45 protein-coding genes and 1 pseudogene are annotated in these 51477 nt (G+C 38.4%); 12 read left to right on the top strand and 34 right to left on the bottom strand.

What is annotated here, in order from left to right; translation table 11 throughout:
• Window positions 1-276 precede the first annotated feature (276 nt).
• Complete coding sequence (gene pssA, locus H4J70_RS18040) at window positions 277-1074, bottom strand: CDP-diacylglycerol--serine O-phosphatidyltransferase (RefSeq protein WP_182216982.1); 798 nt, start codon at window positions 1072-1074, stop codon at window positions 277-279.
• A gap of 180 nt (window positions 1075-1254) precedes the next feature.
• On the opposite strand from pssA, the gene H4J70_RS18035 reads away from it, so the two are divergent.
• Complete coding sequence (locus tag H4J70_RS18035) at window positions 1255-1701, top strand: DUF4124 domain-containing protein (RefSeq protein ID WP_182216980.1); 447 nt, start codon at window positions 1255-1257, stop codon at window positions 1699-1701.
• Window positions 1702-1711: 10 nt separating this feature from the next.
• Here H4J70_RS18035 and clpB read toward each other — a convergent pair whose 3' ends face one another.
• The 3 genes from clpB to rluD form a co-directional block, all read right to left on the bottom strand.
• The gene (clpB, locus tag H4J70_RS18030) at window positions 1712-4285 is read right to left on the bottom strand and encodes an ATP-dependent chaperone ClpB (protein ID WP_182216978.1); all 2574 of its coding nucleotides are present in this window, start codon (window positions 4283-4285) and stop codon (window positions 1712-1714) included.
• A 127-nt stretch (window positions 4286-4412) separates the two neighbouring features.
• Window positions 4413-5231 carry a peptidoglycan editing factor PgeF gene (pgeF, locus tag H4J70_RS18025; protein WP_182251601.1) on the bottom strand — a complete coding sequence of 273 codons (819 nt, stop codon included), beginning with the start codon at window positions 5229-5231 and terminating at the stop codon, window positions 4413-4415.
• Window positions 5191-6168 (bottom strand): 23S rRNA pseudouridine(1911/1915/1917) synthase RluD, encoded by a 978-nt coding sequence (gene rluD / locus H4J70_RS18020; protein WP_182216975.1) that lies wholly within the window; start codon window positions 6166-6168, stop codon window positions 5191-5193. The genes pgeF and rluD overlap by 41 nt, the downstream gene beginning before the upstream one ends.
• Window positions 6169-6355: 187 nt before the next feature.
• Here rluD and H4J70_RS18015 point away from each other — a divergent pair, with 187 nt between their 5' ends.
• Window positions 6356-7120 (top strand): outer membrane protein assembly factor BamD, encoded by a 765-nt coding sequence (locus H4J70_RS18015; protein WP_070374470.1) that lies wholly within the window; start codon window positions 6356-6358, stop codon window positions 7118-7120.
• A gap of 135 nt (window positions 7121-7255) precedes the next feature.
• Here H4J70_RS18015 and glnB read toward each other — a convergent pair whose 3' ends face one another.
• Window positions 7256-7594: a nitrogen regulatory protein P-II gene (gene glnB / locus H4J70_RS18010; RefSeq protein WP_070374471.1), complete on the bottom strand. Its 339-nt coding sequence runs from the start codon at window positions 7592-7594 to the stop codon at window positions 7256-7258.
• A 204-nt stretch (window positions 7595-7798) separates the two neighbouring features.
• Between glnB and nadE the strand changes: the two genes are divergently transcribed.
• From nadE to H4J70_RS17995, 3 genes are all read left to right on the top strand, one after another.
• Window positions 7799-8650, top strand: coding sequence for an ammonia-dependent NAD(+) synthetase (gene nadE, locus H4J70_RS18005; protein ID WP_182251600.1), 852 nt, complete (start codon window positions 7799-7801; stop codon window positions 8648-8650).
• Window positions 8651-8740: 90 nt separating this feature from the next.
• Window positions 8741-9316, top strand: a complete 576-nt coding sequence (locus H4J70_RS18000) for a GspH/FimT family pseudopilin (protein WP_182216973.1) — start codon at window positions 8741-8743, stop codon at window positions 9314-9316.
• Between the two features lie 215 nt (window positions 9317-9531).
• Window positions 9532-10113 carry a GspH/FimT family pseudopilin gene (locus H4J70_RS17995; RefSeq protein WP_182216990.1) on the top strand — a complete coding sequence of 194 codons (582 nt, stop codon included), beginning with the start codon at window positions 9532-9534 and terminating at the stop codon, window positions 10111-10113.
• A 9-nt stretch (window positions 10114-10122) separates the two neighbouring features.
• On the opposite strand, the gene H4J70_RS17990 is transcribed toward H4J70_RS17995, so the two are convergent.
• The 12 genes from H4J70_RS17990 to murJ form a co-directional block, all read right to left on the bottom strand.
• Window positions 10123-10461 carry a TapY2 family type IVa secretion system protein gene (locus H4J70_RS17990; protein WP_182216972.1) on the bottom strand — a complete coding sequence of 113 codons (339 nt, stop codon included), beginning with the start codon at window positions 10459-10461 and terminating at the stop codon, window positions 10123-10125.
• Window position 10462: 1 nt separating this feature from the next.
• Window positions 10463-10879 carry a type IV pilin protein gene (locus H4J70_RS17985; protein WP_182216971.1) on the bottom strand — a complete coding sequence of 139 codons (417 nt, stop codon included), beginning with the start codon at window positions 10877-10879 and terminating at the stop codon, window positions 10463-10465.
• Complete coding sequence (locus H4J70_RS17980) at window positions 10879-14457, bottom strand: pilus assembly protein (protein ID WP_182244762.1); 3579 nt, start codon at window positions 14455-14457, stop codon at window positions 10879-10881. The genes H4J70_RS17985 and H4J70_RS17980 overlap by 1 nt, the downstream gene beginning before the upstream one ends.
• Before the next feature lie 2 nt (window positions 14458-14459).
• Window positions 14460-14981, bottom strand: a complete 522-nt coding sequence (locus H4J70_RS17975; RefSeq protein ID WP_182222735.1) for a PilX N-terminal domain-containing pilus assembly protein — start codon at window positions 14979-14981, stop codon at window positions 14460-14462.
• Window positions 14972-15961 carry a PilW family protein gene (locus H4J70_RS17970; RefSeq protein ID WP_182241585.1) on the bottom strand — a complete coding sequence of 330 codons (990 nt, stop codon included), beginning with the start codon at window positions 15959-15961 and terminating at the stop codon, window positions 14972-14974. The genes H4J70_RS17975 and H4J70_RS17970 overlap by 10 nt, the downstream gene beginning before the upstream one ends.
• Window positions 15962-16050: 89 nt before the next feature.
• A complete protein-coding gene (gene pilV / locus H4J70_RS17965; protein ID WP_182216967.1) occupies window positions 16051-16668 on the bottom strand; it encodes a type IV pilus modification protein PilV in 618 nt (205 codons plus the stop codon).
• Window positions 16669-17064: 396 nt separating this feature from the next.
• The gene (gene ispH / locus H4J70_RS17960) at window positions 17065-17994 is read right to left on the bottom strand and encodes a 4-hydroxy-3-methylbut-2-enyl diphosphate reductase (protein ID WP_182216966.1); all 930 of its coding nucleotides are present in this window, start codon (window positions 17992-17994) and stop codon (window positions 17065-17067) included.
• A gap of 41 nt (window positions 17995-18035) precedes the next feature.
• Window positions 18036-18470: an FKBP-type peptidyl-prolyl cis-trans isomerase gene (fkpB, locus tag H4J70_RS17955; protein WP_070374483.1), complete on the bottom strand. Its 435-nt coding sequence runs from the start codon at window positions 18468-18470 to the stop codon at window positions 18036-18038.
• 1 nt (window position 18471) lies between these two features.
• Complete coding sequence (lspA, locus tag H4J70_RS17950) at window positions 18472-19005, bottom strand: signal peptidase II (RefSeq protein WP_182216965.1); 534 nt, start codon at window positions 19003-19005, stop codon at window positions 18472-18474.
• A 217-nt stretch (window positions 19006-19222) separates the two neighbouring features.
• Window positions 19223-22060, bottom strand: coding sequence for an isoleucine--tRNA ligase (gene ileS / locus H4J70_RS17945; protein ID WP_182251599.1), 2838 nt, complete (start codon window positions 22058-22060; stop codon window positions 19223-19225).
• A 115-nt stretch (window positions 22061-22175) separates the two neighbouring features.
• Complete coding sequence (gene ribF / locus H4J70_RS17940; RefSeq protein ID WP_182231050.1) at window positions 22176-23102, bottom strand: bifunctional riboflavin kinase/FAD synthetase; 927 nt, start codon at window positions 23100-23102, stop codon at window positions 22176-22178.
• A 122-nt stretch (window positions 23103-23224) separates the two neighbouring features.
• Entirely contained in the window at window positions 23225-24814 is a 1590-nt protein-coding gene (gene murJ, locus H4J70_RS17935; RefSeq protein WP_182251598.1) for a murein biosynthesis integral membrane protein MurJ, read from the bottom strand.
• 310 nt (window positions 24815-25124) lie between these two features.
• Here murJ and rpsT point away from each other — a divergent pair, with 310 nt between their 5' ends.
• From rpsT to H4J70_RS17920, 3 genes are all read left to right on the top strand, one after another.
• On the top strand, window positions 25125-25385 hold the full coding sequence (gene rpsT / locus H4J70_RS17930; protein WP_070374488.1) for a 30S ribosomal protein S20: 261 nt from the start codon (window positions 25125-25127) through the stop codon (window positions 25383-25385).
• Window positions 25386-25577: 192 nt separating this feature from the next.
• Window positions 25578-27230: a dipeptidyl-peptidase 3 family protein gene (locus tag H4J70_RS17925; protein ID WP_182216962.1), complete on the top strand. Its 1653-nt coding sequence runs from the start codon at window positions 25578-25580 to the stop codon at window positions 27228-27230.
• A gap of 131 nt (window positions 27231-27361) precedes the next feature.
• Window positions 27362-27856 carry a peroxiredoxin gene (locus tag H4J70_RS17920; protein ID WP_182216960.1) on the top strand — a complete coding sequence of 165 codons (495 nt, stop codon included), beginning with the start codon at window positions 27362-27364 and terminating at the stop codon, window positions 27854-27856.
• Window positions 27857-27911: 55 nt separating this feature from the next.
• Here the strand turns inward: H4J70_RS17920 and dinB are convergent, their stop codons facing one another.
• A complete protein-coding gene (dinB, locus tag H4J70_RS17915; protein ID WP_182244760.1) occupies window positions 27912-28973 on the bottom strand; it encodes a DNA polymerase IV in 1062 nt (353 codons plus the stop codon).
• A gap of 237 nt (window positions 28974-29210) precedes the next feature.
• Here dinB and H4J70_RS17910 point away from each other — a divergent pair, with 237 nt between their 5' ends.
• Window positions 29211-30341, top strand: coding sequence for a HupE/UreJ family protein (locus H4J70_RS17910; protein ID WP_182244759.1), 1131 nt, complete (start codon window positions 29211-29213; stop codon window positions 30339-30341).
• 121 nt (window positions 30342-30462) lie between these two features.
• On the opposite strand, the gene metH is transcribed toward H4J70_RS17910, so the two are convergent.
• The 3 genes from metH to recA all read right to left on the bottom strand — a co-directional run bounded on the left by metH (window position 30463) and on the right by recA (window position 36661).
• The gene (gene metH, locus H4J70_RS17905) at window positions 30463-34161 is read right to left on the bottom strand and encodes a methionine synthase (RefSeq protein WP_182251597.1); all 3699 of its coding nucleotides are present in this window, start codon (window positions 34159-34161) and stop codon (window positions 30463-30465) included.
• A gap of 59 nt (window positions 34162-34220) precedes the next feature.
• Window positions 34221-35168 (bottom strand): homoserine O-succinyltransferase, encoded by a 948-nt coding sequence (gene metA / locus H4J70_RS17900; RefSeq protein WP_182216953.1) that lies wholly within the window; start codon window positions 35166-35168, stop codon window positions 34221-34223.
• A 455-nt stretch (window positions 35169-35623) separates the two neighbouring features.
• Window positions 35624-36661 (bottom strand): recombinase RecA, encoded by a 1038-nt coding sequence (gene recA / locus H4J70_RS17895; RefSeq protein WP_182216951.1) that lies wholly within the window; start codon window positions 36659-36661, stop codon window positions 35624-35626.
• A 337-nt stretch (window positions 36662-36998) separates the two neighbouring features.
• Between recA and mutS the strand changes: the two genes are divergently transcribed.
• Window positions 36999-39578, top strand: coding sequence for a DNA mismatch repair protein MutS (gene mutS / locus H4J70_RS17890; RefSeq protein ID WP_182216988.1), 2580 nt, complete (start codon window positions 36999-37001; stop codon window positions 39576-39578).
• A gap of 64 nt (window positions 39579-39642) precedes the next feature.
• Here the strand turns inward: mutS and rpoS are convergent, their stop codons facing one another.
• The 10 genes from rpoS to H4J70_RS17840 all read right to left on the bottom strand — a co-directional run bounded on the left by rpoS (window position 39643) and on the right by H4J70_RS17840 (window position 47081).
• On the bottom strand, window positions 39643-40566 hold the full coding sequence (gene rpoS / locus H4J70_RS17885; protein WP_182251596.1) for an RNA polymerase sigma factor RpoS: 924 nt from the start codon (window positions 40564-40566) through the stop codon (window positions 39643-39645).
• An 86-nt stretch (window positions 40567-40652) separates the two neighbouring features.
• Window positions 40653-41513, bottom strand: coding sequence for a peptidoglycan DD-metalloendopeptidase family protein (locus tag H4J70_RS17880; RefSeq protein ID WP_220465347.1), 861 nt, complete (start codon window positions 41511-41513; stop codon window positions 40653-40655).
• Window positions 41514-41542: 29 nt separating this feature from the next.
• A complete protein-coding gene (locus H4J70_RS17875) occupies window positions 41543-42121 on the bottom strand; it encodes a YqaA family protein (protein WP_182216947.1) in 579 nt (192 codons plus the stop codon).
• 142 nt (window positions 42122-42263) lie between these two features.
• A complete protein-coding gene (locus tag H4J70_RS17870) occupies window positions 42264-42926 on the bottom strand; it encodes a protein-L-isoaspartate(D-aspartate) O-methyltransferase (protein ID WP_070374500.1) in 663 nt (220 codons plus the stop codon).
• A 77-nt stretch (window positions 42927-43003) separates the two neighbouring features.
• Window positions 43004-43750 carry a 5'/3'-nucleotidase SurE gene (surE, locus tag H4J70_RS17865; RefSeq protein ID WP_182222729.1) on the bottom strand — a complete coding sequence of 249 codons (747 nt, stop codon included), beginning with the start codon at window positions 43748-43750 and terminating at the stop codon, window positions 43004-43006.
• A complete protein-coding gene (gene truD, locus H4J70_RS17860; RefSeq protein WP_182251595.1) occupies window positions 43750-44784 on the bottom strand; it encodes a tRNA pseudouridine(13) synthase TruD in 1035 nt (344 codons plus the stop codon). The genes surE and truD overlap by 1 nt, the downstream gene beginning before the upstream one ends.
• 1 nt (window position 44785) lies before the next feature.
• Window positions 44786-45286, bottom strand: a complete 501-nt coding sequence (ispF, locus tag H4J70_RS17855) for a 2-C-methyl-D-erythritol 2,4-cyclodiphosphate synthase (protein WP_070374503.1) — start codon at window positions 45284-45286, stop codon at window positions 44786-44788.
• Complete coding sequence (gene ispD, locus H4J70_RS17850) at window positions 45283-46041, bottom strand: 2-C-methyl-D-erythritol 4-phosphate cytidylyltransferase (protein ID WP_182251594.1); 759 nt, start codon at window positions 46039-46041, stop codon at window positions 45283-45285. The genes ispF and ispD overlap by 4 nt, the downstream gene beginning before the upstream one ends.
• A gap of 7 nt (window positions 46042-46048) precedes the next feature.
• Window positions 46049-46351 (bottom strand): cell division protein FtsB, encoded by a 303-nt coding sequence (ftsB, locus tag H4J70_RS17845; RefSeq protein ID WP_070374505.1) that lies wholly within the window; start codon window positions 46349-46351, stop codon window positions 46049-46051.
• Between the two features lie 112 nt (window positions 46352-46463).
• Entirely contained in the window at window positions 46464-47081 is a 618-nt protein-coding gene (locus tag H4J70_RS17840) for a hypothetical protein (protein ID WP_182251593.1), read from the bottom strand.
• A 215-nt stretch (window positions 47082-47296) separates the two neighbouring features.
• On the opposite strand from H4J70_RS17840, the gene H4J70_RS17835 reads away from it, so the two are divergent.
• Window positions 47297-48190, top strand: coding sequence for a mechanosensitive ion channel family protein (locus H4J70_RS17835; protein ID WP_182216936.1), 894 nt, complete (start codon window positions 47297-47299; stop codon window positions 48188-48190).
• A 218-nt stretch (window positions 48191-48408) separates the two neighbouring features.
• Here the strand turns inward: H4J70_RS17835 and H4J70_RS17830 are convergent, their stop codons facing one another.
• The 3 genes from H4J70_RS17830 to H4J70_RS17820 all read right to left on the bottom strand — a co-directional run bounded on the left by H4J70_RS17830 (window position 48409) and on the right by H4J70_RS17820 (window position 50890).
• On the bottom strand, window positions 48409-49185 hold the full coding sequence (locus tag H4J70_RS17830; protein WP_182222724.1) for a tetratricopeptide repeat protein: 777 nt from the start codon (window positions 49183-49185) through the stop codon (window positions 48409-48411).
• Between the two features lie 99 nt (window positions 49186-49284).
• Window positions 49285-50241 (bottom strand): hypothetical protein, encoded by a 957-nt coding sequence (locus H4J70_RS17825; RefSeq protein ID WP_182222723.1) that lies wholly within the window; start codon window positions 50239-50241, stop codon window positions 49285-49287.
• Window positions 50242-50425: 184 nt separating this feature from the next.
• Window positions 50426-50890, bottom strand: a complete 465-nt coding sequence (locus tag H4J70_RS17820) for a hypothetical protein (RefSeq protein ID WP_182216931.1) — start codon at window positions 50888-50890, stop codon at window positions 50426-50428.
• Between the two features lie 304 nt (window positions 50891-51194).
• On the opposite strand from H4J70_RS17820, the pseudogene H4J70_RS17815 reads away from it, so the two are divergent.
• Window positions 51195-51477: pseudogene (locus H4J70_RS17815) on the top strand (transposase); the annotation flags it as partial.

The raw sequence follows: 51477 nt of genomic DNA, 5'->3' as shown, positions 1-51477 counted from the left end.
ACCTTATCTATAAAACGTTAAGTTAACTACTTTACTCTAAAGTGATGTAGATAACTTATCAAAACAGCTCTTTCGTGGTTCGTTTTGACTGAACCCCTTGGAACTGGAGCGCATTCTAGACATTTCTCGCTGGGCGTCAACCCTTTTTTGTAATAACTTTGAAATAAATGCTTATTCGCTCGATTAACGTACAAACTGTATTTTTATTGTGGTTTAATCAAACAACTAATGCCTTTTGCTCACAAAGCTGGTGCTACAGACAGTTAATTACTGCTGTTATTTATCTTTCGAGTTATCAACCGTATTAAAGTCTTCATCTTTGTCATCACCGACGACATCTTCTAATTTTAACTTATTAACAGAGCGGATAGTCGTAAACGGCCCCGAGCAAGCATAGAAGCCAAAGACGATAAGTAAAACATTCTCTGGGCTAGAAGCGATAATGACGAAGGCGAGTACAATGAGCAAAACCACAAAAAAATTAACTTTCCCCTTCCAATCGACTTCTTTAAAACTGTTGTAACGAAAGTTACTGACCATCAATAATCCTGCAAGCATAGTAATAATGCCAACAACAATGCCATAGTCTTGGCCATTTATTTGATATTCTGCACCAACCCAGACCAAACTGGCAATAACTGCCGCGGCCGCGGGGCTTGCTAAACCTTGAAAAAAGCGTGCATCAGCAATACCCACCTGCGTATTAAAACGTGCTAAACGAAGTGCTGCACAGGCAACAAAGACAAAAGCGGCTAACCAACCAAATTTTCCGTAACTCGATAACGCCCAGTTATAAGCGACAAGTCCGGGGGCTATACCAAAAGAGACCATATCAGCCATACTGTCATATTCGGCACCAAATTCACTTTGTGTATTTGTCATCCGAGCAACGCGCCCATCTAAACCATCAAATATCATGGCAATGAATATTGCTACAGCTGCACTAATAAAATGACCATTCATTGAGGAAACTATGGCAAAAAAACCAGAAAAAAGTCCTGCGGTTGTTAATAGGTTAGGTAATAGGTAAATACCTTTCGAAGGAGTACTGGTATTTGTTTTTTTATCATTCATTATTGTTACAACGCTTGTTTAAAAATATATAGGTATAGTTAATCAAATCTAACATAAAAAACTATCATGGGTATATTAGAGAGTAATAGCATAATAATTCCTCGTTATAATTTGTAAAGTCCCAATTGTATTGTTATATAAAGTATTAGGATTTTTCTTTATATAGTTAATAGGTGACCAATGAGTTTTCGTATTCTGTTATTTGGGCTGATATTTTATTTTGGCTTTTGTTCGGCGAGTGAACTAATGGTTTATCGCTGGGTAGATGAAAACAATGTTGTTCATTTTAGTCAACATCAACCTGTTGGTGATGAGTACACCCAATTTTTAGTGTCTAATCAGTCAAGTGTAACTAGTCGCGCAGACATTATTACCAACCCGCTAGTTTCAGATGACGATGTGATCTCTCAACAAAATCAAGATAACCTCACGGCGACTATAAACAGACCTGAAAAATGTCTAGAGGCACAAGAAAATATTGCCATGTTAATGGCTTTTGATAAGGTACAATATACGGATGAAAAAGGCAGTAAACAGATATTAACAAAAACAGAGAAACAACAGCAATTAGCGATAAACCAAAAACGCACAGAAGTTTACTGTGCGTCTTTAAGTGAAATGCCATAATACAAATTTGTTAGTGCGTAAAAACTAATTCACCGTCACTGACTTCAATACTTATCTCTGCCTTGTTTTTAAAGGCTCCCGACAATATTTTCTGAGCTAATGGGTTTTCAATTTTTTGTCTAATTACCCTTTTCAATGGTCTTGCTCCAAATAGGGGATCAAATCCAGCCAAAGAAATCAGCGCAAGTGCTTCTTGGCTAATTGATAGCTTAATATCTTGGTCTGCTAAACGATCTCTTAGACCGTCAATTTGTATTGCTGCTATTTTTTCTATCTGTTGTGATATTAATGGATGAAAAACAACTGTTTCATCAATGCGATTAATAAACTCAGGCTTAAAATGTAAACTCACTTCTGACATTACCTTAGATTTCATTTCTTCATACTGACCGTCATCAGCAAATTTTTGAATGTGATCAGAGCCAATATTAGAAGTCATAATGATAACAGTGTTTTTAAAATCAACAGTTCGCCCTTGACCATCCGTTAAACGTCCATCATCGAGCACTTGTAATAATATATTAAAAACATCACTGTGCGCTTTTTCAATTTCATCAAGAAGAATAACAGAATAAGGTTTGCGTCGAACAGCTTCAGTTAAATAGCCCCCTTCTTCATACCCTACATATCCGGGAGGAGCCCCCACTAACCGAGAAACTGAATGTTTCTCCATAAATTCAGACATATCGACACGAATAAGTGCATCTTCACTGTCAAAAAGATAATGGGCTAATGCTTTCGTAAGTTCGGTTTTACCCACACCAGTAGGACCTAAAAATAAAAACGATCCTATCGGCTGGCTTGGATCGGCAAGCCCAGCTCTTGAACGTCGGATAGCATTCGAAACACTGATAACCGCTTCGTTTTGTCCTATAACTCGCTGATGCAAGTTATCCTCCATTTGCAGTAACTTATCGCATTCTTCTTCAAGCATCTTAGAAACAGGAATACCCGTTGCTCGACTTAATACATCAGCAATTTCAACTTCAGTGACTTTATTTTTTAATAACGTCATTTCTTGCATTTCTGCTTGGCTTGCTAAGTCGAGTTGTTTTTCTAATTCCGGTATTTTGCCATATTGTAATTCTGACATTTGGTTAAGATCGCCCAATCGTCGGGCAGCCTCTAAGTCAAGCCGAGCTTGTTCTAAATCTGTTTTAATAGCCTGTGTACCATGTAAAGCAGCCTTTTCAGTTTTCCAAATCTCGTCTAACTCATCAAAATTAGTCTGACAAACGCTAAGATCCAATGAGATCAGTCCTAAACGTTTTTTAGAAGCCTCATCTGAATCTTTCTCTAATGCCCGTTGTTCTAATTTCAGTTGAATGATACGCCGCTCTAATCGGTCTAAGTCTTCAGGCTTAGAATCTATTTGCATACGAATACTAGAAGCCGCTTCATCTATAAGATCAATCGCTTTATCAGGTAATTGTCTATCACTGATATAACGATGTGACAAAGTAGCAGCGGCGACTATGGCTGGATCGGTAATATCAACACTGTGATGAAGTTCGTAACGCTCTTTTAAACCGCGCAATATGGCAATCGTATCTTCAACACTAGGCTCTTCGATTAATATTTTTTGAAAACGACGCTCTAAGGCTGCATCCTTTTCAATATATTGACGATATTCGTCCAATGTTGTCGCGCCGACACAATGTAAATCACCACGGGCAAGTGCTGGTTTTAACATATTTCCAGCATCCATCGCGCCATCAGATTTACCTGCACCGACCATAGTATGAAGTTCATCAATAAATAAAATGACTTGCCCTTCTTCTTTGGCTAGCTCACTCAATACCGCCTTTAAACGTTCTTCAAATTCACCACGATATTTAGCGCCAGCAACCAAAGCACCCATATCCAATGACAATACCCGCTTACCTTTTAACCCTTCAGGAACTTCATGATTAATGATACGTTGTGCTAACCCTTCGGCGATGGCTGTTTTACCAACACCTGGCTGACCAATTAATACCGGATTATTTTTCGTACGACGTTGTAAAACTTGTATCGTGCGACGTATTTCATCATCTCGGCCAATAACGGGATCTAGTTTGCCCTGCTCGGCAAGCTCTGTTAGGTTCACCGTATATTTATCAAGTGCTTGTCGAACATCTTCAGCATTAGGCTCATCAACTTTTTGACCGCCACGCACATGTAATATTGCATCTTGAACACGTTGTTCACTTGCCCCAAGCGACTTTAATATTTGGCCTAGTTTTCCTTTGTCTTCAATAGCGGCAAGGATAAAAACATCAGAAGATATATACTTATCACCCATTTTTTGTGCGAACTTATCGCAGAGGTTAAGTAAGTTCCCCATAGCAGAAGAAAGTTGTACGTCGCCACCCGATCCAGAAACTTGCGCAAGTTGTTCTATAACCGTCTCGACTTGTGATCGCAGTGAAAGAACATTAATTCCTGCACTTTTCAATAAGGGTATAATGCTACTCGCGTTCTGATTTAATAGCGCTAACATGATATGCACGGGTTCTATAAATTGATGATCCCGACCTAATGCTATTGACTGTGCGTCTGAAATAGCGACTTGAAATGCTTGGGTTAATCTGTCTAAACGCATGAGGCTCTCCTGCCTAACAAAGAAAAATATTCTTTTATACCTTATAGATAAGGATATAATTGAAATTTTTCAAGGAACAAAATGAAAAGCTTTTGATTTGAAATAAGATTTAGTTTGTTTTTTAAACTTATTTTCGACAAATGATGGAAACCATTCGTCCGGTAATGGTATCTCGTCGATAAGAGTAATACTGCTGTTCATTAGAATAGGTACAATGGTTTAAATGATGAACCTTATTAATACCGAGCGTATTTAGTTGGATTCTTGCTATCATTGCTAAATTGGCTAGGTATTTACCTTTATGTTTTTCCAGCGCTAATGGTTCATTTATAGCAGTGAAAGCCGATACAAATTTTTCTGACTGACTTTCAAAGGCACACTTTACTTCTTGCCCTACTTCAAAAGCATATTCACCAATACAAGGCCCCAACCAAGCAATGATATTTTCATTGTCTGTTTTCATATTATTGACGGTATTGGTAATAATATTTTTAGCTAAGGGTTTCCAACCACCATGGATCGCAGCAATTTCACTGCCGTCTATCGCAGTTAATAATATCGGTAAACAATCAGCGGTCATCACGGCTAAAGCAATATTCTTTTGCCGAGTGATTATCGCATCAGCTACTAAAGGCGTTTTTGAATAAGATTCTATGGTCACAACTTTATTACCATGAACTTGTTCAAGCCATTGAATTTTTGTATTAAGCGGTAAGTATGCGAGTAACGAAGCTCTATTTTTATTGACATTAACCAAGTCATCACCAACATGTTCGCCCAAGTTAAATTGGCCGTATACTGAAGAATAGCTATGATTAGAGGATAACGATTTTTTTTGAGGATGGAGTCTTGTCGAAGTAAAAGCCAGTACATTTAGTACTGGCCATTCTATATTGTAGAGACTGTTATAAATAGTCGTCTGTTGCGTTGATTTTCGAATCTTCACGCAAAACATTTGTTAAATTAACCATATCCTCTGGAATAGGTGCATGCCAAGTCATTTCTTCACCTGTTATAGGGTGAAATAATGACAACATTGCCGCATGTAATGCTTGGCGCTTAAAACTACGCAATAAATCCCGCAAATCTTCTGTCGCATTTTTAGGAGGACGAGGACGACCACCGTAGTTAGGATCTCCAATCAATGGATGGGTTATATGCGCCATATGAACACGAATTTGATGTGTACGACCCGTTTCAAGACGTAATCTTAAACGTGTGTGTAAACGGAATTTTTCCATTACACGATAATGCGTTACCGATGGACGTCCAAAAGGACTAACAGCCATGTGTGTTCTTTTGGTTGAATGACGACCTATAGGTTCATCAACCATACCACCAGCTGTCATTAGACCATTAGCAATCGCTTCATACTCACGCGTTATTTCACGCTCTTGTATAGCATCGACTAAGTTTGTTTGCGCTGCAATTGTTTTAGCAATAACCATCAAACCCGTTGTGTCTTTATCTAGTCTATGGACGATACCGGCACGAGGGACAACATCAAGCTGTGGGCAATGATACAATAAAGCATTAAGTACCGTGCCATCAGGATTACCTGCACCTGGGTGAACTACAAAACCAGCAGGTTTATTAATAACTATAATATCGTCATCTTCATAAACAATATTTAAAGGAATATTTTGTGGTTCAAATCGCACGTCGCCTTCAACTTCAGTTGATATTTTGATCACTTCCCCGCCAAACATTTTCTCGCGTGGTATTATCAAAATAGCGCCGTTTAAAGTAACGTGACCTGCTAAGATCCATTCTTTTATGCGAGAACGAGAATATTCAGGGAACATCTCAGCTAATGTTTGGTCGAATCGTTTACCTAAACAAGTTTCAGGAACCGTATCTGTATGTTGAATTATTTCAGCCATTAAAATTTCTATTTAACTCTCTATAAATTTACTATGAATTAGCGCTGTGCAAGGCAAGTATGCTAGGTTAGAATGCCAGTGTTTATTTTACCTCTTTGCTCTATTAATTACATTAAGTAATTTGCAAAGGGCGTATATTTATTTAACTAATACCTTTAACTAAAACAAAGTAGTGATAACAAAGTCTATGCAAAATTTGACAATAAAAATGATAATACTAGTGCTTTCATTAGGGCTAGCGGCGTGTTCATCATCAAACAAAACCGACATTGAAAAAGTACCAGACAAGTCAGCACAAGCATTGTTCACCGATGCTAGAACTGCGCTTGATAGTGGCTTATATCAACGAGCTATCCAGATTTTATCAGCAATTGACTCACGCTTTCCATTTGGTCCTATCTCTCATCAAGTGCAATTAGACTTAATTTACGCTTATTATAAGAGTGGTAATTCAGCTCAAGGTATTGCTTTGGCGGATCGTTTCCTGCGTTTAAATCCTGATCATGTCAATCTTGATTATGTTTATTACATGCGAGCGTTAATCAATATTTCAACTGAAGAGAACCTTTTTCAAGAATTAGCAGGCATTGATCGTTCAGACAGAGATCCAACAGCTGCTCGCGAAGCATTCAAAGACTTTAAAACGATTTTGACTGAGCTACCACAAAGCAAATATGCCGCTGATGCACGCAAACGTATGATTGGTATAAAATCACGTTTAGCTAAGTATGAATTAACAGTAGCTCGTTTTTATATGAAACGTGATGCTTGGGCCTCAGCAGCAAATCGTGGTAAGTACATTGTTGAATACTTCTCGCCTAGCCAGGAAGTGGAACAAGCCTTAGAGATTATGATTGAGTGTTACGACAAGTTAGATTTAATGGATTTAAAAATTAATGCGAAGCAAGTCTTAGCAGCAAATTATCCAAATAATAAGTTTTTAACTCGTTAAGTTTTAACTGTTTATTAGCATTGAAATAGAAGCTATAAAAATTTGCCTTATCAATAATAAGGTTTAAATTAATAAAAAGCCCATTGAGATATAATACTCAATGGGCTTTTTTTATGATGGGATTAACTGATAAAATTAAATAGCGGCTTCATCTTCTTCACCCGTTCGGATTCTGATCACCCGCTCAACATCAGTGATAAATATTTTTCCATCACCAATTTTACCGGTTTGCGCTGTTTCTATAATAGCATTAACACAACGCTCAACTTGTTCTGTGGTGACAACAATTTCTAATTTTACTTTCGGTAAGAAATCAACCATATATTCTGCACCACGATAGAGCTCAGTGTGCCCTTTTTGTCGGCCAAAACCTTTTACTTCTGAAACAGTCATGCCTGTGATGCCAATTTCACTTAATGCTTCACGCACATCATCCATTTTAAATGGTTTGATAATTGCTTCTATTTTTTTCATTGTTGTTATCCATTAACCGCGAAATATACTTTGAATTGTACACAATTATATCAAATAAACCCAAGCGCTATATTTGTTGTAAGTCATTTAAATTTCAGATACTGAACAAACTAGCCAATACCGGTTACCTATATATTGAAGTATCACAGGTATACGTTACACTAGGATAATTTAACTTATCAAATAACTATCAAAGGAAGTTGAATGGATCCGCAATTGATCATAAATGAAATGAGAGTTTTACCTCAAATAGATGCTGTGTTTGAGATAAAACGCCGTATTGAATTTATCAAAAAAACACTTAAGGCTGCCGGACTCAAAAATTTAGTGCTAGGCATTAGTGGCGGTGTCGACTCTTCTACCTGTGGACGTCTTGCACAACTTGCTATTGATGAGCTCAATGCTGAAGAAAGAATCGCTAATAATAATTCGACATCACCCTATCAATTTATTGCGGTTCGTTTACCTTATGGCGTGCAAGCAGATGAAGAAGATGCGCAGCTCGCTTTGGATTTTATTCAACCGACACATAGTGTAATAACCAATATTTTGAATGCCGTTAATGGAATTCACATTGAAACGCTTAACGCGCTTAACCAAGCAAATATCTTATCGGCAGACGATGCAAAAATCGATTTTTCAAAAGGTAATGCCAAAGCTAGAAGCCGAATGGTAACGCAATATCATATTGCCGGTATTGTTGGCGCACTTGTTTTAGGGACAGATCATTCAGCAGAAAACATTACCGGATTTTTCACTAAATGGGGCGATGGTGCCTGTGATTTAGCGCCTTTATTTGGTTTATCTAAACGCCAAGTACGGTTATTAGCAGAAAATTTAGGTGCGCCAGACTTATTAATTAATAAAGCTCCAACCGCGGATCTTGAAGAATTGGATCCGGGAAAAACTGACGAAGATGCATTAGGTATCAGTTATGAGCAGTTAGATGATTTCTTGGAAGGCAAACCAGTAGCAGCAGAGGTGCAAGCACTTATCATTAAAACTTATCAAAAAACCCAACATAAGCGATTACCTATTCCAACAATCTACGATTAACTTTAACTTGTAAGCGCTAAACTTGTAAATTTAACGTTAACAGCTATACCTAGTAATACATCTACTCTAGCCAACGGACGGCTTAATGTTATGTCATACTTATCGTTTAAAATAATGGGTTTCACTCTCATTGAAACCTTAATCACGCTAGCTATATTAATTTTTCTTACCGCTATAGCTGTTCCTACGTTTGCAGATTTAAGGATAAGAATACGTGTTGATAAAGAGATCACAGCCTTACATCGCCTATTATTATTAACAAGAAATCATGCGGTTAATCAGGAACGTTTTGTTACTGTTTGTCCACTTACCCCTTCTGATCAGTGCTCAAACGAATGGCATAAAACGCTGACTGTATTCTATGATGATAATAAGAACAAAGCGCTTGATGCCTCAAGTGCTGAAGTGATTATAAAAATAAAATCAGCCATAAAGTCAGGCGATAAATTACAGTATGCTCAAGGCAGAACAGCATTAATTTACGCACCCAGTGGACGGCTCGCAGTGTGGGGAGGTAATGGTACTTTCCGCTATTGTCCAAAATCACACAGTAATAAATCAAGAGGAATTATCATTTCAGGCGCTGGGCGGTTTTATTTATCGAGCGACCAAAATATGGATGGAGCCGATGAAAATCGTAGCGGTCGAATCATTAGCTGTCACTAATCTATGACAACAAGCGCTTTTAAAAGGTATAGAGCTTATTATCATTTCAATAATAACAAGCTCTGATATCGATAACAGCAACCTAGCGAAAGAGTGACTTAAGTGATATAACTTAATTATCTTGAAATATTCTCACACAGTTTTGAATATGATGTAATCCCCATAAGACTAACTAATTGCTCTCATGGGTATAACAAGAAATTAAGGCTTATATTATGAAGTATGATTATTTGCAATCAAACAACAAGCGACAGGGCTTTACACTCGTTGAATTGATGATAACTATCGCTATTGGGGCAACGTTAATGGCGATAGCGCTACCAAACTTCAATAGTTTTTTAGTTGAAACACGCGTCGACAATGAAATTTCTCATTTACAAAGACTACTATTAACAGCAAGAAATACCGCCATAAATGCAGAACAATCGGTTACCTTGTGCCCACTTAATGCAAGTAATAGTTGTGATACTAATTGGCAAAACGAAGTCAGTGTTTTTATTGATATAGATGGCGATAAAACTTATGAACCCGCCTCTGACGAAAGAATAGTTGCAGTAAAGGCTAAAATAAAAACTAATGACAAACTTCAGTACGGCCAAGATAGCATTATATACAGACCTACAGGCAACATCACAGGTGGCGTTAGTGCTAGCCCATTTAAATATTGTCCAAAAGACTACCCGGCCAAGTCCAGAGGTATTACAGTAACTACCTCTGGACGTTCATACGTTACCTCAGACACAGATAGCGACGGCATTGATGAAGACCGCTCAGGCAATGAAATTACTTGCAGCTAAGTCTCCTCTTTAACGAGCAGTGTTTTCATCTAATTTTTTTGAAAGAGCATTGGAAAAATCATCATTTGATTTTACACATTCTTTTACTTGATGAACTTGCTGCTTTTGCTTTGAAAAGCCAGTCGCTATTTTTTTACCAACTAACCAATCAGGATATTTTGCCAGTTTATTAGAACCAATAATGCCAAAATGAATAATGTCGTTACCGCCCATTAGTTCAACATGACATTTAATCTTAATTTTTGTCGATTTGTCTGTCGTCTTTGCCACGCTATCAATACTTATAACAAGTAGACTTACAAAAAGTAAGTTGAGCGCTAAGCAATGCTTAAATAACAATTTCATCATATTACTCCCAGCAATTGGTTGATGTTGCTGTTTTCTGACCACTATCGGTTACCGATAAGGTTAAACAAGAAGAATCATTAGTCGCTTGCGTACCTCTCGCCGTAGCTTTAAGGGTATATGTTACCCCAACTACCACAGCATCAATGCTATAAAAGCCCGAGTCTGTAATATAAGGGTCTGCAGACGCACCTAATTTTTTCATATCTGTGGTGTATGCTCGATGATCAATAAAATACTGCTCTTGCAAACTTGCTAAGCGCAACAATTCACGTTGGCCCTCGCTACGATTTGCCCTTGAAATATTATCAATATATGACGGATAAGCAATCGAAGCTAGAATACCCACTATAGCAACCGATATCATTAGCTCAAGCAAAGTAAAACCTTTAACTCGCCGCTTATTTTTACTCACTCTCATTAATTTGACTCCGTTACATAAAGGTAAATTCTTGACGTTTCTAGGCTAACGCCTAACGGAATAATTTTCCCTGCTAATAGTTTTATCGTGGCAATGACTTCTGCTTCCTCTTCATCAGGCGGACAATCGCCTTCGCAAGGTTCTTGAGGCGCTTGTGGGTCTTTAGTTATAATAATTGAAGGAGTATCAGGAATACCGGCCGCTATTTCCCATGTTCTCCAGTCATAGACAGTCGTGCCAAGCGCTAAGTCCACCGCGTATAAAATACCCGAACCATCACTTAATTCACAACTGTTAGGATCAGCAGAGACCGCGGCAGGCGTAAATGAAGTGAAGTAAGCAACGCCATTAATAACAATGGCTGAAGCCGTATTTTTCTCACCATCACCAACGAAATCCATAAACCAACCTTTTTTATTACCGACGTTTATTTCAAGTGTCTGCAGATTGTCGGCAGTTAATGCCTGGCCAAATGGGTTGTTTGTATAGTCATAAAGATCTGTCGCTAAAATAGCCGCGGGTATTGCCAATTGTGGGTGGGTAGGTGAAGCAACAAATGATGTGGTTACAATATTGGCATCTTTAATCATGAAAAATTTATCGTCAGTATCATTGGCCGCAGGTGTTGATCGGTCGCCACTCCCAATAAGTATCGCTTCGTAGGGTCTTTCCTGTTTTGTTACCACGGTTGAACTAGTACCATTAGCATCAACTGATGTAGTTTCTATCGTGTCTGAAATATACGTTCTAGCAATTGAAGGTTCGCTAAAAAAACGGCGATCTGTCGCATGAGTTGTTCCACCCAACTCAGCTAATTTAAAAGCAGTCCACGGCGATGTTCCACTAAAGGGAGCATTGCCTGGCATATCAACACGCCAAAAATTTCCACCGGTATCGCCAAAATAAAGACGATCGGTTAAGCCATCAGAATCACTGTCTAAGATAGCGAGGCTAGAAGGCACGCTATCAGTTATCTCAGTAAATTGAGTATTAGTTGCACTCGTTGCATCAGGGCTTAAACTCCATTTTAGTACACCTGTTTCTGCATCGACCATATAAACAGCTCGGCCTAAGGTATCATCTGCACCAACGGTTAAGTTATCTTTAGTTGTGTCATATCCGCCAGCGAAAAAGAGTACAGGTTTTGGTGTACCATTTTCTATATTAAGCGCTGAAAATCCTATTTTAGGTTGCGACCATGATTGTCCTAAATGGCTAAATCCTGGTGAGCTTGCATCTAGGTGCCACAATAACTTAGGTGTATCGGGGTCACTAACATCCATAGCATAATATGAAGAACCGCCACGACGTAAACCAAAAAATATCCATGCTTTATCACCACTTGTACTATCAATAGACCCATCACCATTGACATCCAGCAAGTATGAAACGGCAGGGCTGTCTATGCCGTATGATTTACCTGATGAAGTAAAGTTTTCACGTAAAGCTTTTATTTTTGAGAAAAATTCTTTAGGCATAAAAGCCCAGTTTTCATCAACCGTTTCACCGTTATCGTCAAACATATGTAAAACACCCGCATTGGTGCCAACGATTATGCGAATATCTTGATCATTACTTGCACCACCATAATTAATAACTAGTGGTTTAGAGTGCAGTGGATCACCAAAAACATCACTACGGATATCTGTGGTTGAACTATCGTTGTCTTCATCATCAACGTCAATTCCCTTGGCCCAATTGAGCATGCCATCAATGTCATCAATTTCAGTATCCAATTCACTTGCTAGCGTCGCTTCGTCACCGTAGGATGTTTCGGCATTCGTTCGTGTTAGTAGCATTAAGGCACCATTAACCCCAATATCACTGACAATAACGCGTGTAGATTTAGTACGTAACATTTCAGCTACGCCACCTTTTTTAACATCGTTACCATCTGGATTGGTATCTGTGCTCCAAAAGGTTTTGGCATTTTTTGAAATATTGCCATTATCATCAATAGCACCAGCACCCGTTCTATCGACTTGTTGGCCATCGGTCACTTTAAGTTTTTTTAAATTTCCTTGCCACCTTGCACCATGATCAGGAACGAACATCGCATAATAAACTGAATCTAAAGTTTCGGTTCTATCAAAATTATTTGAGGCAACCGAAGGAGCTGTAAAGCTAGTATTCACTTCCAAAATATTGGTTAATGCCGATTGAAGTGAAGCCAGTAAGGCACTGGGATCTTTAGCCGGGTAATATTGACCACCCCCCAATTTTGCAGCTTCACGTAATAACGCTCCCGCATCATCAATAGCATCTTGGCCAAACCCAATCGTAAAAAGTGTTGATGATTGCACATCAGGTAAGGTGCTATGTAAATCATGGGTGTGCATCCAACCCGCGAGTGCCGCTAAATAGTTATTAGTACCGTTAACGTTAAACGGTAGGCCGATATCAGGTAAGCTTTGAATATAAGTGTTAGCGGCAAGATCCCTAGTCGGCTCACCATCTGTAATCATAATCACATAAACTTCATTAGTACATGAATTAAAGGGTGATTGATAAACCCCCTCATCTTCAATAGAGGTATCTCTTGGCGGTGTATTACCACGATAAGTATTACCATCATAATTTGAATCATTATCACCAAAATCTACTGACATACCTGCAAAGTAGCGCGAAGCCTCATAAAGTGATTCACATAATGGCGTATTCGTTTCACCATCAATATCTAAATCAATAATATTTACTAATTCAGCGCGAGCTGCTGCGGTCATTTCTTGGATACCAAAAACAATTCTGCCACCATCGCGAACAAATTCGCCAGAATGGTTATAATTAAAAACTTGTAAACCAAAATCAACAGAAGGTGCCGATTCAATTAAATCAGTAACGGTATCTTGTGCTATTTCTAAACGGGTGCGATTAACCTGTTCAAGCGTTTCACTGTTTGCCCAACGCAAATAGTTGTCGGTATAAAGTGTAACAACCTCACCCGACCAAATAACATTTGAATTATTGGCGTTTGCCGTATAATAAACAGGACTTTGTTTCGAACCCTCACCATCGATGGGAAAGCCATCGGGTAAATCAACGACAGAACCGTTATTTGTTTTTATACCTGCATTAACCTCAGGGTTTGCAGGCACTAAATTAACATCATCTTCGCAGTCAATGACATCAATATTAGCGCCATTGTTATCGGGAATTTCTTGCCAGCTACCTGAGTTTCCTTGAAAGGCATATTCACGAATGTGTCCGGTATAAAAGCCAACAGATGCTAAACGTTCACGGGCAGTTGCACAGCTATTAATAGCATCAAGAAAACGACGGCTTTCACCAGGACTATCGGGAACAAGGGAAGAAGAGCCATCAATGCCACCTCGAGTAAAATAAATAAATTTATCTGATAAGGAGTTATCGCTTCCAACCGCGGGGTAAACTGTATTAGGATCATAAGGTTCATCGACTGACTCTAAACTATTCATGCTGCCAGAATTATCAAAAATAATCAGTACTTGTGGTTTATTACCGGTACGCTGTGCTGCATCACCAATATACAGTTCAATATCTTCACTATAAGCAGCAAGAGATGTAAATATCAATGCGCTACATAATAATAATTTTTTCATGATCAGTTCCCCACATTAAGTAGTTGTTGCGATACACCAGAATTAACTTCTATGGTGCTTTTGTTGGTGCGACCATACAGTCGAGTGACCTGCACTTTAAGTACATTACACTTAAATACCTGTACGGAAGAAGCTGCTCGAGAGTGGGGGCAATCGGCTGCAATCTTATACGGATTAGCCAGTGTAATTTCTGCACTGGTATTACTTGCACTACTCACTACGGGTGAGAGTGGAAATTTGGCGATTTCAGAAGCAAAAGCATTGGTTCCACTTATTTGCGTGACTTCTTTATAAATAACTTCATCAATAGTACTAACCGCTTCTTGGGTAGCAACCACTTTTTCTTCACTTGCTCCAGACATTTTCATATCAATGGTGGTATTTTGCATCAATGCAGCAGCAACGGCGGTTAAAGCAATCAAAAAAACTAGTGAAACGATTAGCACAACACCGCTTTGTTTGTGACCTAGTTTTAAATTACCAGAACAAATTAAATAACGGTTTCTTATAACTTTTATGGCCATGAGTCGACCCTCGCATTGTAAAGTGTGATGGTAGAGCTAAATAATAAACGTCGATAATTATCCCCTTTACCTTCACCATCGATAAAGTTGATAGGAAGATCACCAAGCTGATAAGTGTTAAGATTTTCATAATCTCTGTCAGGCAAGATATTTCGCGCTAAGACAAAAATCTTAACGGCAAGTATCCGTACATTACTTTCATTATCCCAGTAAGCTGTTGTCATGTTATCTGCAGAAATAAAAGCATTGACGATACCGTTGTTGGTCGTATCTACGCCATACATAAAGCGGATGTATTCAATGCCTTCAACGACCATATCAAGATTCATCACCGAAGCTTTATTTTGTAATCGACCTTGCACTAGAACCGGCACTTTATTGGTGCCTTGATTGTCTTCACGCACATAGTAAATGTGCTGCTGATATTCCCAGATCTGGCCCAAATTTAGTGTTGGTATGGCAGCGCCACCCGCAAATATCGCAGCCGTATTAGGGTTTGAAATGATATAGTAATTATCACTAGAAATATCGGCTAGCGCTGTCGTTGATGAAACAGCCCTTTTTAATTGCAATACATCAGAACCAATTTTAGCATTGGTAATACAGCCCATTAAGTTGACATTGTTGACTGTTTTCCCCCACAAGGTTCTAAAATGGCCAATAGCTGCAGGGAAACTGGCATTATTAACGCCTTCACCAATACAATCACCAGAAACTGTTGATGGTAAAGGTGAACTTACCAAGCCACTTACATCGAGGTTTCCTGATAAGTCGCCCCAAAAGCTTTGTCGTAATAAGTCATCACTGAGTAAGCTAATCGCATACCTGCCATTTTCTTGTAACTCTCCATAACTGGTGGTCTCAACAGTGGTCGTTTTCATACCAACAAAAACACTTAATATGCCTAGCAGCAACATTAAACCTACCGCAAGCGATATAAATATTTCGATTAAACTAAAACCTCGTTGAGCATTAACCATTATCATCTCTTACTAAACAAAATCAATATTATCTATAATTCGAAGCATTAACATCACGATGAACGTTAACAGTGATTGCTTTGCTTGCCTTAATATATAAAAGCTTCAACCGTAACTTGTCGACGTTTACTGGTACTTGTACCACAGGCGTTGGCCAATGTTGCAGCTGCAGAACTATTGTTATCGGCATCATAACCATCAGCCGTTGCGACTCTGCCCTGCCAGCTGATCACAACAGTAACTGCATTTTTATTATGATCAATACAACCGACAGCACCAACTAAGCCACCAGTATTTTTACCACCAGCAGTAACATCAGCGCCCATAAGTTTGACTTCCCATTCATACAAATCATTGGTGGTCATTTGTGCACTTGTACACAAAGAAGCAACTGAATTACACCTAACGTCAGCGTCAGGCGGAGTATTCAATGCTGCGCCATAAACACCTTGATAACTCTCTAAAGTAAGAATATCAGAATCATTACTGCGCATTCGTTCGATAATATCTTGAGCTAACGCTGAGGCTACTGAGCGTTGCATCGCATCAAAACTGCCTTTCTTAGCTGACGCCTGCATGGCAACCGCACCAAAAATACCCGTCACTAAAATAACTAAAGCGACTAAAACCTCTATTAGTGTCATGCCCTTTTGTACTTGGGCTGGTTTTCTTTTAGGATAACTCGTCCTAAGTGTGCTGTTACCCATGAGACTCCTTAATACACTGACAAAAATTGCTGACTACCCAGAAAAATAATGCTTTAAAATATAGAGTGAATGGGAGATAAATAAAAGAAACAGCATTGATGAGTATACTTTTAAGTGACAAACACAAAACAGACCCAAATAGAATTTTAAAGGCGAGGAGAAGCGAAACTAAGCGTAGCGCTAAGAATTCGATTGAGAACTTATATGTGTTAAAAATCACTAACGTGAACCGCATTAACTCATACCTTAAAAATCTATTATTGAATAGCCTATGTACATAGTTACTATTCAGAATAATAAGGTTAAGTCATGAATATTGTTATTAAAATGCTTTAAATTTAAGCACTCATATAACGGATAAAATTACATTCAACCACTTAACCTGATATTTTAAGATTAGCGCAATTCTATAGGTACCGCAAATACTGTGTTCTCTTCACGACCAGGATATTCGATAACCTCTTGACCACCAAAGTCTTTTAGTGCGTCAATAACTTGCTGGATAAGTATTGCGGGTGCAGAAGCTCCGGCAGTAACACCAATTTTATTAACATTTTCAAGCCATTGTGGTTGAATATCGGCAAAAGTATCAATCAGGTAGGAAGGTGTGCCCAACTTCTCAGAGAGTTCACGTAAGCGATTAGAGTTAGAGCTATTTTTGGCGCCAACAACTAACAGTAAATCAACTTGTGCAGAAATAGTGCGTACCGCGTCTTGACGATTTTGTGTTGCATAACAAATATCGTCCTTGCGGGGGCCTTTAATTAAAGCGAACTTATTTCTCAACGCGTCAATCACTTCTGACGTATCATCAATGGATAAAGTCGTTTGGCTACAATAATACAATTGAGTAGGGTCTTTTACTTCAAGTGTTGCTACATCAGCAACAGACTCAACTAAATAAATCCCGCCATGCTCACTTTCATATTGTCCCATCGTACCCTCAACTTCAGGGTGTCCAGCGTGACCGATAAGAATGCACTCAATATTTTTACGACTGGTACGTGACACTTCCATATGTACTTTAGTCACTAATGGACAAGTAGCGTCAAATACTTTTAGACCACGATCTTTAGCTTGTTGACGTACCGCTTTAGAGACGCCATGAGCACTAAAAATAACGGTATTATCGTCAGGAACTTCAAAAAGTTCATCAACAAATATCGCACCCCGGTCTTTTAAGCCATCAACAACAAACTTGTTATGTACTACTTCGTGGCGTACATAAATGGGCGCACCAAATAAGTCTAACGCGCGGTCTACGATACTAATCGCTCGGTCTACGCCAGCACAAAAACCACGAGGGTTAGCTAAAATAATTTCCATAATTTGTTCCTGAGAGACTCAAAAGTCCTAAGAGTTAACGATTATAAAACTTCAACAACGTCAATAACAAATGTTACTGCTTGTCCCGCTAGCGGATGATTAAAGTCAATAGTGACCGATGTACCGATCACTTCTTTGACCATACCAGGTAACTCTATATTGCCAGGTTGTGTGAAAGTAATGATACTGCCCACTTCTGCTGGTACGTCACTACCAAATTTATCTGCATCAACGTAATGGAAATTATCTGGATTAGGTTCGCCAAAGGCATCTTTTGCTTCGAGGGTAAATTCTTTAGAATCTCCAGCGGCAAGGCCTAACAATTGCGCTTCAAAGGCAGGAGAAATACTGGCATCACCCATAATAATTTTAGCAGGCTTTTTGTTTACTTTGGTACTGTCTGCCGCTGAGCCATCAGATAATTTCATGGTAATATGAGCGATAACTTCAGATTTATCAGTAATTAACATTGTCATTTTATTTCTCGTCTACTTTTGTCTTAGTAATTTCAGTTTTCTTGGCTGAATCACCATTTTTAAAGGAATCAAAAATCATCAATGCCGCGCCAATAAAAATAGCAGAGTCTGCGACATTAAAGGCTGGCCAATGATTATCGGCAATATAAAAGTCTAAAAAGTCGATAACATAGCCAAATAATGCCCGGTCAATTAAGTTGCCCACTGCGCCACTGAGCATAAACGCTAAAGCGATACTTAATAGTGCATTATTCTTTGGCGTTTTAGCCAACCACACTAAAAAAACCACACTGGCAATAGCAGCAATAATGGTAAAGAACCAACGTTGCCAACCGTCTTGGTCGGCAAGAAAGCTAAAGGCTGCCCCTGGGTTTTGTACATATCTCAAATCAAAGAAAGGTAAAATGTTCATCGACTCATATAAATCAAATGAGTTAACAACCAGTTGCTTGGTTACTTGATCAATAATCAAAAATAAAACGGTTAACCATAACCATTTAAAACCCGTTTCTGTAAAAAGTTTATTAATTTTCATATTTCTACTGTGCTAATAGTTGTTGTTATATAACTAATGAGATAGTTAGCATGTTTTGTGAATGTCTGACTAAGACTTTTCAACAAAACTAATCGATGAAATATTGGCTTATTCAAAGCTAGTTCATTCAAGAATAAAGCTAAAGCACACAGCCTAGTTAACTAGCTGAGTACTTTTCTGCAATTCTTGGATGAAATAGCAAAGAATACACAAATATTTAGGCGAATTGGCGTTTCTCGCCCTCACCCTCTACGTTGGTAATACAACGTCCACAAAGTTCAGGATGTTTTTCATCTTCCCCAATGTCTTCAGTTACATGCCAACAACGCTCACATTTGGTGCCTGTTGCTGGTGCAACCGTTAACCATAAGCCTTCAATCTCAGTTGCTAAAGCGCCCGTTGGTGCACTGTCAACTACTTCAACCGTAGCTTTAGAGGTGATCAAAACAAAGCGAAGTTCTTCGCCTAATTGTTGTAATTTTTCAGCAAGCTCTGCGTTGGTATATAAAATAACCGCTGCTTCAAGCGCTTTACCCACTTGTTTTTCTTTACGGGCATTTTCTAGTGCTTTGTTTACTTCGGTGCGCACAAGTAAAATTTCATTCCAGTAATCATTGTTTAAAGTATTACTTGTTTCTGACTTAGGCAAACCATTAAACCAAACACCGGTGAAAACGAATTCGTCACGCGTTTCACCAGACGGAGTCGGTAGCGCTTGCCAAATTTCTTGTGCAGTAAAAGATAAAATAGGAGCCATCCAGCGAGTCATCGCTTCAGCGATTAAATACATAGCGGTTTGACAAGAGCGACGCGCCGTACTGTCTTCTTTCGCTGTATATTGACGGTCTTTAATAATATCTAAGTAGAAGCCACCTAATTCTGTGGTACAGAAGTTCATTAGCTTATGAACAACAACATTAAATTCGTAGTCATCATAAGCGCTAACAATTTCTTTTTGCAATTGTGCAGCTTTATCAACAGCCCAACGGTCAAGTGCAACCATATCGTCAAAAGCGACTGAATCAGTTTTAGGATCAAAACCATTAAGGTTTGATAATAAAAAGCGCGAGGTATTACGAATACGACGGTATGCATCGGCTTGACGCTTAAAGATTTCATCAGAGACAGTAATTTCTTGCGTATAGTTAACTGAAGCTACCCATAAACGCAAAATGTCTGCACCTAACTTACTGGTGATTTCTTTTGGTGTAATAACATTGCCTAATGACTTAGACATTTTGTGACCGTTAGTATCAACGGTAAAGCCATGTGTTAGTACTTGCTTATAAGGCGCTTTACCATTCATCGCTACCGATGAAATCATTGACGACATAAACCAACCACGATGTTGATCTGAACCTTCAAGGTATAAATCTGCAACGCCATCAAATTCTTCACGTGCATTAACAACGGAGTAATGAGTCGTTCCAGAGTCAAACCATACATCTAAGGTGTCTGGTACTTTAATATATTCTTTAGCGTCATCACCAATAAGCTCAGCAGCGTCTAGATCAAACCATGCTTGAATGCCTTTTTCTTCAACACGCTTAGCAACCGTTTCAATCAGTTCAATGCTGCGTGGATGTAAAGCACCCGAGTCTTGATGAATAAATAATGCCATTGGCACGCCCCAAGTACGTTGACGTGAAATACACCAGTCAGGGCGACCTTCAACCATCAATTCGATACGGCGTTGACCCCAATCAGGGATCCATTGCGTTTTTTCAATTTCGTTTAATGAATCTTGGCGTAAACCTTTTTTATCCATGCTAATAAACCATTGTGGTGTTGCACGAAAAATTAAGGGTGTTTTGTGGCGCCAGCAATGCGGGTAAGAATGCTCTATTGCATGGTGATGTACTAAAGTGCCATGTTCTTTCAATGTTTCAACGACATTGGCATTGGCTTTAAAAACATGTTGGCCAGCAAATAATGGCGTATCTTCTAAATAAACACCATTAGCGCCAACAGGGTTAGCTACTTCAAGGTTATATATTTTGCCTACCACGAAATCTTCAACACCATGACCAGGTGCTGTATGTACACAACCCGTACCAGAGTCAGTCGTTACATGCTCGCCTAAGATCATTGGTACAGTAAAATCATAAAATGGGTGTTTAAGTTGCACTAAATCTAAATCGCTACCTTTACAAAACCCTAATGCATGATATTTATCAATTCCAAAACGGTCCATACATGCTGTCACTAGGTCCGACGCTAAAATATAACGTACTTTGCCCTGCTCGGTTTCACATTGTACTAAAGTGTATTCAACGTCGGCATTAACAGAAACTGCTCGGTTAGCCGGAAGTGTCCAAGGTGTAGTGGTCCAAATAACAACCGATACTTCACCTTCACCTTGATGATTTTCAGGGTGATCAAACTTATCAGCAACACTTTGGTCAACTACGGTGAATTTTACGTCAATCGCTGGCGATTGTTTATCTTTGTATTCAACTTCAGCTTCAGCCAAAGAAGAACCACAATCAGTACACCAATGCACAGGTTTGAACCCTTGATGTAAATGACCATTCTCAGCTATTTTACCTAAAGCACGTATGATATTGGCTTCAGTACCAAAATCCATAGTGAGGTAAGGTTTTTCCCAATCAGCAAAAATCCCTAAGCGTTTAAAGTCTTCACGCTGCCCAATAACTTGCTTGGCTGCATATTCACGACATTTTTCTCGAAAAACACTGGCAGAAACTTTATGACCTGGCTTACCAATTTTTTTCTCAACCATTAATTCAATCGGTAAACCATGGCAATCCCAACCAGGCACGAACGGTGCGTTAAAGTCAGATAACGTTTTTGATTTAACAATAATATCTTTAAGAATTTTATTAACAGAATGACCTAAGTGAATATCACCATTTGCATACGGAGGACCGTCATGCAAAATAAATGATTTCTTACCTTTTTTAGCCGCTCGAATTTGGCCGTACAGATCTTTTTCAGCCCACTCTTTTAGCATGTTTGGTTCACGGTTTGCCATGTTACCTTTCATCGCGAAAGAAGTAGCTGGCAAGTTTAGGGTTTGTTTATAATCACTCATTTAAATCATTATCCGTTGTTATATTCGCTAACTGGTGGTTAGCCTCTAATAAGTTAATAGTAAAATCGACATTGGCTTGATATTAATTTTACTATTAACTCACGTATCTGTTTATTTATAAATCTTGAACAAAGGCTTTCGCCTGCTCACTATCTTGTGATATTTGCTTAGTTAATTCATCTAGTGATGAAAATTTTATTTCATTTCTTAATTTATTTAGCATAACCACTTCAATGGTTTGACCATAAATGTCTTCATTGAAATTAAAAATATGTACTTCTAGCTGTTGCCTAATACCAGACACTGTTGGCCTTGAACCAATATTAGCCACACCATAAAAGCATTCTTTAACCGTATTTACTTTTACCACGAAAACACCGGAAATAGGTGAAACGCGTCTTTTTAATAAAACATTTGCGGTAGGAAACCCTAGTTTTCGGCCTCGCTTATCACCATGAAAAACCCGACCGATAATAGAGTAAGCCCGACCTAGCATTCTTTCTGCGTCAGCTAATTGATTATTCTCTAAAGCATTACGTATTTGGGTACTGCTGATCCGACAATTTTCAAGTTTGAAACTTGCGGTATCAGAAACAGCAAAATCAAATTTTTCACCGGCTTGTTTTAGCAGACTAAAATTGCCTAAACGGTTCTTTCCAAAGCGGAAATCGTCACCAATAATTAAATGTTTAATACCTAGCTGTTGAACTAATAAAAGTTCGATAAACTCTGACGCGCTTTTATTGGCAAATTCTCGATGAAAATTAACACAAATCAAACGTTCTACACCCAAATTTTTCAAAAGAAAATATTTATCTCTTAAACGTGTCAATCTTGCAGGAGCCGTCTCAGGAGAAAATAACTCTTGCGGCTGAGGCTCAAAAATCATCACTGCTGGTGTACAATTCAATGCTTTAGCTTTTGCAATTAAAGCCTTTATAACGCGAGCATGTCCTAAATGAACACCGTCAAAATTGCCTATGGTTAACACACAGCCATGATCTTCAGCTTGAATATTGTGGATACCGCGTATTAACTGCATTTAATTAAAAAACCTAAATTTGACTGACATTAGTAGACAAGTGTCGCCATTAATGAATAAAAACCGATAAATTATATATCACTCAGGCTTAAGAATCAGCACCTGAAGCTAATTTCATCAATTTATTTTTCAGTTACTTTAACTTTGAAATCTTTCACTCGAATTCCCAGTGCAGCAATAGAAATAAAATAACTGAGCATACCTAAAGTAATGCAAATAAGTAATTGTTGAATTTGCAAGGTGGTTTCCATCGCTAACCAAACTTTAAACGGGGGTGATAACGTAAAAACAACCACTGCCATTATCCCTGCAGAAAAGATAAGCCGCGCAAAAAACCACCACGTTGTTTTAGACAATGCAAAGATATTATTACTTTTTAAACCATGGTAAAGCATTAACGCATTGAGTGTTGCCGACATAGCTGTCGCGATGGCCAAACCTACATAACCAAAAAAAGGTGCCAACATCAGATTGAAAATCATATTGGCTGCCATCGCTTTAATACCTATTTTTACGGGGGTTTTGGTATCTTGGCGTGCGTAATAAGCCGGCGCTAATATTTTAATAAACATAAAGCTGATTAAACCCGAAATGTAAGCAAATAAGGCATAAGAGACTTGTAAAACAGTTTCTTGAGAAAACTCACCACGCATAAATAAAATCATAATAATCGGCTGAGCTAATACCATTAACCCTGCAAGTGCGGGCCAGCCAAATAAAGAAACAATTTTTAAGCCCCAAGTAATCGTCTCACTAAACTCTTCTTTGTCTTGCTTAGTATGCAATTTAGCTAAACTGGGCAAAATAACGGTAGCTATACCAATACCAAATAACCCTAAGGGAAATTCTAATAAACGGTCGGCGTAATAAAGCCAACTAATCGAGCCAGTGACTAAGATACTGGCTATTAGGGTATCAAGCAGTAAATTAATTTGCGTAACGGAAACGCCAAACAAAGCAGGAACAATAAGTTTACGGATTTTTTTTACACCTTTCGCGTGCCAAGCCCATTTTGGTTTAACAAAGACACCGGCTTTAATTAAAAAAGGTATTTGAAATAAGAACTGAGCTAAGCCCCCTAAAAATACGCCCCAAGCTAATGCAAAAGCAGGATTGTCGAATAAGGGTGACAAGTAGATTGCACAGCCAATAATGCAAACATTAAGTAAAACGGGTGTAAAAGAAGAAACAGCAAATCGACCAAAAGTATTTAAAATCGCGCCGGCAAGTGCGGTAAAGCTGACAAACCATAAATAGGGGAAGGTAATTTTTAGTAGTGATGAGGCTAACTCAAACTGTTGGGCTTTGGGACCATCGTTAAGCCAATCTACAAACCAACCAAAACCAAATAAAATCACAAATAACGGCGAGGCTATCATGCCAATAAGCGTTACTATGGTAACAATTACACCTAAGGTGCCTGAAACTTGAGCGATTAATTTACGTGTTTCACCTTCTTTCAAACTCAGCCCATCGGCCTCATCTTTGGTATGATATTCACTCAACACGGGGACAAAAGCTTGTGCAAAAGCACCTTCGGCAAATAATCGACGTAGAAAATTGGGAATTTTATTGGCAAAGAAAAAAACATCAGACGCTAAACCTGCACCAATAATGTTCGCAATAACAACATCTCGAACCAAGCCGAGCACACGAGAAATCAAGGTCATAAAACTCACTATAAGACCTGATTTTATTAACTTTTTACTCAATGCATAGCTCCAATAAATCGATATAAATCATCATATTCCAAGATGTAATTTTTCATTAATATTATGCAGCTTTTTACCTGTGATAAACAAGTAAATGCAAAGAAGTTTTTAATCTATTTTAAATCCTGTAAATAACAGGTAAAATAGCGTCATTATTTAGTAACCAATAATGATAATTATTATATAATGGTAAATTCATCGTTATTAAGTAAATTAAACCGGTAAAAGGTTTGACAATCGAGCTAAAAAAAGGCATATTTCCTCGCCTTAAATTTAGGCTATATATACAATCATATTTTAGGAGTTCACCTTGGCTAATTCAAAGCAGGCGAAGAAACGCGCGGTTCAATCAGAAAAACGCCGTCAACATAATGCAAGTCGTCGTTCAATGATGCGCACTCTATTCAAAAAAGTACTCGCTGCAATTGAAGCTGGTGACAAAGACACAGCATCTAAAGAATTTGCTGCTGCACAACCGATCTTAGATCGTTTTGCAAGCAAAGGTCTTATTCACAAAAATAAAGCTGCTCGTAGTAAGAGTCGTTTAAACGCTGCTATTAAAGCGCTTTAATTTTTGTTATTGAATTAAAAAACCAGCTTATGCTGGTTTTTTTTTGCCTATTATTTAATTTTTTACCCCGCCAATAAAACAAACTCACTAAAACCTGATCCCATCCCATAGATTAAGACCTTGCGCATCCTGCCATTTTTGGTAATCTCTTTGCGTTATATATACATATTCAAAAAATACGTGAGAATAAAAATGAGACTAACAAAACTCGCTACTGGCCTTTTGCTTGCCACTAGCCTATTAAGCGCTTGTAGTGAAAATAATAAACAACCACGTTCAGCGCCTACTTTATTAGCAGAAGCCAAAAGTCGTTTAGACATATATAAGCCAGTAACACTTAGTGCTGATTTGAGCCACTTGTCTGAAAACCAGAAAAAAATGATCGTATTGCTTATTGAAGCTTCAGATATTATTGATGAACTTTTCTGGCAACAGGCTTTTGGTGAAGACAAAGCAAGCTTCCTTGCTAGTATTGATGATGAAAAGGTCCGTGAATTTGCCCGTATCAATTATGGTCCTTGGGATAGATTAGATGGCGATAAACCTTTCCTTTCTGGATATCAAGCAAAAGCGGCTGGCGCAGAGTTTTACCCTAATGACTTAACCAAAGCTGAATTTGAGCAAGCAGACTTTGCTGACAAGAGTGGCTTGTATTCGGTAGTTAAGCGTACCAGCGATGGCCAATTAACGTCAGTGGCTTTTTCTGAGCTTTATAGCGATAGCATTAATCGTATTGCGGCTATATTAGAAAAAGCATCAAGCTTTGCTGATGATAAAGAATTTGCAAATTACTTAAATTTACGTGCGACAGCAATCCGTCATGATGACTTTCAAGCGTCTGATTTTGCTTGGATGGATATGAAAAACAATCCTATTGATGTCGTTATTGGCCCAATAGAAACCTACGAAGATCAGCTTTATGGTTACCGCGCTGCTTTTGAATCTTATGTGCTGATTAAAGATTTAGCCTGGAGTGAAAAGCTCGCTAAATATGCTGAATATTTACCCGAATTACAAAAAGACTTACCCGTTAAAAAAGCTTATAAAAAAGAAGTACCCGGCTCTGATGCAGACTTAAACGCATATGACGTCATTTATTATGCAGGTCATTCTAATGCCGGTAGTAAAACCATTGCGATTAATCTCCCCAATGACGAAAAAGTACAGTTAGAGAAAGGTACGCGCCGCTTACAACTTAAAAATGCGATGCAAGCCAAGTTCGATAATATTATGTTACCCATTGCTAGTACCTTAATCGTTGCTGAGCAACGTGAAAATGTAACATTCAATGCCTTCTTTGCTAATACGATGTTTCATGAGGTTGCCCATGGTTTGGGTATCAAAAATACCATTAATGATAAGGGCACAGTACGCCAATCATTAAAAGAGCATGCTTCGGCACTAGAAGAAGGTAAAGCCGATATCCTTGGGCTTTATATGATCCGCCAGTTACTCATTAAAGGCGCCATTGAAGAAGGTACATTGCAAGATTATTACACAACCTTCTTAGCGGGAATTTTCCGTTCAGTGCGCTTTGGCGCAACATCTGCTCACGGTAAAGCCAACATGGTACGGTTTAATTACTTTGCTGAGCAAGGGGCGTTTACCCGTAACTCGCAAGGGTTATACTCTGTCAACATTGATAAGATGACTGCCGCTATTGATTCGTTGTCTGAGCTTATTTTAACCTTACAAGGTAATGGTGATTATGAAGGTGTGGCTGCACTTGTTGCAAAAAGCGGTGTCATTAAAGCCGATTTAGCAGAAGACTTAGCGCGTATTGAAGCGGCTAATATTCCTGTTGATATTACCTTTAAGCAAGGTAAAAAAGTGTTAGGTTTATAACACTTTTAAATGAAGTGTCAAAAAGCCTATCAATACGATAGGCTTTTTTGTTAATAAAAAGCTCGAAATAATTTCGCCGTAATCAAGGTCTCCTAAAGTAGTTAGTCATATAAATAAAAGTAGGTTGTTTCATGAAAGCATTTTTATCAATTATTATAATATTCGTTAGCATATTGTCGTTCAACGTTAACGCCAATGACAATAAAGCCAACCAAGCCCCAGACTGGACACTAAAAACCCAAGCCGGTAAAAGCATTTCATTAGCAGACTATCAGGGCAAGCCGGTGATTTTGCATTTTTGGGCAACATGGTGTCCCTATTGTAAAAAATTGCAGCCTAAATTAGTCGAGCTAACTGAAAAGTATAAAAATACCGGCATTGAGATTGTTGCTATTAGTTTTAGTGAAGATGAAGGAGCAAAACCACAAGACTCGATTACTCAACGAGGTTATCAATTTATTACCGGTGTTGAAGGTGAAAAAGTTGCTAAGTTATATGGCGTAAAAGGTACACCAACGACATTTTTTATCAATAGAAGTGGACAAGTTGTTTTCAAATCTACTAGCTCAAATATTAACGATCCAAAATTAGAATTGGCGGTTAAAGAAATCATTAAACCCGCATAAGCACAGTAATAAAAACTAAAATACCGGTACTGACATCATATCAAGTCAGTACCGGTTATAAACTAAAACAAAGCTGCTGTGTTTCTTTGTTATTATGCTCAGCAAAACCTAGCGTTAATCCTATTAAACGTATTCCCCTAGATTGACTACGCAACAGTGCTTTTAACAGTAATTGTTTAAAGGTGTTTTCATCACAGTGGCTGCTTTGCTGCTCAACTGTTGTTTGGGTAAAGTCATTAAACTTAAGTTTAATCCCTTGCTTACTAATAACCATATGTTGATGTTTTTCTAATCTCACTAAAAGCTTCTCATATAAAAGCTCAACGGCACTTTCACACTCTTTTTCACAAGACAAGTCTTGAGAAAAAGTGGTTTCTATCGCTAATGATTTTCTAACTCTGTCGGTTTCTAATTGGCGATGATCAATACCAAAACTTCGTTGATACAATGCAGGGGCAAACTTGCCGACAATAGGTGTTAATACGGCGACAGAACTTGCTCGTATATCTGCACATGACGAGAAGCCGTAACCCAATAATTTTTGTGCTGTTTTTGGGCCAATACCCGGAATTTTTTTCAGTGGTAATTTTTCAACGAAACCACTCACGTCTGCGGGCGTAACAACACATTGACCATTAGGTTTATTTTCATCACTGGCAATTTTAGCAATAAATTTATTAGGAGCAACACCTGCCGAGGCGGTTAGATTGAGTTCATTAAAAATATCACGACGTATTTGCTCCGCAATAAGCGTCGCACTGCCGTTAAACTCTTTGTTATGGGTAACATCAAGAAAGGCTTCATCAAGCGACAATGGTTCAATCAACTGAGTGTAACGTTGAAATATCGCCCTTATTTGTGCAGAAACTTCTTGGTAAACAGCCATTCTGCCTGAAACAATAACTAGCTCAGGGCAAAGTTGCATCGCCTTAATTGCTGGCATTGCCGAGCGAACACCAAATTTTCTTGCTTGGTAATTACACGTACACAAGACGCTTCGGGGCCCTGTACCGCCGACCGCAAGTGGCACATTACGTAAAGACTCATTGTCACGCATTTCAACAGCGGCATAGAAACAGTCCATATCTATATGTATTATTTTTCGGCTTTGAGTCATGTTTTAGTCATGTCTTAATTATAGTAATCATGTTTATCAAAAGTCCCTTATTTCGTTGTGAAAAAATAAAGCATATTTTCGCTATGGGCAACTCAACCTAGACTGTATACAAACACAGTATAAACTTTTAAGTTAATAGTTCAATACTGAAATAATAATTTGACCACTGTTAATTTCATGCTAAATACGTTAATTTGTCGCTTTATTTTTTATCAATGACTAGCTGATATTACTTTTATGATTACGCGCCTTTTACAAACAACTTTTGCCCTATTACTACTTTTATCACCTGCACTAGTGAATGCTCACACCAATGAAGCTAACCAAGCAGAGCTAAAATTACTTGTAGACAATAACTACCAACTTAGTATCGATATTGATGTTTTGCATGTTATTAAAAGTCATCAAAAATCATCAGTAGATGAGGCAGATTTAATTAATCATCTAAAAAACCTCTCTTTAATTGAAATAAAGCAATTACTCTCAAAAATATTGCAAATAATAAATCAACAAAGCGCTTTTATTATTGATGAAGAAAGTGTGCTTGTTGCCCCTTTTTCAGGGCTAACGGTATTTGAATTAAAAGCAAGACTTCGCGCTGACTCACCGACTAAAACCATTAAGCTATTGTCGCAGGGTCAATTGCCACAAAAAAGTAACAACGCAGCCTTGATATTTTCGCCCATCTTAGGGGATGTCTTATTAACAGTCAGCCGTTCAGAGAAATCTTTAGTGCTATCCGGCCAGAACAGCCATCACTTTTCTATTGATGATATCAAGGGTGGTGTACGTAAACTTTCAACAGCCGAAATTAAGCTGCTTAATATTGTTGAGTATATCTATCAGGGCTTTGTACATATTCTGCCGCAAGGGCTTGATCATATTCTATTTGTGCTCGCGCTATTTTTATTAGCCACTAAGACATCGACACTGCTCTGGCAGGTAAGTGCCTTTACTCTTGCCCATACCATTACGCTAGCTTTGGGTATCTTTGGTATTATCAACCTACCTAGCAGCATTGTAGAGCCGCTTATTGCCTTATCAATTGCTTACGTGGCTATTGAGAATATTTTTTATCACAAACTAACAAAGTGGCGCTTACCCATTATCTTTGCTTTTGGTTTACTGCACGGTTTAGGGTTTGCAGCAGTACTTGTTGAACTGGGCTTACCCAAGAGTGAGTATGTCAGTAGCTTAATTTCATTTAATATTGGCGTTGAGTTGGGGCAAATAACGGTCGTTGCCTTAGCTTTATTAGCGACGCGCTGGTTTGCTAAAAAACCTCAATATAGACAATACGTGGTGATACCGTTAAGTGCGCTTATCGCCGTTATCGCTATTTATTGGTTTATCGAAAGAACCTTTTAATACACAACACAGGTCATCTCGTCGTTTAACATTGAGTAGTCAAATGAACAACGGCCTTAAACCTACTTTACAGAGATTTAAGGCCGTTGCCGTATAAACTAAATGATAATGGCTCTATTAATTACTCAGGTTCATAATCCAAGTTAGCTGACAGCCAACGCTCTGCTTGTGGCAATGTCATCCCTTTGCGAGTCGCATAATTAATCACTTGGTCTTTAGCGACTTTAGCGACCGCAAAGTATTTTGATTCTGGGTGAGCAAAGTACCAACCACTAACCGCGGCGCCAGGCCACATGGCAAAACTTGAGGTGAGCTCCATGCCGATGTTTTCTTCAACATTGAGTAGTTCCCACAACAAACCTTTTTCGGTATGTTCTGGACAGGCAGGATAACCCGGCGCAGGTCTAATACCTTGATATTTTTCACGAATTAAATCGTCATTAGCAAGCGACTCTTGTGGGGCATATCCCCAGTATTCTTTGCGAATTTTTTCATGGAGATATTCAGCACTCGCTTCTGCTAATCGGTCGGCAACAGCTTTAACTAAAATACTATTGTAGTCATCATGTTGAGCGGCGAACTCCTTCACTAGCTCGTCGCAACCATAACCTGCAGATACCGCGAAAGCACCAACATAATCTTTAATACCCGACGTTTTATCCGCGATATAATCAGCCAAACAACGGTTAAACTGCCCTGCTGGTTTTTTACTTTGTTGACGCAATTGATGCAATTTCATCAATTGCTTATCTCGGTTTTCATCTGCAAATAATATTAAATCATCTTGTTGACGATGAGCTGGAAACAGACCAAAAACCGCTTTTGCGGTTAACTTTTTACTGTTAATAATATCGTCTAATAAAGCATTAGCATCATTAAATAGATTAGTTGCTTCTTCGCCGACCACTTCGTGTCGTAAAATAAGCGGATATTTGCCTGATAACTGCCAAGTCATGAAAAATGGCGTCCAATCGATGTAGTTTCGAATGACATTTAAATCAAGATCATCAAGTACCGTAACACCAAGTTTATTGGGTATTTTAGGGGTATAGTTTTCAAAACTTATCGGCGCAGCATTGGCGCGTGCATCTTCTAATGATATTAAGCTTGAACGTGGTCCTTTTTTATAATGACGCTCTCGCACCCGCGCATATTCATCATCTTGACGCGCTAAAAATGCCGCACGTTTCTCACTATCATCTGAAAGTAAGGTACTAACGACTGAAACTGAACGTGACGCATTAGGCACATATATAACCGGATGTTGATATTGTTGCTCTATTTTAACGGCAGTATGAGCTTTTGATGTTGTCGCGCCACCAATAAGTAACGGCAAGTCAAAATTAAGACGTTTCATTTCTTTAGCAACATGCACCATTTCATCAAGTGACGGTGTTATCAAACCTGACAATCCAATCACATCGACCTTTTCGGCTTTCGCCACGCGTAAGATGTCATCACAAGAAACCATGACACCTAAATCAATAATTTCGTAGTTGTTACACTGTAAGACAACACCGACTATATTTTTACCAATATCGTGGACATCACCCTTTACTGTTGCCAGTAAGATTTTGCCGTTTGATTTTATTTCAGTTTTTTCAGCTTCAATGAATGGATTTAAATGAGCAACAGCTTGTTTCATCACTCGGGCTGATTTTACCACTTGTGGCAGAAACATTTCGCCAGCACCAAATAAATCACCAACGGTATTCATACCATCCATTAATGGTCCTTCAATAACATCAAGAGGTCGTTCAGCCACTAGCCTTGCTGCTTCAGTATCTTCGACAATAAATTCATTAATGCCTTTAACCAAAGAGTATTCTAAACGCTCTTTAATCGGTAGCTCACGCCAGGTTAAATCAGCCTTATTGTTTTTGCTCCCCGCTTGCCCACGATAAGACTCAGCCACATCAAGTAAGCGTTCTGTTGCATCGTCATCGCTATTTTGTATAACATCTTCAACAGCAAGGCGGAGATCGTCAGGAATATCTGAATAAATAGCTAACTGACCTGCATTTACAATGCCCATGTCCATACCATTTTTTATTGCGTGGTATAAAAACACCGCATGAATCGCTTCACGTACTGGGTTATTACCACGAAATGAAAATGATACGTTAGAAACACCGCCCGAAATCATCGCATGAGGCAGGTTTTCTTTTATATCGGCAACCGCTTCAATAAAATCTACCGCATAGTTATTATGCTCTTCGATACCGGTTGCTACCGCAAAAATATTGGGATCAAAGATAATGTCTTCTGCAGGAAAGCCTATTTCATTGACTAAAATTTCATAAGCACGTTTACATATTTCATACTTACGTACCCGTGTGTCTGCTTGACCTTGTTCGTCGAAGGCCATAACAATAACAGCCGCACCATAACGGCGTAATAGTTCAGCTTGTTTACGGAAGTTTTCTTCGCCCTCTTTCAAGCTGATTGAGTTAACAACCCCCTTGCCCTGAATACATTTCAAGCCTTCTTCTAAAATATCCCATTTAGAAGAATCAAGCATAATAGGCACTTTTGCGATATCTGGCTCACCAGCAATTAAATTCAAATAACGGATCATCGCCGCTTTTGAATCAAGCATGCCTTCATCCATATTTATATCTATAATTTGCGCGCCATTGGCAACTTGTTGCAGGGCAACAGCGACGGCTTGTTCGTAATTTTCTTCGGTAATTAAGCGCTTAAATACAGCAGAGCCAGTAACATTAGTTCGTTCGCCAACGTTAACAAATAATGAACTTTCCTCTATGGTTAACGCTTCAAGCCCGGACAAACGACAAGCAATTTTCCTGGCGCTAATTTCCCTAGGTTTTACATTGGCAACCGCATCCGCCATACCTTTTATATGCGCTGGCGTTGTACCACAACAGCCACCAATAATGTTAAGGAATCCCGATTCAGCCCACTCATTGACATGAACATTCATATCTTCGACGCTGAAATCGTATTCACCAAAGGCATTAGGCAAACCTGCATTAGGATGAGCTGAAACAGCAAAGTCTGATATTCGACTCAATTCTGCCACATATTGTCTTAGTTCAACCGGACCTAATGCACAGTTCAAACCAAATGAAATAGGTTTTGCGTGGCGCAATGAATTATAAAAAGCTTCGGTGGTTTGTCCTGACAATGTTCTGCCTGATGCATCAGTAATGGTACCCGAGACCATTACAGGTAAACGTAACTGTAATTCATCAAAAACAGTTTCAACCGCAAAAATAGCCGCTTTAGCATTTAAGGTATCAAAGATAGTCTCAATAAGAATAATATCTGAGCCACCTTCAATCAGTGCTTTCGTTGATTCTATGTAGGCATCTTTTAATTGATCAAAAGTCACATTTCGATAAGCAGGATCGTTAACATCGGGTGAAATAGAACATGTTCTGTTCGTTGGCCCTAAAACGCCGGCAACAAACCTTGGTTTATCAGGGTTTTTAGCGGTGAATTCATCCGCTGCTGCACGGGCTATTTGTGCCGCCGCTAAATTGATTGCCGCACTGTACGACTGCATATCGTAATCTGCCATCGCAATCGTGGTGGCATTAAAAGTATTCGTTTCAATAATATCAGCACCCGCTTCAAGGTATTCATAGTGAATAGCTTTAATTACCTCGGGTTGTGTAAGCACTAACATATCATTATTGCCTTTGACATCAAGATGCCAATCAGCAAACTGTTCACCTCGGTAATCTTGTTCTTCAAATTTATAGGCTTGGATCATCGTCCCCATAGCACCATCTAAAATAAGAATTCTTTTTTGTATTTGTTGCTCAAGACGACTAAATGATGCTGATTTTTTCATACGATTTCTCTACTTTTACTTTCAAACTTAATTTAATGACTAGATATATCCGACACTGTTTATATTTCTGCGTCTGGGTGTATTGCTTTAATATTTGTTGCATCTAGCTTGTACGGTGTGATCTGATAAACATAATAGTTTAACCAATTAGTAAATAATAAACTGGCATGACTACGCCATGAACTGTGTGGCACTTTTGTTATGTCATCATCAATATAATAATTATTGGGCATAACTGCATTAACATCAGCCTTAAGATCACGTTGAAACTCTTCATCTAGCGTGGTTGAGTCATATTCTGGATGTCCGGTTAAATAGACTTGTTGTTTATTTTTGCTCGCGACCACATAAACGCCTGCTTGTGGAGATTCAGCTATAATTTTTAATTCAGGAATTGATAGGTAATCAGACTTATCAATATATCCAAATCGTGAGTGTGGGACATTAAAAAATTCTTCAAAGCCGCGGGTAAGCTGTTCTTTTTGGTCGATGGGGCTATGCTGAAAAACACCAGATAATTTTTCTTTTCTTAAATGTCGTCGCAATCCATAGTGATGATATAGAGCGGCATGAGCAGCCCAACAAGAAAACATTGTTGAGGTGACATTTTCTTCAGCCCAATCAAATATTTCACAAATTTTATCCCAAAAAGTTACTTTCTCGTATTCCATTAACGCCAATGGTGCACCGGTTATAATTAAGCCATCGTATTGAGTATTTTTAATGTCATCAAAGAGGCGGTAAAAATTATCTAAGTGCTCTTTCGGCGTATGTTTCGATTCATTGGCGTGAATACGCACAAAATCGACATTTATTTGTAAAGGTGTATTAGACAATACCCGTAATATTTGAACTTCTGTTTCAATTTTATTAGGCATTAGATTGAGAATAGCGACTTTCATTGGGCGAATTTCTTGACTTGCCGCTCTACGCTCAGACATTACAAAAATATTTTCTTCACCTAAAATAGACAAAGCAGGTAATAAATCTGGAATTTTAATGGGCATAGCGTTTACCTAATCAAATAATGTCAAACAAGCATGAACACTTCGTTCTCTACTTTCATTTATTAACTTATATTCTGGCTACCAATCAACATACAGGTTTCGACTAACTCAAGCACTACGAATGATAACGGATATATAAATATTATCATTTTATGGTACGTGTATTTTTAGCTATGTCAACATCTAAACGTATAGACGTCTATAATGTTTTTTACGTTAATATTATTTGTCATCTATAACCCTAGCGAGTAAATATTGGTGGAACTAGCCTAATAGAGTGCTACGTAGAAAAACGGGGGGGTATTCGGGCAGTAAAGATGCTTAGGTAAAACACTATATCAGCATATTAAAGAACGATGGCATAAGAGAGCAAAGTCATTAATTAGATATAAAAAAGCCACTGTAAATACAGTGGCTTAATAATGGTTTAAACTTTTATGTTTAATGTGTAATATTTATTCTACAGCTTCTTCTTCTTTAGCTGGTTTTTCACTTGCTCTTACACTTTTAATTAACAGTAAGTCGCGTAAACGCTTATCAAGTTCTTTTGCCATTTCAGGTTTTTCTGCTAAAGATTTAGCCGCGTTTGCTTTACCTTGGCCAATACGATCGCCATTGTAGCTATACCAAGAACCGGCTTTTTCAACCATGTTATGCAAAACGCCTAAATCAATTAATTCACCTAAGCTGTTAATACCTTCGCCATATAAAATCTGAAATTCTGCTTGTTTAAAAGGAGGCGCTATTTTGTTTTTAACCACTTTTACGCGGGTTTCATTACCAATAATTTCGTCGCCTGCTTTTACAGCACCGATACGTCGAATATCTAAACGAACAGAAGCATAAAACTTAAGTGCATTACCACCCGTTGTGGTTTCAGGAGAACCAAACATTACACCAATTTTCATACGAATTTGGTTAATGAAAATAATCATGGTATTTGATTTTTTCAAGTTACCTGTCAACTTACGCATTGCTTGTGAAAGCATACGGGCTTGTAATCCCATATGAGAGTCACCCATATCGCCTTCAATTTCTGCTTTTGGTGTAAGGGCAGCAACAGAATCGACAACAATAACGTCTATAGCACCTGAACGCGTTAGCATGTCACAAATTTCCAATGCTTGCTCACCGGTATCAGGCTGAGAAACAAGTAATTCGTTAATGTTAACACCTAACTTTTCAGCATAAATAGGGTCAAGTGCATGCTCAGCATCAACAAAGGCACAAACTTTACCGTTACGCTGAGCTTCAGCAATAACTTCAAGCGTTAACGTTGTTTTACCACTTGATTCAGGACCATAAATTTCAACAACACGCCCAAGTGGCAAACCACCCGCACCGAGTGCAACATCAAGCGCCAATGAACCTGTAGAAATGGTTTCAACATCCATGGTGTTATTATCACCAAGCTTCATAATTGAGCCTTTACCAAATTGTCTTTCAATTTGACTTAATGCTGCTGCTAATGCTTTTTCTTTATCATCTTTCATGTTTGTTCCGCCGATGTTGCTAAGATTTCGTTTTGATGAAGCAAGTATACTGTATGACCGTACAGTATCAAGCTTTTTTACAACTATTTTAATTATATTATCAAAAACAAAACAAGGTGACTTATAAGTTATTGATAAAAAAAAGAATAACAAGCACCGATAACTTTTAACTATTACTCATCAAAAAGTTACTATTTATATTATCACGGTAAAATCCTTGCCTAAACTTTATCGTATTCAGTAAAAATTTTAGTTAAATAAATAGAGTCTAAATTTGCCAGTTATGACATAATTGCCACCTTACTCTTTCATTGAACTTATGAGTTACCGCATAGAAATGACCACAGCAAACTTAGACTTATCCTCACACACCCCTATGATGCGCCAGTACTTAACCATTAAAGCTGAGTTCCCTCATATTTTAATTTTTTATCGCATGGGTGACTTTTACGAGTTATTTTTTGATGATGCGAAAAAAGCATCTGATTTGCTCGATATTTCATTAACCGCTCGCGGCAAGACAGGTGGCAATGCAATACCTATGGCAGGCGTTCCCTATCATGCGGTGGAAAATTATCTAGCAAAATTAGTACAACTGGGTGAATCTGTTGCTATTTGTGAACAAATTGGTGACCCAGCAACCAGTAAAGGCCCTGTTGAACGTAAAGTTGTTAGAGTTATTACCCCAGGTACGGTGAGTGATGAAGCATTATTACTTGATAAGCATGACAATCTAATTGTTGCGGTAAGTGAAGGTAATAATAAGTCATCGCAACGCTTTGGGCTGTCTTATCTTGATATGACCAGTGGTCGCTTTGTACTGACTGAGCCAAATACCATTGAACAGTTACAAGCTGAACTACAGCGTTTATCTCCTGCTGAATTACTCTACAGTGAATCGTTCTCAGTGCCAGGGTTACTAAAAGGCTATCAAGGATTAAGAAGAAGACCTGAATGGGAGTTTGATTTAGACACAGCTACTAATTTACTAAATACACAATTTGGCACTAAAGAACTTTCTGGCTTTGGTGTTGGTGATAAATCATTAGGCTTAATGGCCGCTGGTTGTTTATTTCAATATGTAAAAGAATGTCAACGCAGTGCGCTTCCTCACATTCGAGCCATTATTTGTGAGTCTTCTGCTTCTGGTGTCATTTTAGATGCGGCAACTCGTCGTAATTTAGAACTCACGCAAAACTTACAAGGTGGCTTTGAAAATACCCTAGCATCGGTATTAGATAAGTCAGCGACACCAATGGGTTCTAGATTACTAAAACGTTGGTTACATTTTCCTTTACGTGATTTAAACATATTAACTGCACGTCAAAATGCAATTAGTGAACTATTGTCACAAGATTTAACGACTGAATTATTTAGCCAACTTAAATCTTTTGGTGATATTGAGCGTATTGTTTCTCGCATTGCCTTACGCTCTGCGCGTCCAAGAGATTTTGCTCGTTTACGTAATGCTTTAAATCAATTGCCTGAACTTCAGCAACATTTACAAACTTGTCAGCAAGCACATATCACTGAATTAGCGTCAAAAAGCTTTCCAATACCCGACTTACACGACTTATTACAGCATGCTTTAGTTGAAAACCCACCCGTTCTTATCCGTGATGGTGGCGTTATTGCCAAAGGCTATCATGAAGAACTTGATGTCTTACGTGACTTAAGTGATGGAGCAACTGAATTTCTTGCCCAACTCGAAGCGCGTGAAAAAGAACGTACCGGTATTAGTTCCTTAAAAGTAGGCTATAACAGGGTTCATGGCTTCTTTATTGAAATGAGTCGTACTGCCGCGAACGATGTACCTGATGATTATATTCGCCGACAAACCTTAAAAAATAACGAACGTTTTATTACCAATGAACTAAAGCAACACGAAGAAAAAGTGCTTAGCGCACAGAGTAAGTTTCTCGCCTTAGAAAAACGTTTATATGATGAATTGTTCGATTTAGTGTTACCTGATTTAGAAAAACTGCAATTACTTGCTCAAGCTGTCGCAGAACTAGACGTTTTAAATACCTTTGCAGAACGCGCAGAAAGCCTAAATTATGTTAAACCAAGTCTAAGCCAAAATGACGGTATTGAGATTAAAGCCGGTCGTCATCCTGTCGTTGAGTTAATGACTAGTGAGCCCTTTATTGCTAATCCTGTTACCTTAAATAATGAACGTAAGATGTTGATCATTACGGGTCCTAATATGGGCGGTAAATCAACCTATATGCGTCAAACAGCGCTCATTGTTTTATTGGCTCATATTGGTTGCTATGTCCCTGCTGATGCGGCAAACATTAGTATGGTTGATCGAATATTTACCCGTATTGGCGCTTCTGACGACCTAGCGAGTGGTCGTTCAACCTTTATGGTTGAAATGACAGAAACCGCAAACATTCTCCATAATGCAACAGAAAAAAGTTTAGTGTTACTTGATGAAATAGGCAGAGGAACCAGTACTTATGACGGTTTATCTCTTGCTTGGGCTTGCGCTGAAATGCTGGCGATTAAAACTAAAGCCTTTACTTTATTCGCTAGTCATTATTTTGAGCTAACCCTGTTAGCCGATCAGATACCAAGCTTGGTTAATGTTCATTTAGATGCGGTTGAGCATGGTGATACCATCGTCTTTATGCATACCGTTCAAGAAGGCGCTGCAAGTAAGAGCTTTGGCTTACAGGTTGCACAACTTGCCGGTGTGCCTAAGACCGTTATTCAACGGGCTAAACAACGCTTGGCTGAACTGGAAAGACAACAAGCTCCTTCTGTTATCAATGTCGAACAACAACCCTTTGAGCAACTTTCATTTATTGATAACACTCACCCCGTACTCGAGTCATTGTCATCAATTGATGTAAACGATTTAACCCCCAAACAAGCATTAGATTTATTATTTGAGTTTAAAAGTAAAATGTAGCCCTTAATAATAAGTAAAAAAAACCAGCAATTGCTGGTTTTTTGTTTTATCGAAGCTAAAATATCTACGCTTGAAACAAGGCTTCAATCGATAAGTCTTGTTGACTTAAAATATCACGTAAACGCTTAAGCGCTTCAACTTGAATTTGACGAACACGTTCACGTGTTAAACCAATTTCTACGCCAACATCTTCTAATGTTGCCGCTTCATATCCTAATAAGCCAAAACGACGGGCAAGTACTTCACGTTGCTTAGAGTTAAGTTCGTTTAACCAGTGAATAATATTATTTTTAATGTCAGATGTTTGCAAGCTACCTTCTGGACCACCACTTTTATCATCCGGGATAACATCAAGTAATACTTTATCGTTTTCACCACCGAAGGATGAATCGACTGAGGTCATACGTTCATTTAGACGCAGCATTTTAGTGACATTAGCGACTGGCACATCAAGCGCTTCAGCAATATCTTCAGCGGTAGGTTCGTGATCAAGCTTTTGTACTAATTCACGCGAAGTGCGTAAATAAATATTGAGTTCTTTAACGACATGGATAGGGAGACGAATAGTGCGTGTTTGATTCATAATGGCACGTTCGATCGTTTGACGTATCCACCATGTTGCATAAGTTGAAAAACGAAATCCTCGTTCGGGATCAAATTTTTCTACTGCGCGGATCAAGCCTAAATTACCTTCTTCAATAAGGTCAAGTAAGGGTAAACCACGATTATTATAACGACGGGAAATTTTAACAACTAAACGCAGATTACTTTCGATCATCCGTTTTCTTGAGGGTTCATCACCTTTAAGGGCAAGGCGAGAAAAGTACACTTCTTCTTCAGCGCTAAGTAATGGAGAAAATCCAATTTCGCTTAAATATAATTGAGTGGCGTCTAAATTCGATGGTACATCTTCTCTATCTTTAGATGATGATCTAGTTGATTCTTTTTTATCTACACTAGTACTTACCAATTCTTTTTCTATACTCATGCTGTATCTCCCAAGATTTAGCAAAGCCAACTATCAATGATTAAATATGCACACTAACTCCAATTTATTATTATTATTATTTGTTGTTATTTAGACAGGTACTTCATAGGGTTTACTGATTTACCACGAAAGCGAACTTCAAAATGAAGCATGACTCTTTCAGCGTCTGTATCACCCATTTTCGCTATAACCTGACCCGCTTTTACCGACTGTTGTTCTTTCACTAAGATACTATCGTTATGAGCATAAGCACTAAGGTAATCATCATTATGTTTAACAATAATTAGCTGACCGTATCCTCGTAAAGCATCTCCGGCATAAACCACCACGCCATCAGCTGTCGATTTAATCGAGTCACCACGTATACCTGCGATGTTTATTCCTTTGTTACCTTGTTTTGCTGTAGAAAAACCTTCAATAACTTTTCCTTGAGCAGGCCACAACCAATTTCTTATTTTTTGAGAAAAACTTGTGCCATTTGCAGAGGTTTTATTGTTTACTTTTTGCCCTCTTACATTTTTACCATACGCCTGCTTTTTATTTGATGCAACAGGTTTTTTTACCCTTGTTGGTATGTTACTTTTCGGCTTTTCATTGCGCGCTATATTACTAGTGGCTTGGCTCGAATTTTTAACTAAAAATAATTTTTGTCCAGGGAATATTTTGTAAGGAGATACCAGATTATTAAAAGTGGCTAAGCTACTAATATCAACATTAGCTCGCCAAGCAATAGAATATAAGGTTTCACCTTTTTTAACGATGTACTCGCGACCTTTTAAGCTATTTTTAACACGCTTACTTAATGGAACTGAGCCTTGAACATCAACAACGGGGGCCGGTTTATGGTTAGAAGAACAACTTACCACAGACAAACTAAGCACTAAAAAAACCACATAAGTGATTTTTTTAGTGCTTAATAGAGCATAATTTTCACGATTTAAAATCAAAAAACCATCCTAGTGTCGTCTGTATTGATTTAACGAAAAACAAAATAGGCCACAATAATAAGCGCAACAATTAGCCAACCCAGTATATCTACCCATTGTCTTATCTTTTGTTCCATGGCGGCCCCTCCCCAGCGAATAATACCGGCAACCAAGAAAAATCGCATTCCACGACCAATTGCTGAAGCAATTAAAAACGGCAGAAAAGCCATATGTAAGAAGCCAGCACTGACTGTGAATAATTTATAAGGGATCGGTGAAAATCCAGCAATAAAGACGACCCAAACACCCCACTGCTGAAACCACAGCACAACGGCGTCAAAAGCGTCTTGCTTACCCATAGCGGTAATTGCCGGTTGTATCCAAGGTTCAAACATATAATAACCGAGTAAATAACCAACAGAGCCTCCCAAAATTGAAGCTATCGTTGTTAATGTGGCGTAAGACCATGCTTTGTGTGGTTTAGCCAGCACCATGGGTGCTAGAAGCACATCAGGGGGAATAGGGAAAAATATAGATTCAGCAAAAGTTAATAGTGCCAACATTCTTGGCGCAAATTTATGTTCAGCAAAACGAAGTGTCCATTCATACATTTTTGAAAAAATTTTCAATTAAATCATACCTTTTTTTCAGATAATAAAGAGTGAGTAATATTGTTTAGTTTATTTATGCAAAGACTGCAATACTCTGCAGCTAATTTAGGGCTATGGCATTAACGTACCGGCACAATTTTTTATATTAAGCGATGAAAAATTAAATTAACGCCCCGGGCACAAGCGGTACAAATTTAACCATTTCAACTTGTTGTTCTTTGTACTCATCGCCATGACGAGTAATAACTTTCAGTATTTGCGTATCTGTGCCAACAGGTATCACTAAGCGCCCACCATCAGCTAACTGTTCCAGTAATGCCTTAGGCACTTCGGTTGGCGCTGCAGTAACAATAATCGCTTGAAAGGGAGACTTACTACTCCATCCTTGCCAGCCATCACCGTGCTTCATTGAGACGTTATTTAAATCTATTGATTGCAAGCGACGTTTCGCCTGCCATTGTAATGCCTTAATACGCTCGACCGAAAAAACTTTAGCGACCAATTGTGTAAGGATGGATGTTTGATAACCAGACCCTGTCCCTATTTCTAGAATGCTGTCAGGGACACCGTCCGCTAATAATAATTCTGACATTTTTGCCACTATATAAGGTTGAGAAATAGTTTGTCCCTGCCCAATAGGCAAAGCCGTATTGTCGTATGCTTTATGCGCTAAGATTTCAGGAACAAAAATATGACGAGGTGATTGAGCAATCGCTTGCAACACCCGCTGATCACGTATCCCTTCTGCGTATAATTTTTGCGCTAATAGCTCGCCGCTACGACGTGATTTACCGCTCACATTGCTCCCTACCCTTACATTCATAACCTGCTCTTTTTATTTTTTTTATTTTCAAATTAACATGTGATTTATCTAAAATTTAGCAATAACTCAACGGTAACTTAAATGATTAAGTCGCCGACCCAACGAGTGATCGATGCCAAACTATCATGGGCGGTCATATCAACAGTTAACGGGGTTATCGATGCATAACCATTGGCAATAGCATGAAAGTCTGTACCTTCGCCACAGTCTTGCTCTTGGCCTAATCGACCGTACCAATATATATCACGTTGCCATGGGTCTTGAGTTTTTTCCATCATTTCTGCTTTATGACGATTACCCAAGCGTGTCACCTTGACACCTTTTAATTCACTAAGCGGAATATCAGGGACATTAATATTGATAATTTGATCGACGGCTAATGGATGAGATTGTAAACGTTGAATAAATTTTGCCGTAACCACGGCAGCTGTTTGGTAATTTTGTTCACTTTGACCCACCAAGGAAACAGCGATTGCTGGCATTCCCATATGGCGCCCTTCTGTTGCCGCCGCGACCGTACCTGAATATAAAGTATCGTCGCCTAGGTTTGCGCCACAGTTAATACCGGCAACAACCAAATCAGGTGTAACCAGCTGACTGATACCAAGATGAACTGAATCGGTTGGCGTGCCGTTTACTGAAATGAAACCGTTGTCTAACGTTTGAATGCGTAGCGGGTTCATTAGCGTTAAAGAGTTACTGGCACCACTACAGTTTCTATCGGGTGCGACTACCGTTACCTCAGCCATTTTTACTAATTCGTCGTATAAAACTTTAATGCCTAAAGCATGAACACCGTCATCATTACTGAGTAATATTTTCATTAGTTTACCGCTCGCTCTGTCATATCTTGATAACTGATTAATTCACGTAAAATGGTGGTTGCATAACAACCAGAAGGCAAAAAGAAGCTCAATGTTATGGTGTCATCAACCGACTTTATACTGCCTTCAGTTAACGACAACCTAATTCTACGTCGTTCTTGCTTTAAACCAAACTTAGCTAAACCTTGGCAAAAGTCAGCGTAACCATCGGCAACCTGCTGCTCTAGCTGTTGTGATTCACCTTGCGACATTAATTCGCCAGCGCCCCACAGCGCAGCCGTTAGGTCGATATCTTTTTCTTGAAAGCGTTGACGAATGGTTGCGTCAATTTCATCAGCCAAAAATACCGACTGTGTACCGCTTAACATAAAAACATCACCCGTTTGTAAAGATTCAAACTGATTTTTTTCAATACGAGTACTGATTATTTGATTAAATATTTCTGAGCGAGCCGCCGATAAATACAGGCCTCGTTTCTTTTTATCTTTTACTTTCTTACCTTGAAATAACTCCAACGCTCTTTCAAGGTTGCCGCCATTAATACCAAAGCGTTGTTCACCAAAGTAGTTAGGCACACCAAATTGGCTAACCGCAGCCCAGCGGCGTAAGACATCATCGGTATTACTGACATTACGTAACACTAATTCGAAGCGATTACCTGACAACGCTCCGATGCGTAACTTTTTGTTATGACGTTGTTGGGAAATAACTTCAACACCTTCAATGGCTAAGTCACTTAAATCATAAATCGCTTTGCCTGGTAGGTGAATACCGAACCACTGCTCGGTAACAGCAAATCTGTCTTTTAAGCCGGCATAAGATACTAAGCCTTCTTTTACCTTAAAGTATTTAGCCAACTCTCGGGCAACAACCAGCGTATTGGCGCCAGTTTTTCTCAGGTGAATAAATAAATGTTCGCCTTCGCCGCAAGGTTCAAAAGGTAATTTTTCAAAGACCTTAAAATCAGACATTTCACTACGAAGTTGGCCAGTTGCATTCGGTTGGGTATATAAATATTGTAATGACTTGCTCATTTTATTGATTATTCTCTATAACGGCTGCAGAAGATTTTGTCAGTAAGACCACAGCGTGAACAGCCACACCTTCTTTACGACCTGCATAACCTAACTTTTCAGTCGTGGTTGCTTTTACATTCACTTGATCTAGCTCTGCTTGTAAGTCTTCACTTAAGCAAGTACGCATCGCCAATAAATGTGGCGCTATTTTAGGGGCTTGTGCAACGATAGTAATATCGGCATTACCGAGTTGATAGCCTTTTTCAATCATTAAACCAACCACATGCTTTAATAAAATTCGACTATCGATATTTTCATACTGACCATCTGTATCGGGAAAGTGATTACCAATATCGGCTAAGCAAAGCGCACCCAATATTGCGTCACACAAAGCGTGAATAGCAACATCACCATCCGAGTGAGCAATAAAGCCTTGCGGATAATCTATTTCTACACCGGCTAAAACAATAGGGCCTTTGCCACCAAATTTGTGTACATCAAAGCCGTGACCTATTCTCATGGTGTTTCCTGTAATGTTGGTTTTTGTTGCTGTTGTTTTTGCTTAGCTAAGAAAAAAGCGGCTAAAGCGAGATCATCTGGATGAGTAATTTTTATATTTTCACTGCTTGCCGAAACTAACAGACTAGGTAAATTAGCCCGTTCAATTGCTGATGATTCATCAGTGAGTTCAGCTCCCTGATTAAGGCCATTAATAATCGCTGCTTTTAATTCTCGCACGGGAAACATTTGTGGTGTTAGCGCGTGCCATAAATGCTCTCGCGCTACCGTTGATAAAACTTGCTGACCATTTAACGTACTCAAAACCGATCGTTTCATGGTGTCTCGCACCGGTGCAGCTAATAATCCGCCCACTTCTTTTGCTAGGCAACGAGCAATTAACGTTGAAATATCATCATGAGTAACACAAGGTCTCGCGGCATCATGCACCAAGACCCAAGAATAGTGATCAGGGTCAATCGCTGTTAATCCAGCCAGTACTGAATCAACTCGTTCTTTGCCACCAATAACCGTTTCAACCTGAGCATTATTGATCAATGAAGTTTGTGGGTAATATTCATCATTTGCACTAAGCGCGATAATGACTTTATTTATCGACGGATGACTTAACAGGCGTTCAATGGTGTGTTCTAAAATCGTTTTATTATCAATAGTTAAATATTGCTTAGGGCAATTTGCCTGCATACGTTTACCTGCACCCGCGGCAGGGACAACAGCAATAAATTGTTGAGTGAGCTCTGTTGGATTAATTAGCATAACGTTGTTATTCCGGGTCTATTTGCATGGTGTTTTTTTCAGAGGGTATTAAACGAAAGAATGTTTCGTTTTCTTTTATCATCCCTAACTCATTTCTAGCGCGCTCTTCAATAGCTTCAACGCCTGATTTTAAATCGTCGGTATCAGCATATAATAATTTATTACGTTGTTTGAGCTTGTCATTGTCTGCTACTTGACGTTGAACTTCTTGTTCCAAAGCTAGATAGTCAGGCACACTATTTTTCCCGAACCATAGTCGGTATTGTAATAACATCAAAAAAACCAGTAATAGTACGGTTATAGCGCGCATAAAAACCTAATGTAAAGCCTAAAATTTAGTCAGAGAAGTACCAGTACGGTTGCCATTATAAATGGGTGTTTGCTGGTGTAAACATTATTAACGCATTTATAATTTTTAAAAATTAAATTGCTAACGATTGCTTAAAGTTACGCCAGTTAATGGCGCAAGATAATAACAACTCACGCAAACTCGGTGTTAAAGGGTTTGCTCGATGGGCATTTAACCAACAATGGCCACTACAAGCTGCCGTCATCACTTTCTTATTCGGTTTGAGTAACTGCCCTATTGCCTGGTTTTGTTCAAGCTCGCTTAAAGAGAACCAACCATGAAGATTGGTTCGAAAACGCTGTTGCTCAAGATCAATTCTGTCAATAGAGTCTAATAATATCGTGGAATCTTTGGCAATAGGCACCACTAGGCCATGATGCAACGTTGCCGATAAATACCACTGCTTTACTGACTCGCTGTCTTGACCATTTAATGGCATCTGTACACCTTGTTTAGCTGACCAAGTTGCATTTTGCACATCAAGCTTTAGGGGTGTTTGCACCTGTAACATGGAATTTGCCGTACGCTTGATATAATGAGGTAAACTTTTTAATCGCCCCTGCATCAATGAGGCTGATAAAAGAGGATCTATACTCAACTGCCCCAACTCTCTTTCATATAGCGCATTACAAAGCTCAGCAAAATCAGCTGATTGATAGTCCCTTTGCCATATTGAGGTTTGTTCATTCATGAATAATTGAGTGCTTTTTAATACGTTACTGGGTAGAATTCAACCTGAAGTTTAAGCATAACCTATTGGGTGAAAAAGATAAAATAAAGCGATAGTCTTTATTTATGGCTATTACCATGCATATTATTAGCTTTACCGCCCTTAACATTAACCAATAGCGCTATGCTGTTAATTGAACTCCACATAATCTAACACCGAAAACTCATGGAAAATATATGTTTGAAAAAGTAGCAAGTGAAAGCCCAGTAGCAGAAAAAACACTCTCTCTAGCACCAACCGATTTATTACGACAAGAAATAGATCAGGTCAGTTATATTTATAATATCATTGTTGATTTTTTTGCTAATTATACCTTCCAATTAATTGGCGCCTTCATCATTTTCGCGCTCGGTTATATCGTCGCAGGCAAAATATCCAATGTTGTATTGAGACTATGTACAAAACATAAACTTGATATCACCTTAAGTCAGTTTTTGGCCAGTACCACCAAAATGCTTATCGTCATTATGATAACCGTTATCTCGCTAAGTAAATTAGGCATTAGTGTTACGCCATTTATAGCTGCCATTGGTGCCATTTCTCTTGGCGCAGGTTTAGCCTTACAAGGTTTATTAGCTAACTATGCCGCTGGTTTTAATATTATTATTATTCGCCCCTTCGTGGTTGGTGATACCATAACGGTGCGCGGTGTTACCGGCATAGTCAAAGAAGTTCTTCTGGCTTATACCATAATTCATGACCAAGACAGTGTTGCGATCACCATACCGAACAAACATATTGTTGGCGAGATATTACACAATTCTAAACATGACTCATTATTAGAGTTAACGGTGGGTATCGCCTATAAAGAAGACCCACTGCAAGTGGTTACTATTTTAGAAAAAACGATAGATGAACTCAATATCGTTGGAGAATCACGCGAACCACAAATTGGTATTAGCGAGTTTGCTGACAGCTCTATCAATATTTCGATACGCTTATGGACACCCACGGCTAATTATTATGATGCTAAATTTAAAGCCTACAAAGCAATTTACTTAGCCCTGAAAGAAAACAATATCGAGATCCCATTCCCACAACGCGATGTTCATTTAATCTCACAAGCTTAGTATAATGGTTAGATAAGTCTTACTTTCCAGCATAAATTTAACGCATAAAAAAACCACTCATTGAGTGGTTTTTTTTTCGAGGAAAATTGTAGCTGCGGATAATGTTCGAAACTAGCACTCGTTAAATGATGATTGAGTCTTAATGGACATTCTTGCCACAAACATGACCTAATGCAGAAATAAAAAAGCAGCCATTAGGGGACTGTAGGATGTCTGAGCTATTTGCTATTTTCTTTTGCTATTCTTTCTAGGTAGTTCTTTTTCATTTCATTCAATCCATCGATAAATTCTTGAGATTTATACCCATTTTTTTTAGCTTTTTCAAGCCATGAATGAGCAAGATTAAACTCAATATCCCCTCTTTTGTCACTCCACCGATGAGCATACATTTTACCTAGCCAGTACATCGCAGAAGAATCATTCTCTTTAGCTGCTCGTTCTAGAAGATTTTTTGATTTTTCTGAAAATGTATCAAGCACAAAGAGAAATATTCCATAAACTCTAATAGCGAGTACATCATTCTCTTTAATTGATTGTTCATACCAATATACAGCTAGTTTTTCATTTTTACTTTTTTCTGCATCATCATCCGCGTCTACAGCTCTATTTGCATAATTATTGGCCGTAAGGAGTTGCGCTTTTATATGACCACTATTAGCCGCTCCAAGAAGCCAAGTAAGAGCAACATCACTATTCTTTTCCCGCATTGTTCCTGTTTGATACATGGAACCAATAGTAAATTGTGCTCCAGCATGTCCTGCTTGTCCTGCTTTAGTTATAAAACTAAACGCTTCACGAAGGCTATTATCTAATTTAGGCCGATTGTTCTTGGCAAAATGCCAAATTTCATATTGGCTGTCTACATCACCATCAACAGCTTTAGCTTTTAATTTTTGATATGTAATGAGTAAATCAGAGTGACTTGGGTCTTTTATTTCTTTTGATACTGCACCCATGCTTAATAATAAAATGGCGACGTATAATATAGCTTTCATAATTCCCTTATATCCTAACTTCCGCTGTTCATTCTTTACAGACCATAACAATATCAGTTTTTTACGTCAAAATAGTGCAAGAAGTGGAAGTAAAAGACATTAAACTTCAGCTCTAGCTTTCATAAGTTTTAATAAGGATGTATGAAAATCCCTAAAAATAAATTCCCCCCAAATTCTAGAATACACACCAAAGTTAGTATTATCCTGAACGGTTGTAGAGAGAATTAATTCACTCTTCCCATTTTCTAGATGGTTTATTTTATAAAACCCAGTTAAAGGAGAGAAGTAATCACCACCCAATTTGACGTGCTTATCTAAAGAAGTATCAGGAATAGTGTCGGGGTCTATTTCAAAACGGTATGACATTTTCTCGTTAATGCTCCATTCTGTAATAACTTCATTAAATTTCACATTTTTCTCCCAAATACTAGTTCTAACACTACCCACATTAGCTCCTGACATTTTTGCGGAAACAGGGGCTGGGACTCCCATTAACTGTGTAAATGAAAATGGTAATTCATCTTTATCTATATGGTTAACATTGCCAAGTTCACCCCAAACATGTGAAGGTGATGCATCAATTATAATTGTATTTTCAATAGTATAAACATTTGATAGTTGGAGGTAATTTATTTCAACAGGAGCAATTATAAGTGGAATTAATGCGACACAAGATAAAGTACCCGGCTTATTCTTGAAGTGTTTTAATCCGTAACCTGCTGTTAAGCCTCCTAGACTGGAAAAGAACATAAATGCAGGTAATGCAATTAATACACAAATACTACCTTCTAATAAAGTTACTATACTTGCTAATAAGAAAACAAATATAGGCTGCCAAGCTATTACAGTCATCTCTCCTGCTGTTAGTTCATCTTTAACTTTATATTCGAAATAGATACGTATAAAGCCAATGACAAATGGCACTATAAACATAAATGAAATGGTAACTAATCCGCCAAAACCATTAAGCTGGTCTAATTCCCAAATAACTCTAATGATAACTCCATAGGCAACACCTAATAAGATACCAACATGCTTTGGTGAAATGTTTTTCATTTTATACTCTATTGATTCTCTGAAAATATATGATGATAATTATGGAGTACGACAGTCCGCTAATCGCTCTAACCTGTTGGTGAGCCATTGATAACATTGCGATATATTACTGATTTACTCAAGAGTGACATAGAGAGACAGTTAGTTATCTGAAATAAGAAACGATACCTCTCATATTCAGAAGTTAACTATATTGGCTAATAGTCCTCAAAGCCTTTATGTTTTTATGATTTAGTTTTTCATATTGAGAGTGCTTAATAAACTTTGGACCAATCCAACCATCCTCATGCGTAAAAGCCATGCTCCACGCCAGATTTGTTGGGTAAATATGGAAATCTAAGAGCTTACTGTTATTTTCGGGCTTGTTTCTAGTAATGTAAACCACTTGATCGTCATGACCGAAACAATCTTCCATCACAACATATTTAGGTGAATTATGAGTGTTATAAAGATCTAAAGCTTCTTCTCTGTCATGTTCACACTTTAGCAAATCCCACATATAAGTTTTACCGCGTAAAATACCTTTAAAAGATGTCTTCTCAGAATGAAAAATAGAAAGCCACTCATGAGCTATTCTCAAGGCTTTTTCACCTTCAACAATTTCATAGTTTTCAATATCTAATTCTTCAATAAGGTTTATATGCTTCATTTATGGGTACTTTATTCTACTTCCGCTATTCGCTCTAGATAGACATTAACTTTTTCAGTGCATTAACGTCAAATCAGTACCAACTGCGGTCAGTCATTTTCTCCTGTATTGGTGTATGGTTCATTTTTATTCATTAGTGCAGTTAACTTAAAGTAAGCCTCTAACACACTGGAGCTAAGCTTTGGCAATTGAAAACCATCTCCATTATTCATAATGCCGCTAATTAAGCCACCCATAATAACTTGTTTGTTTTTTCAACAATAAACTACACTTAATTTACCCTCTTATAAGTGTGGTGATTATTATGCCCAAGCCTCGTTCACAACAAATTAGTTTATCTGATACGCCGTATTATCATATTTGCAGTCAAACCGTTCGCAAAGCCTTTTTATGTGGTATTGATAAAGAAACCGGTATCAGTTATGAGCACAGGCGTCATTGGATTGAACAACGCATTTTTACATTATCTCAGGTGTTTGCTATTGATATTTGTGCTCACGCTGTCATGAATAATCACTTACATTTAGTCCTTCATGTTGATAGTGAAAAAGCTAACAACTGGACGACGCTAGAGGTACTGTCCCGTT

The sequence above is a fragment of the Colwellia sp. BRX8-9 genome, from assembly GCF_014077245.1.
Lineage (GTDB): Bacteria > Pseudomonadota > Gammaproteobacteria > Enterobacterales > Alteromonadaceae > Colwellia_A.
The sequence above is the reverse complement of the archived record's forward strand: the minus strand, read 5'-3'. Positions and strand labels throughout refer to the sequence as shown.

Excerpts from the sequence above, each read along its gene's own strand:
- pssA (WP_182216982.1), bottom strand. The coding sequence starts at position 1,074 with ATGAATGATAAAAAAACAAATACCAGTACTCCTTCGAAAGGTATTTAC.
- H4J70_RS18035 (WP_182216980.1), top strand. The coding sequence starts at position 1,255 with ATGAGTTTTCGTATTCTGTTATTTGGGCTGATATTTTATTTTGGCTTT.
- clpB (WP_182216978.1), bottom strand. The coding sequence starts at position 4,285 with ATGCGTTTAGACAGATTAACCCAAGCATTTCAAGTCGCTATTTCAGAC.
- rluD (WP_182216975.1), bottom strand. The coding sequence starts at position 6,168 with ATGGCTGAAATAATTCAACATACAGATACGGTTCCTGAAACTTGTTTA.
- H4J70_RS18015 (WP_070374470.1), top strand. The coding sequence starts at position 6,356 with ATGCAAAATTTGACAATAAAAATGATAATACTAGTGCTTTCATTAGGG.
- glnB (WP_070374471.1), bottom strand. The coding sequence starts at position 7,594 with ATGAAAAAAATAGAAGCAATTATCAAACCATTTAAAATGGATGATGTG.
- nadE (WP_182251600.1), top strand. The coding sequence starts at position 7,799 with ATGGATCCGCAATTGATCATAAATGAAATGAGAGTTTTACCTCAAATA.
- H4J70_RS18000 (WP_182216973.1), top strand. The coding sequence starts at position 8,741 with ATGTCATACTTATCGTTTAAAATAATGGGTTTCACTCTCATTGAAACC.
- H4J70_RS17995 (WP_182216990.1), top strand. The coding sequence starts at position 9,532 with ATGAAGTATGATTATTTGCAATCAAACAACAAGCGACAGGGCTTTACA.
- H4J70_RS17990 (WP_182216972.1), bottom strand. The coding sequence starts at position 10,461 with ATGATGAAATTGTTATTTAAGCATTGCTTAGCGCTCAACTTACTTTTT.
- H4J70_RS17985 (WP_182216971.1), bottom strand. The coding sequence starts at position 10,879 with ATGAGAGTGAGTAAAAATAAGCGGCGAGTTAAAGGTTTTACTTTGCTT.
- H4J70_RS17980 (WP_182244762.1), bottom strand. The coding sequence starts at position 14,457 with ATGAAAAAATTATTATTATGTAGCGCATTGATATTTACATCTCTTGCT.
- H4J70_RS17975 (WP_182222735.1), bottom strand. The coding sequence starts at position 14,981 with ATGGCCATAAAAGTTATAAGAAACCGTTATTTAATTTGTTCTGGTAAT.
- H4J70_RS17970 (WP_182241585.1), bottom strand. The coding sequence starts at position 15,961 with ATGGTTAATGCTCAACGAGGTTTTAGTTTAATCGAAATATTTATATCG.
- pilV (WP_182216967.1), bottom strand. The coding sequence starts at position 16,668 with ATGGGTAACAGCACACTTAGGACGAGTTATCCTAAAAGAAAACCAGCC.
- ispH (WP_182216966.1), bottom strand. The coding sequence starts at position 17,994 with ATGGAAATTATTTTAGCTAACCCTCGTGGTTTTTGTGCTGGCGTAGAC.
- fkpB (WP_070374483.1), bottom strand. The coding sequence starts at position 18,470 with ATGACAATGTTAATTACTGATAAATCTGAAGTTATCGCTCATATTACC.
- lspA (WP_182216965.1), bottom strand. The coding sequence starts at position 19,005 with ATGAAAATTAATAAACTTTTTACAGAAACGGGTTTTAAATGGTTATGG.
- ileS (WP_182251599.1), bottom strand. The coding sequence starts at position 22,060 with ATGAGTGATTATAAACAAACCCTAAACTTGCCAGCTACTTCTTTCGCG.
- ribF (WP_182231050.1), bottom strand. The coding sequence starts at position 23,102 with ATGCAGTTAATACGCGGTATCCACAATATTCAAGCTGAAGATCATGGC.
- H4J70_RS17925 (WP_182216962.1), top strand. The coding sequence starts at position 25,578 with ATGAGACTAACAAAACTCGCTACTGGCCTTTTGCTTGCCACTAGCCTA.
- H4J70_RS17920 (WP_182216960.1), top strand. The coding sequence starts at position 27,362 with ATGAAAGCATTTTTATCAATTATTATAATATTCGTTAGCATATTGTCG.
- dinB (WP_182244760.1), bottom strand. The coding sequence starts at position 28,973 with ATGACTCAAAGCCGAAAAATAATACATATAGATATGGACTGTTTCTAT.
- H4J70_RS17910 (WP_182244759.1), top strand. The coding sequence starts at position 29,211 with ATGATTACGCGCCTTTTACAAACAACTTTTGCCCTATTACTACTTTTA.
- metH (WP_182251597.1), bottom strand. The coding sequence starts at position 34,161 with ATGAAAAAATCAGCATCATTTAGTCGTCTTGAGCAACAAATACAAAAA.
- metA (WP_182216953.1), bottom strand. The coding sequence starts at position 35,168 with ATGCCCATTAAAATTCCAGATTTATTACCTGCTTTGTCTATTTTAGGT.
- recA (WP_182216951.1), bottom strand. The coding sequence starts at position 36,661 with ATGAAAGATGATAAAGAAAAAGCATTAGCAGCAGCATTAAGTCAAATT.
- mutS (WP_182216988.1), top strand. The coding sequence starts at position 36,999 with ATGACCACAGCAAACTTAGACTTATCCTCACACACCCCTATGATGCGC.
- rpoS (WP_182251596.1), bottom strand. The coding sequence starts at position 40,566 with ATGAGTATAGAAAAAGAATTGGTAAGTACTAGTGTAGATAAAAAAGAA.
- H4J70_RS17870 (WP_070374500.1), bottom strand. The coding sequence starts at position 42,926 with ATGAATGTAAGGGTAGGGAGCAATGTGAGCGGTAAATCACGTCGTAGC.
- surE (WP_182222729.1), bottom strand. The coding sequence starts at position 43,750 with ATGAAAATATTACTCAGTAATGATGACGGTGTTCATGCTTTAGGCATT.
- truD (WP_182251595.1), bottom strand. The coding sequence starts at position 44,784 with ATGAGCAAGTCATTACAATATTTATATACCCAACCGAATGCAACTGGC.
- ispF (WP_070374503.1), bottom strand. The coding sequence starts at position 45,286 with ATGAGAATAGGTCACGGCTTTGATGTACACAAATTTGGTGGCAAAGGC.
- ispD (WP_182251594.1), bottom strand. The coding sequence starts at position 46,041 with ATGCTAATTAATCCAACAGAGCTCACTCAACAATTTATTGCTGTTGTC.
- ftsB (WP_070374505.1), bottom strand. The coding sequence starts at position 46,351 with ATGCGCGCTATAACCGTACTATTACTGGTTTTTTTGATGTTATTACAA.
- H4J70_RS17840 (WP_182251593.1), bottom strand. The coding sequence starts at position 47,081 with ATGAATGAACAAACCTCAATATGGCAAAGGGACTATCAATCAGCTGAT.
- H4J70_RS17835 (WP_182216936.1), top strand. The coding sequence starts at position 47,297 with ATGTTTGAAAAAGTAGCAAGTGAAAGCCCAGTAGCAGAAAAAACACTC.
- H4J70_RS17830 (WP_182222724.1), bottom strand. The coding sequence starts at position 49,185 with ATGAAAGCTATATTATACGTCGCCATTTTATTATTAAGCATGGGTGCA.
- H4J70_RS17825 (WP_182222723.1), bottom strand. The coding sequence starts at position 50,241 with ATGAAAAACATTTCACCAAAGCATGTTGGTATCTTATTAGGTGTTGCC.
- H4J70_RS17820 (WP_182216931.1), bottom strand. The coding sequence starts at position 50,890 with ATGAAGCATATAAACCTTATTGAAGAATTAGATATTGAAAACTATGAA.